Origin of the sequence: Bradyrhizobium sp. PMVTL-01 (assembly GCF_051861855.1) — a bacterium.
Taxonomy (GTDB): Bacteria; Pseudomonadota; Alphaproteobacteria; order Rhizobiales; family Xanthobacteraceae; genus Bradyrhizobium.
On sequence record NZ_CP193982.1, the window covers coordinates 7,681,227 to 7,738,717 of the forward strand.

The 57,491-nt window shown below is 65.4% G+C and carries 49 protein-coding genes and 1 pseudogene (2 of these 50 cut by a window edge); 26 read left to right on the forward strand and 24 right to left on the reverse strand.

Translation table 11 applies throughout. From position 1 onward, the window contains the following. The 8 genes from tkt to ACRQ5Q_RS37065 form a co-directional block, all read left to right on the forward strand. Positions 1–1,471, forward strand: partial view of a transketolase gene (gene tkt / locus ACRQ5Q_RS37030; RefSeq protein ID WP_439394784.1) — the 3' portion only. Its footprint begins 515 nt before the window's first position; the window shows 1,471 of its 1,986 coding nt (coding positions 516–1,986); the start codon falls outside the window, past its left edge; the stop codon is at positions 1,469–1,471. Positions 1,472–1,619: 148 nt separating this feature from the next. Continuing rightward, the gene (gene gap, locus ACRQ5Q_RS37035; protein WP_439370511.1) at positions 1,620–2,627 is read left to right on the forward strand and encodes a type I glyceraldehyde-3-phosphate dehydrogenase; all 1,008 of its coding nucleotides are present in this window, start codon (positions 1,620–1,622) and stop codon (positions 2,625–2,627) included. Positions 2,628–2,764: 137 nt separating this feature from the next. Beyond that, positions 2,765–3,961, forward strand: a complete 1,197-nt coding sequence (locus ACRQ5Q_RS37040; protein WP_439394786.1) for a phosphoglycerate kinase — start codon at positions 2,765–2,767, stop codon at positions 3,959–3,961. A 51-nt stretch (positions 3,962–4,012) separates the two neighbouring features. Then, positions 4,013–5,080: a class II fructose-bisphosphate aldolase gene (gene fba, locus ACRQ5Q_RS37045; protein WP_439394788.1), complete on the forward strand. Its 1,068-nt coding sequence runs from the start codon at positions 4,013–4,015 to the stop codon at positions 5,078–5,080. A 289-nt stretch (positions 5,081–5,369) separates the two neighbouring features. Then, complete coding sequence (locus ACRQ5Q_RS37050) at positions 5,370–6,395, forward strand: class I fructose-bisphosphate aldolase (protein WP_439394789.1); 1,026 nt, start codon at positions 5,370–5,372, stop codon at positions 6,393–6,395. A 3-nt stretch (positions 6,396–6,398) separates the two neighbouring features. Continuing rightward, complete coding sequence (locus tag ACRQ5Q_RS37055; RefSeq protein WP_439370515.1) at positions 6,399–7,088, forward strand: thiamine phosphate synthase; 690 nt, start codon at positions 6,399–6,401, stop codon at positions 7,086–7,088. Between the two features lie 8 nt (positions 7,089–7,096). After that, a complete protein-coding gene (locus ACRQ5Q_RS37060; protein ID WP_439394791.1) occupies positions 7,097–8,194 on the forward strand; it encodes an HcpA family protein in 1,098 nt (365 codons plus the stop codon). Between the two features lie 85 nt (positions 8,195–8,279). Beyond that, positions 8,280–9,074 (forward strand): inositol monophosphatase family protein, encoded by a 795-nt coding sequence (locus tag ACRQ5Q_RS37065; RefSeq protein WP_439370517.1) that lies wholly within the window; start codon positions 8,280–8,282, stop codon positions 9,072–9,074. 282 nt (positions 9,075–9,356) lie between these two features. Here ACRQ5Q_RS37065 and ACRQ5Q_RS37070 read toward each other — a convergent pair whose 3' ends face one another. From ACRQ5Q_RS37070 to ACRQ5Q_RS37085, 4 genes and pseudogenes are all read right to left on the reverse strand, one after another. After that, positions 9,357–10,484, reverse strand: coding sequence for an AAA family ATPase (locus ACRQ5Q_RS37070; protein ID WP_439394793.1), 1,128 nt, complete (start codon positions 10,482–10,484; stop codon positions 9,357–9,359). A gap of 229 nt (positions 10,485–10,713) precedes the next feature. After that, positions 10,714–13,875 (reverse strand): multidrug efflux RND transporter permease subunit, encoded by a 3,162-nt coding sequence (locus tag ACRQ5Q_RS37075; protein ID WP_439394795.1) that lies wholly within the window; start codon positions 13,873–13,875, stop codon positions 10,714–10,716. 107 nt (positions 13,876–13,982) lie between these two features. After that, entirely contained in the window at positions 13,983–15,176 is a 1,194-nt protein-coding gene (locus ACRQ5Q_RS37080; protein WP_439370520.1) for an efflux RND transporter periplasmic adaptor subunit, read from the reverse strand. A 177-nt stretch (positions 15,177–15,353) separates the two neighbouring features. After that, positions 15,354–16,425 (reverse strand): annotated as a pseudogene (locus tag ACRQ5Q_RS37085) (SAM-dependent methyltransferase). A 246-nt stretch (positions 16,426–16,671) separates the two neighbouring features. Here ACRQ5Q_RS37085 and ACRQ5Q_RS37090 point away from each other — a divergent pair. The 4 genes from ACRQ5Q_RS37090 (at position 16,672) to ACRQ5Q_RS37105 (ending at position 19,459) form a co-directional block, all read left to right on the forward strand. Beyond that, positions 16,672–17,691, forward strand: coding sequence for a flagellar motor protein MotA (locus ACRQ5Q_RS37090; RefSeq protein ID WP_439370522.1), 1,020 nt, complete (start codon positions 16,672–16,674; stop codon positions 17,689–17,691). Between the two features lie 4 nt (positions 17,692–17,695). Then, positions 17,696–18,724 carry a peptidoglycan -binding protein gene (locus ACRQ5Q_RS37095; protein ID WP_439394797.1) on the forward strand — a complete coding sequence of 343 codons (1,029 nt, stop codon included), beginning with the start codon at positions 17,696–17,698 and terminating at the stop codon, positions 18,722–18,724. Further along, positions 18,724–19,170 (forward strand): GNAT family N-acetyltransferase, encoded by a 447-nt coding sequence (locus tag ACRQ5Q_RS37100; protein WP_439394799.1) that lies wholly within the window; start codon positions 18,724–18,726, stop codon positions 19,168–19,170. The genes ACRQ5Q_RS37095 and ACRQ5Q_RS37100 overlap by 1 nt, the downstream gene beginning before the upstream one ends. A gap of 73 nt (positions 19,171–19,243) precedes the next feature. Continuing rightward, on the forward strand, positions 19,244–19,459 hold the full coding sequence (locus tag ACRQ5Q_RS37105; protein WP_439394801.1) for a hypothetical protein: 216 nt from the start codon (positions 19,244–19,246) through the stop codon (positions 19,457–19,459). A gap of 191 nt (positions 19,460–19,650) precedes the next feature. On the opposite strand, the gene ACRQ5Q_RS37110 is transcribed toward ACRQ5Q_RS37105, so the two are convergent. Continuing rightward, on the reverse strand, positions 19,651–21,501 hold the full coding sequence (locus tag ACRQ5Q_RS37110; RefSeq protein WP_439394803.1) for an ABC transporter ATP-binding protein/permease: 1,851 nt from the start codon (positions 21,499–21,501) through the stop codon (positions 19,651–19,653). A 200-nt stretch (positions 21,502–21,701) separates the two neighbouring features. Between ACRQ5Q_RS37110 and rpmE the strand changes: the two genes are divergently transcribed. After that, positions 21,702–21,929 (forward strand): 50S ribosomal protein L31, encoded by a 228-nt coding sequence (rpmE, locus tag ACRQ5Q_RS37115; protein ID WP_027553890.1) that lies wholly within the window; start codon positions 21,702–21,704, stop codon positions 21,927–21,929. Positions 21,930–22,096: 167 nt separating this feature from the next. Here rpmE and rcdA read toward each other — a convergent pair whose 3' ends face one another. Both rcdA and ACRQ5Q_RS37125 read right to left on the reverse strand, forming a co-directional pair. Further along, on the reverse strand, positions 22,097–22,606 hold the full coding sequence (gene rcdA, locus ACRQ5Q_RS37120; protein WP_439370527.1) for a protease adaptor protein RcdA: 510 nt from the start codon (positions 22,604–22,606) through the stop codon (positions 22,097–22,099). 482 nt (positions 22,607–23,088) lie between these two features. Beyond that, on the reverse strand, positions 23,089–23,280 hold the full coding sequence (locus ACRQ5Q_RS37125) for a DUF1192 domain-containing protein (RefSeq protein WP_018646675.1): 192 nt from the start codon (positions 23,278–23,280) through the stop codon (positions 23,089–23,091). Positions 23,281–23,390: 110 nt separating this feature from the next. Between ACRQ5Q_RS37125 and ACRQ5Q_RS37130 the strand changes: the two genes are divergently transcribed. After that, positions 23,391–24,389: an NAD(P)H-quinone oxidoreductase gene (locus ACRQ5Q_RS37130; protein WP_439394805.1), complete on the forward strand. Its 999-nt coding sequence runs from the start codon at positions 23,391–23,393 to the stop codon at positions 24,387–24,389. 139 nt (positions 24,390–24,528) lie between these two features. Next, positions 24,529–27,405, forward strand: a complete 2,877-nt coding sequence (locus tag ACRQ5Q_RS37135) for an EAL domain-containing protein (protein ID WP_439394807.1) — start codon at positions 24,529–24,531, stop codon at positions 27,403–27,405. Between the two features lie 693 nt (positions 27,406–28,098). Here ACRQ5Q_RS37135 and ACRQ5Q_RS37140 read toward each other — a convergent pair. Next, a complete protein-coding gene (locus ACRQ5Q_RS37140) occupies positions 28,099–28,362 on the reverse strand; it encodes a DUF7662 domain-containing protein (RefSeq protein ID WP_439370530.1) in 264 nt (87 codons plus the stop codon). A 155-nt stretch (positions 28,363–28,517) separates the two neighbouring features. Between ACRQ5Q_RS37140 and ACRQ5Q_RS37145 the strand changes: the two genes are divergently transcribed. After that, on the forward strand, positions 28,518–30,014 hold the full coding sequence (locus tag ACRQ5Q_RS37145) for a sensor domain-containing diguanylate cyclase (RefSeq protein WP_439394809.1): 1,497 nt from the start codon (positions 28,518–28,520) through the stop codon (positions 30,012–30,014). A gap of 103 nt (positions 30,015–30,117) precedes the next feature. On the opposite strand, the gene ACRQ5Q_RS37150 is transcribed toward ACRQ5Q_RS37145, so the two are convergent. Beyond that, the gene (locus ACRQ5Q_RS37150; protein ID WP_439370532.1) at positions 30,118–30,993 is read right to left on the reverse strand and encodes a UTP--glucose-1-phosphate uridylyltransferase; all 876 of its coding nucleotides are present in this window, start codon (positions 30,991–30,993) and stop codon (positions 30,118–30,120) included. Between the two features lie 200 nt (positions 30,994–31,193). On the opposite strand from ACRQ5Q_RS37150, the gene ACRQ5Q_RS37155 reads away from it, so the two are divergent. Together ACRQ5Q_RS37155 and ACRQ5Q_RS37160 are read left to right on the forward strand one after the other, a co-directional pair. Next, positions 31,194–32,579: a lytic murein transglycosylase gene (locus tag ACRQ5Q_RS37155; protein ID WP_439370533.1), complete on the forward strand. Its 1,386-nt coding sequence runs from the start codon at positions 31,194–31,196 to the stop codon at positions 32,577–32,579. A gap of 178 nt (positions 32,580–32,757) precedes the next feature. Next, a complete protein-coding gene (locus tag ACRQ5Q_RS37160; RefSeq protein WP_439394811.1) occupies positions 32,758–34,467 on the forward strand; it encodes an SGNH/GDSL hydrolase family protein in 1,710 nt (569 codons plus the stop codon). A gap of 72 nt (positions 34,468–34,539) precedes the next feature. Here the strand turns inward: ACRQ5Q_RS37160 and ACRQ5Q_RS37165 are convergent, their stop codons facing one another. Beyond that, positions 34,540–34,914 carry a CsbD family protein gene (locus ACRQ5Q_RS37165; protein WP_439370535.1) on the reverse strand — a complete coding sequence of 125 codons (375 nt, stop codon included), beginning with the start codon at positions 34,912–34,914 and terminating at the stop codon, positions 34,540–34,542. Between the two features lie 168 nt (positions 34,915–35,082). Further along, on the reverse strand, positions 35,083–35,820 hold the full coding sequence (locus ACRQ5Q_RS37170; RefSeq protein WP_439394812.1) for an SDR family NAD(P)-dependent oxidoreductase: 738 nt from the start codon (positions 35,818–35,820) through the stop codon (positions 35,083–35,085). A 97-nt stretch (positions 35,821–35,917) separates the two neighbouring features. Between ACRQ5Q_RS37170 and ACRQ5Q_RS37175 the strand changes: the two genes are divergently transcribed. Both ACRQ5Q_RS37175 and ACRQ5Q_RS37180 read left to right on the forward strand, forming a co-directional pair. After that, positions 35,918–36,697 (forward strand): SDR family NAD(P)-dependent oxidoreductase, encoded by a 780-nt coding sequence (locus ACRQ5Q_RS37175; protein ID WP_439370537.1) that lies wholly within the window; start codon positions 35,918–35,920, stop codon positions 36,695–36,697. Between the two features lie 98 nt (positions 36,698–36,795). Then, positions 36,796–37,683, forward strand: a complete 888-nt coding sequence (locus tag ACRQ5Q_RS37180; RefSeq protein WP_439370538.1) for a TauD/TfdA dioxygenase family protein — start codon at positions 36,796–36,798, stop codon at positions 37,681–37,683. Positions 37,684–37,785: 102 nt separating this feature from the next. On the opposite strand, the gene ACRQ5Q_RS37185 is transcribed toward ACRQ5Q_RS37180, so the two are convergent. Further along, on the reverse strand, positions 37,786–38,430 hold the full coding sequence (locus tag ACRQ5Q_RS37185; RefSeq protein WP_439370539.1) for a YqgE/AlgH family protein: 645 nt from the start codon (positions 38,428–38,430) through the stop codon (positions 37,786–37,788). A 141-nt stretch (positions 38,431–38,571) separates the two neighbouring features. Between ACRQ5Q_RS37185 and ACRQ5Q_RS37190 the strand changes: the two genes are divergently transcribed. From ACRQ5Q_RS37190 to ACRQ5Q_RS37200, 3 genes are all read left to right on the forward strand, one after another. Beyond that, positions 38,572–39,405 (forward strand): protein-disulfide reductase DsbD domain-containing protein, encoded by an 834-nt coding sequence (locus ACRQ5Q_RS37190; RefSeq protein WP_439394814.1) that lies wholly within the window; start codon positions 38,572–38,574, stop codon positions 39,403–39,405. Between the two features lie 449 nt (positions 39,406–39,854). After that, positions 39,855–40,049, forward strand: a complete 195-nt coding sequence (locus tag ACRQ5Q_RS37195; RefSeq protein WP_439370541.1) for a hypothetical protein — start codon at positions 39,855–39,857, stop codon at positions 40,047–40,049. 300 nt (positions 40,050–40,349) lie between these two features. Then, positions 40,350–41,717, forward strand: a complete 1,368-nt coding sequence (locus ACRQ5Q_RS37200) for a flippase (RefSeq protein ID WP_439399936.1) — start codon at positions 40,350–40,352, stop codon at positions 41,715–41,717. Positions 41,718–42,071: 354 nt separating this feature from the next. Here the strand turns inward: ACRQ5Q_RS37200 and ACRQ5Q_RS37205 are convergent, their stop codons facing one another. From ACRQ5Q_RS37205 to cysG, 12 genes are all read right to left on the reverse strand, one after another. Further along, positions 42,072–42,860 (reverse strand): 3-hydroxybutyrate dehydrogenase, encoded by a 789-nt coding sequence (locus ACRQ5Q_RS37205; RefSeq protein ID WP_439394816.1) that lies wholly within the window; start codon positions 42,858–42,860, stop codon positions 42,072–42,074. Position 42,861: 1 nt separating this feature from the next. Then, positions 42,862–44,037 carry a DUF3734 domain-containing protein gene (locus ACRQ5Q_RS37210; RefSeq protein ID WP_439370543.1) on the reverse strand — a complete coding sequence of 392 codons (1,176 nt, stop codon included), beginning with the start codon at positions 44,035–44,037 and terminating at the stop codon, positions 42,862–42,864. 94 nt (positions 44,038–44,131) lie between these two features. Further along, positions 44,132–44,635, reverse strand: a complete 504-nt coding sequence (locus tag ACRQ5Q_RS37215) for a CAP domain-containing protein (RefSeq protein WP_439370544.1) — start codon at positions 44,633–44,635, stop codon at positions 44,132–44,134. 100 nt (positions 44,636–44,735) lie between these two features. After that, the gene (locus ACRQ5Q_RS37220; protein WP_439370545.1) at positions 44,736–45,770 is read right to left on the reverse strand and encodes a sulfate/molybdate ABC transporter ATP-binding protein; all 1,035 of its coding nucleotides are present in this window, start codon (positions 45,768–45,770) and stop codon (positions 44,736–44,738) included. Continuing rightward, entirely contained in the window at positions 45,760–46,683 is a 924-nt protein-coding gene (gene cysW / locus ACRQ5Q_RS37225; protein ID WP_439370546.1) for a sulfate ABC transporter permease subunit CysW, read from the reverse strand. The genes ACRQ5Q_RS37220 and cysW overlap by 11 nt, the downstream gene beginning before the upstream one ends. A 10-nt stretch (positions 46,684–46,693) precedes the next feature. Next, the gene (gene cysT, locus ACRQ5Q_RS37230; protein WP_439375699.1) at positions 46,694–47,479 is read right to left on the reverse strand and encodes a sulfate ABC transporter permease subunit CysT; all 786 of its coding nucleotides are present in this window, start codon (positions 47,477–47,479) and stop codon (positions 46,694–46,696) included. An 88-nt stretch (positions 47,480–47,567) separates the two neighbouring features. Then, positions 47,568–48,557 carry a sulfate ABC transporter substrate-binding protein gene (locus tag ACRQ5Q_RS37235; RefSeq protein WP_439370547.1) on the reverse strand — a complete coding sequence of 330 codons (990 nt, stop codon included), beginning with the start codon at positions 48,555–48,557 and terminating at the stop codon, positions 47,568–47,570. Between the two features lie 120 nt (positions 48,558–48,677). Further along, the gene (locus ACRQ5Q_RS37240) at positions 48,678–49,403 is read right to left on the reverse strand and encodes a phosphoadenylyl-sulfate reductase (protein WP_439370548.1); all 726 of its coding nucleotides are present in this window, start codon (positions 49,401–49,403) and stop codon (positions 48,678–48,680) included. Then, positions 49,400–49,915 (reverse strand): DUF934 domain-containing protein, encoded by a 516-nt coding sequence (locus ACRQ5Q_RS37245; protein WP_439394818.1) that lies wholly within the window; start codon positions 49,913–49,915, stop codon positions 49,400–49,402. The genes ACRQ5Q_RS37240 and ACRQ5Q_RS37245 overlap by 4 nt, the downstream gene beginning before the upstream one ends. Continuing rightward, positions 49,902–51,557, reverse strand: coding sequence for a nitrite/sulfite reductase (locus ACRQ5Q_RS37250; protein ID WP_439370550.1), 1,656 nt, complete (start codon positions 51,555–51,557; stop codon positions 49,902–49,904). The genes ACRQ5Q_RS37245 and ACRQ5Q_RS37250 overlap by 14 nt, the downstream gene beginning before the upstream one ends. Positions 51,558–51,567: 10 nt before the next feature. Continuing rightward, positions 51,568–51,885, reverse strand: a complete 318-nt coding sequence (locus ACRQ5Q_RS37255) for a DUF2849 domain-containing protein (protein ID WP_439370551.1) — start codon at positions 51,883–51,885, stop codon at positions 51,568–51,570. Next, the gene (cysG, locus tag ACRQ5Q_RS37260) at positions 51,882–53,306 is read right to left on the reverse strand and encodes a siroheme synthase CysG (RefSeq protein ID WP_439394820.1); all 1,425 of its coding nucleotides are present in this window, start codon (positions 53,304–53,306) and stop codon (positions 51,882–51,884) included. The genes ACRQ5Q_RS37255 and cysG overlap by 4 nt, the downstream gene beginning before the upstream one ends. Positions 53,307–53,551: 245 nt before the next feature. Between cysG and cysD the strand changes: the two genes are divergently transcribed. From cysD to ACRQ5Q_RS37275, 3 genes are all read left to right on the forward strand, one after another. Next, positions 53,552–54,346 carry a sulfate adenylyltransferase subunit CysD gene (gene cysD, locus ACRQ5Q_RS37265; protein WP_439370553.1) on the forward strand — a complete coding sequence of 265 codons (795 nt, stop codon included), beginning with the start codon at positions 53,552–53,554 and terminating at the stop codon, positions 54,344–54,346. Between the two features lie 19 nt (positions 54,347–54,365). Beyond that, on the forward strand, positions 54,366–56,282 hold the full coding sequence (gene cysC / locus ACRQ5Q_RS37270) for an adenylyl-sulfate kinase (protein ID WP_439394822.1): 1,917 nt from the start codon (positions 54,366–54,368) through the stop codon (positions 56,280–56,282). 618 nt (positions 56,283–56,900) lie between these two features. Further along, positions 56,901–57,491: the start of a malate synthase G gene (locus ACRQ5Q_RS37275; RefSeq protein WP_439394824.1), read on the forward strand. The gene runs 1,575 nt beyond the window's last position; 591 of the gene's 2,166 nt are visible here — the first part of the coding sequence; the start codon lies at positions 56,901–56,903; the stop codon falls past the right edge of the window.

A 57,491-nucleotide genomic window follows, 5' to 3' on the forward strand; every position in this document is an offset into this window, starting at 1 on the left:
CTGGAAGCTCAACAAGCTGATCGTGCTCTACGACGACAACGGCATCTCGATCGACGGCCCGACCTCGCTCGCCGATTCCGTCGACCAGGTGAAGCGCTTCAAGTCCGCCGGCTGGGCGGCCGAGAAGATCGACGGCCAGGACCAGGCCGCGATCGCCGCTGCGATCACGCGCGCGAAAAAATCCAACAAACCGACGCTGATCGCGTGCCGCACCACCATCGGCTTCGGCGCGCCGAACAAGGCCGGCACCTCGAAGGTGCACGGCGAGGCGCTAGGGGCCGACGAGCTCAAGGCCACCAAGGAAAATCTCGGCATCTCGCTCGAGCCGTTCACGGTCGCCGACGACGTGCTGAAGGCCTGGCGTGCGGCCGGCAGCCGCGGCGCTGCGGCACGTCAGGAATGGGAAGCGCGGCTGGGCGAGCTCGGCAGCCGCAAGCGCGCCGAGTTCGAGCGCCGCCTGCGCCATGAGCGTCCGGCCTCGCTGGCGAAGGCGCTGCGCGCGCACAAGAAGGAGCTGCTGGAGAAGCCGCTCGTCGCCGCCACGCGCAAATCGTCGGAAGCGGCGATCGAGGCGATCGCAGCCGCAATGCCGATGGAATTCTTGGCGGGCTCGGCCGACCTCACCGGCTCCAACAACAACAAGGCGAAGTCGGCGACCGCCTTCTCGGCGAAGACGCCGAAGGGCCGCTTCATCCATTACGGCATCCGCGAGCACGGCATGGCCGCGGCGATGAACGGCATCTTCCTGCACGGCGGCTTTGCGCCGAACGGCGCGACCTTCCTCGTCTTCACCGATTATGCGCGGCCGGCGATGCGCCTCGCGGCGCTGATGGGCGCCGGCGTCGTCTACGTGATGACCCACGACTCCATCGGCCTCGGCGAGGACGGTCCGACCCATCAGCCGGTCGAGCATCTCGCCGCACTGCGCGCCATGCCCAACATGCGCGTGTTCCGCCCCTGCGATTCCATAGAGGTCGCCGAGTGCTGGGAACTGGCGCTGAACCGCGTCGACGGCCCGACCGTGCTGGCGCTGACGCGGCAGAACCTGCCGCAGCTCCGCACCACCGCGCCGAACGACAACCCTTGCGCCGCGGGTGCCTATGAACTGGTTCCGGCGCAGGGCGAAGCCAAGGTGTCGCTGTTCGCATCGGGTTCGGAGGTCGAGATCGCGGTTGCCGCGCAGAAGCAGCTCGCCGAGCGCGGCATCGCGTCACGGGTGGTGTCGGTACCCTCGCTCGAGCTTTTGTTAGCGCAACCAGAAGCCAAGCGGGCCGCCGTCATCGGCAATGCGCCGGTGAAGGTCGCGATCGAGGCTGCAGTACGCTGGGGCTGGGATGCCGTGATCGGCCAGGATGGCGAATTCATCGGCATGCATTCCTTCGGCGAAAGCGGCCCGGCGAAGGAGCTTTACAAGCATTTCGGCATTACCGCCGAGGCTGCGGTTAACGCCGTGCTGAAGCGCGTTTCCTGAGAGTTGAGCTTGTCAAAAAAAAGGACTACGTAACGTCGCATATGATCAAGCACCGTCCGGCCGAACCGGGCGTCCGCCCCTAAAAAACCCTCGCTGGCGCGCAAAGCGCGTTGTGCGGGACGACAACGGTCATTGAAGGAGACGAAACATGGCAGTCCGCGTCGGAATCAACGGTTTTGGCCGCATCGGCCGCAACGTGCTGCGGGCTATCGCCGAGTCGGGCCGCAAGGACATCGAGGTCGTCGGCATCAACGATCTCGGCCCGGTCGAGACCAACGCCCATCTGCTCCGTTTCGACAGCGTCCATGGCCGCTTTCCCGGCACCGTGACCGTCGATGGTGACTCGATCAACCTCGGCGGCGGCAAGATCAAGGTGACCGCCGAGCGCGATCCCTCGAAGCTGCCCTGGAAGGATCTCGGCGTCGACATCGCGCTCGAGTGCACCGGCATCTTCACCTCGAAGGACAAGGCCAGCGCGCATCTGACCGCCGGCGCCAAGCGCGTGCTGGTCTCCGCGCCCGCCGACGGCGCCGACGCCACCATCGTCTACGGTGTCAACCACGACACGCTGACCAAGGATCACCTCGTCGTCTCCAACGGAAGCTGCACCACCAACTGCCTCGCGCCGGTCGCCAAGGTGCTGAACGATCTCGTCGGCATCGAGACCGGCTTCATGACCACGATCCACGCCTATACCGGCGACCAGCCGACGCTGGACACGCTGCACAAGGATCTCTACCGCGGCCGCGCGGCTGCGATGTCGATGATCCCGACCTCGACCGGCGCCGCCAAGGCGATCGGCCTCGTGCTGCCCGAGCTGAAGGGCAAGCTCGACGGCGTCGCGATCCGCGTGCCGACCCCGAACGTCTCGGTCGTCGACCTCAAGATCGTCGCCAAGCGCGCCACCGATGCCAAGGAAATCAACGCGGCGATGAAGCGCGCCAGCGAGCAGCAGCTCAAGGGCATCCTCGGCTACACCAATGCGCCGAACGTCTCGATCGACTTCAACCACGACCCGCACTCCTCGACCTTCCACGAGGACCAGACCAAGGTGCAGAACGGCACGCTGGTGCGCGTGATGTCCTGGTACGACAACGAGTGGGGCTTCTCGAACCGCATGGCGGACACCGCCGTCGCGATGGCGAAGGTGATCTAACGCCGCTCTCGTGTCCCGGACGCGGAGCGGCGCGCTTGCGCTGCTCCGCAGAGCCGGACCCATCTCCCCGCGTAGGTCCCGGTTCTGCAGCGCACCGCTTTGCGGCTGGCGCAGCACCCGGGACAAGGAAGCGTCCGATGACCAACAAATTCCGCACCCTCGACGACGTCGACGTGAAGGGCAAGCGCGTGCTGCTGCGCGTCGATCTGAACGTGCCCATGGACAACGGGCGCGTCACCGATGCGACCCGGCTCGAGCGCGTCGCGCCGACCATCACCGAAATCTCGGACAAGGGCGGCAAGGTCATCCTGCTCGCGCATTTCGGCCGGCCCAAGGGCCGCGATGCCAAGGACTCGCTCAAGCCCGTCGCCGAAGCGCTGTCGAAGGTCGTGAAGAAGCCCGTGGCGTTTGCCGATGACTGCATCGGCGAGCCCGCGGCCACGGCCGTGGCGGCTCTGAAGGATGGCGACATTCTCTGCCTGGAAAACACCCGCTTCCACAAAGAGGAAGAGAAGAACGATCCCGCCTTCGTCGCGGAACTGGCAAAGCTCGGCGACATCTGGGTCAGCGACGCGTTCTCGGCCGCGCACCGCGCCCACGCCTCGACCGAAGGCCTCGGTCACAAGCTGCCGGCCTATGCCGGCCGCACCATGCAGGCCGAACTCGATGCGCTGGAGAAGGCGCTGGGCTCGCCGACAAAGCCGGTCATCGCCATCATCGGCGGCGCAAAGGTCTCGACCAAGATCGACCTGCTCGAAAATCTCGTCACCAAGGTCGACGCGCTCGTGATCGGCGGCGGCATGGCCAACACCTTCCTGCACGCCCAGGGCGTCGCCATCGGCAAGTCGCTGGCCGAGAAGGATCTCGCGCCGACCGCGGTGCGCATCATGGAGAAGGCCGAAGCCGCCAACTGCGCCATCATCCTGCCGGTGGACGCCACCGTCGCCTATCACTTCGCGGCGAATGCGCCCTCGCACGCCTATGGTCTCGATGCGATCCCGGCCGACGGCATGATCCTCGACGTCGGCCCGCAATCGGTCGTGCGCGTCCAGGCCGCGATCGACGATGCGGCGACGCTGGTCTGGAACGGACCGCTCGGTGCGTTCGAGATGCAGCCGTTCGACCGCGGCACCGTGGCGGCCGCCAAGCATGCGGCCGGACGCACCAAGGCGAAAAAGCTGATCTCGATCGCGGGCGGCGGCGACACGGTTGCAGCGCTCAACCAGGCCCATGTGGCCGGCGACTTCACCTATGTCTCGACCGCCGGTGGCGCATTTCTTGAATGGATGGAAGGCAAGCCCCTGCCCGGCGTCGAAGTCCTGCGCGTCAAGTAGTCAGTCGGCCTTTCAAGTCAGCTTGCAGGCCCAAACGGGAGAAAAACACACATGGCTCGGATCACGTTGCGTCAATTGCTCGACCATGCGGCGGAGAACGATTACGGCGTACCGGCCTTCAACATCAACAACATGGAGCAGGCGCTGGCGATCATGGACGCGGCCAACCAGGTCGACGCGCCCGTCATCATCCAGGCCTCGCGCGGCGCGCGCTCCTACGCCAACGACGTCATGCTCAAGCACATGATGGACGCCGTCACCGAGATCTATCCGCACATCCCCGTCTGCGTGCATCTCGACCACGGCAATGAGCCCGCGACCTGCATGACCGCGATCCAGGCCGGCTTCACCTCCGTCATGATGGACGGCTCGCTCAAGGCCGACGGCAAGACGCCGGGCGACTGGAGCTACAATGTCGGCGTCACCAAGACCGTGACCGACATGGCCCATCTCGGCGGCATCTCGGTGGAAGGCGAGTTAGGGGTGCTCGGCTCGCTCGAAACGGGCATGGGCGACAAGGAAGACGGCCACGGCGCCGAAGGCAAGCTCAGCCACGACCAGCTCCTGACCAATCCGGACGAGGCCGTGAAGTTCGTGCAGGAGACCAAGGTCGACGCGCTCGCGATCGCGATGGGTACCTCGCATGGCGCCTACAAGTTCACCCGCAAGCCCGACGGCGACATCCTCGCCATGAACGTGATCGAGGAGATCCACCGCAAGCTGCCGAACACGCACCTCGTCATGCACGGCTCCTCGTCGGTGCCGCAGGACCTGCAGGACATCATCAACGCCTATGGCGGCAAGATGAAGCCGACCTGGGGCGTGCCGGTGGCCGAGATCCAGCGCGGCATCAAGAACGGCGTGCGCAAGATCAACATCGATACCGACAACCGCATGGCCATGACCGGCCAGATCCGGAAAGTGCTCAAGGACAATCCGGAGGAGTTCGATCCGCGCAAGTACCTGAAGCCGGCGATGGAAGCGATGACGAAGCTGTGCAAGCAGCGCCTGCAGGAGTTCAACACCGCAGGGCAGGCCTCCAAGATCAAGAAGGTCCTGACCACCGCCGAGATGGCCAAGCGCTACGCCAAGGGCGAGCTGGATCCGAAGGTCGCGTGAGACCCGCCCCATCCCTCCCTCTCCCCGTTCTTACGGGGAGAGGGTCGGGGTGAGGGGCTCCCTCCGCGAGTTGTGCCCTATCGATAGACCTGTCCCCCTCACCCGGATCACATCTGCGATGTGATCCGACCTCTCCCCGCAGGCGGGGAGAGGTGAAGGGTCGCCCAGCCCGCCCAGGCATTTACCCAACTGACCTCCCCCTACCCTGCGACGAACGTTAACTCGGCAATTGCCCGAGAACGGTCTATTTTCACGGGCAAGGGCAGAATCGTTTTGGGAGGACCTCTCGATGAATCTGACTGAGCTCAACAGGATCGCGACCGCCATGGTCGCCCCAGGCAAGGGCATCCTTGCCGCCGACGAATCCTCCGGCACCATCAAGAAGCGCTTTGACGCGATCGGCGTGGAATCGACCGAAACCAACCGCCGCGACTATCGCGAGATGTTGTTCCGCTCGACCGAAGCCATGAGCCAGTATATTTCCGGCGTGATCCTCTATGACGAGACGATCTGGCAGGACGCCGCGGACGGTACGCCCCTCATCAAGCTGATCGAGCAGAGCGGGGCCATTCCCGGCATCAAGGTCGACGAAGGCACGCAGGCCCTGCCGATGTGCCCCGGCGAGCTCGTCACCGTCGGGCTCGACAAACTCGCCGAACGGCTGAAGAAGTATTACGAGCGCGGCGCGCGCTTTGCCAAATGGCGCGCGGTGATCGATATCGGCAGCGGCATCCCCTCCATGACAGCGATCAGCGTCAACGCCCATGCGCTGGCGCGCTATGCGGCGCTGTGCCAGGCCGCGCAGATCGTGCCGATCGTCGAGCCTGAGGTGCTGATGGACGGCGACCACGACATCGACCGCTGCTATGACGTGACCCAGCGCGTGCTCAACAAGACGTTCCAGGAATTGCGCGTGCAGCGCGTCGCGCTCGAAGGCATGGTGCTGAAACCGAACATGGCGATCTCAGGCAAGAAGTCACCGAAGCAGGCTTCCGTCGAGGAAGTCGCGGAGAAGACGATCCGGCTGCTCAAGGCCTGCGTGCCGGCGGCAGTCCCCGGCATCGCCTTCCTCTCCGGCGGCCAGTCGGACGAGGAGGCAACTGCGCATCTCAACGCCATGCACAAACTCGGCCCGCTGCCCTGGGGCCTGACCTTCTCCTACGGCCGCGCGCTGCAGGCCGCGCCGCAGAAGACCTGGTCAGGCAAGGCCGAGAATGTCGCGGCCGGCCAGCGCGCGTTCAGCCATCGCGCGCGCATGAACGGCCTCGCCTCCAAGGGCGAATGGCAAAGCAGCCTGGAAAAGAAGGCAGCCTAGACCTTGTCGAACAAACCGCCTCCGCCGCGCCCGGCGCCGCGCCTCTATCTCGCGACGCCCGTCGTCGATGATCCCGCTGCGCTGGTCGCCGAATTGCCGGGCCTGCTGGCCTCAGCCGATGTCGCGGCCGTGCTGCTGCGGCTGAAGGAGACCGACCAGCGCAGCATGATCTCGCGCATCAAGGCGCTGGCGCCGGCGGTGCAGAAGGCGGGCGCAGCACTGCTCGTCGACGGCCATCCCGAGCTCGTCGCACGTGGCGGCGCCGACGGCGCACACTTGCCCGGCATCGCCGCGCTGAAGGAGGCGCTGCCATCGCTCAAGCCCGATCGCATCGCCGGCGTGGGCGGGCTGACGACGCGGCACCATTCCATGGATGCGGGCGAATTGGGCGCCGACTATTTGCTGTTCGGCGAGCCCGATGCGAAAGGACAGCGGCCCTCGTCGCAGGCGATTGCCGAGCGGCTGGACTGGTGGGCCGAGCTGTTCGAGCCGCCCTGCGTCGGCTTTGCGACGTCGCTGGGAGAGGCCTACGACTTCGCCGCCAGCGGCGCCGATTTCGTGCTGGTCGGCGAGTTCATCTGGGCCGATCCGCGCGGGCCCAAGGCGGCGCTGGTCGAGGTCGATGCTGCGATCAAGAAGGCCCATGCGACGGCGCCTGGCCCTCGAGATACTGCCGGTCAGGAGCACGGCTAGCGTCCGACATGAAGCTCCAGCGCATCACCATTTTGGCCACGCTGCTGCTCGCGGCGCCCGCGGCCGCACAGCTCCAGATCACGCCGCCCGCCACGACACCGAGCCCTGCGGCCGAGAAGCAGAAGCCCAAGTCGCCTGCCAACAAGGCGCCTCCGCCCGCCAAGAAGAAGGAGGCTGCGCCGGCGCCGAAACCTTCGGCCTCGCCCAAGCCGACCGCTTCTCCAAAACCTCAACTGCCCGCGACCGTGATCCCGGCGCCGCCGGCCGACACCCCCGGTGTCGACCTGGTGTTCGGCGCCTATCAGCGCGGCCAGTACAAGACGGCGTTCGAGCTCGCCACCGCCCGCGCCGCTGCCGGCGATCCCAAGGCGATGACCATGCTGGGCGAGCTCTATTCCAATGCCATGGGCATCCGCCGCGACTACGCCAAGGCGCTGGAATGGTACAAGCGCGCCTCTGATGCCGGCGACCGCGAGGCGATGTTCGCGCTCGCCATGCTGCGCATCTCCGGCCGCGGCGGCCCGGTCGACAAGGGCGAGGCGGTCAAGCTGATGGCCTCCGCCGCCAAGCTCGGCGAGCCCAAGGCGGCCTATAACCTCGCGTTGCTCTATCTCGACGGTCAGAGCCTGCCGCAGGACGTCAAGCGTTCCGCCGAGCTGTTGCGCCAGGCCGCGGATGCCGGCCTGCCCGAGGCCCAATACGCGCTCGCGACCTTCTACAAGGAAGGCACCGGGGTGCCGAAGGACCCCGAACGGGCGGTGCGGCTGCTGCAGGCCGCATCGCTCGCGGACAATGTGGATGCCGAGGTCGAATACGCCATCGCCATGTTCAACGGCACCGGCACCCCGAAGAACCAGCCGGCGGCCGTCGCGTTGCTCCGCAAGGCGTCGCGCCAGGGCAGCGCGATCGCGCAGAACCGCCTCGCCTGGGTGCTGATCAACGGCATGGGCGCGCCCGCGGACAAGATCGAGGGCTTCAAATGGCACCTGGTGGCCAAAACCAGTGGCAAGGGCGATCCGGAGCTCGACAAGCAATTGTCCGATCTGCCGGCCGAGGACCGCTCCAAGGCTGAGGCCGCGGCAAGGAAATGGCTCGGGGCCAAATGACTTGACGCGGGGCCCCTCACGGGGCACCCAGTCCCTCAAACAGGCGTGTTTCTGCGCCAATTCCCCCGATCAAGACCTAGAGCTCATGCTGTATTCCGCCACTATCAACGTCATGGTCAAGGCCGCGCGCCGCGCCGGCCGCAGCCTCAAGCGCGATCTCGGCGAGATCGAGCATTTGCAGGTCTCGCTGAAGGGGCCGGCGAACTTCGTCACCCTCGCCGACAAGCGCGCGGAGGAGATCCTGTACCAGGACCTCGCCAAGGCCCGGCCCGGCTACGGCTTCGTCGGCGAGGAAGGCGGCTCCCGCGAGGGCACCGACAAGAGCCACACCTGGATCGTCGATCCCTTGGACGGCACCACCAACTTCCTGCACGGCATCCCGCAATTCGCGATCTCGATCGGCCTCGCCCGCGAAGGCACGGTGATCGCCGGCGTGATCTACAACCCCGCCAATGACGAGCTCTACATCGCCGAGCGCGGCAAGGGCGCCTTCCTCAACGACCAGCGCCTGCGCGTCGCCGGCCGGCGTCAGCTCAACGAATGCGTGGTGGCCTGCGGCCTGCCCCATATCGGCCGCGGCGACCACGAGGAGTTCCGCCGCGAGATGACCGCGATCCAGGACCGCGTCGCCGGCCTGCGCCGCTTCGGCGCCGCCTCGCTCGACCTCGCCTTCGTCGCCGCCGGCCGCCTCGACGGCTATTGGGAGCGCAATCTGCAATCCTGGGACATCGCCGCCGGCATGCTGATGGTGCGCGAAGCCGGTGGCACCGTGAGCGACATCGCGACACCGGGCGACCCGCTCCTCACCGGGCACGTCGTGTGCGGCAACGAGTACGTGCATGGGGAGCTGGTGAAGATTTTGCGGAAGTCGGCAACTTAACCTCTCCCCACTCTTCCGCGGGGAGAGGTCGGATTGGCATCTGGCGATGCGGACCATCGTCCAGTGCCATCCCGGTGAGGGGCAAGGCAGGACGTCAGCCAGAGCCGACAGTCGATCCGGCACACATGGCCGTGGCGCGGGTCGGACGCTCTGAGCGGAACGTGAAAAGAGCAGCCCCTCACCCCACCCTCCCCGTAAGAACGGGGCGAGGTAGTGAGACAGCGTGCGCGCCTTACGGCCCGTTGCCTTGCGTTTGACCGGCTAGGGCTTGACCCGTAGCGATCAAGCGTCGTCTTCGTCGGATTCCTCGCCCCGATATTCACCGCCGAGGGTCAGGCCCTCGATGGTCGTGGCGCCTTTCTGCTTGATCACCCTGCGAAGCGGGACCGAACTCTCGCTTCGCAATGCCTCCATCAGTTGTTCCGAATGGGTGACGATCCAGATGTCGGCACGGCGTGATGCCTTGGCGACCAGCCGCGCCAATGGCGCCAGCAGCGACGGATGCAGGCTGCTCTCCGGTTCGTTCAGCGCGATGAAGGGCGGCAGCCGATAGCCCATGAACACCGCGAGCAGGCAGATGTATTTCAGCGTCCCATCGGATAGTTCATGCGCCTTGAATGGCCTAGGCATATCCGCCAGTTGCAGATCAAATTCACATAAGCCATTTCCTCCCCATGCGCGAAGCTCGGCGCCTGGGAATGCATCCTCGATCGCGTCCTGCAGGTCGGTGGCATCTTCCCGAATGGAATAGAGTGTCGCCAGGGCGGCAGCCAAATCGCTTCCATCGGCGCTGAGCGAGGGCGTCGTGATCGCGAGGCACGGCTTTCGTATCGGCGAGGCCGGATCGGTGCGAAAGTCATGATAGAAGCGCCAACCGAGCATCGCGTTTCTGATCAGGCCGATCTCAGGGCATTCCTCGCCATCGGCAAAATCCGCAAGCGCCGTCTCTGACGGCAGCACCGCATCCTTGTGGCTGTTCCAGGCACCGCTCTCGCCGCGGACGCTGACGAGCGAATTTTTCCGCTTCATGAGTTGAACCGTTCGTTTGCCTTGCGTCGCCTCGATGCTTTCGGCCTTGATCATCGGCTCGCCGGAAAATGCCGCCTCTCCCGGGCCGGGAAATCCGAGTTCAATGGAATAGCTGAGACGATCGAATCTGGCGGACAAGCGCAGTCGCCCATCTTCGCCTTTCCTGCGAAGGCCGGACCAGCAGACGGAATTCAATCCTCCTTCCTCGGCGATCGTGCGCGTGATTCGACCCGCCGCTGCGTCGCGCAACAGCGACAAGGACTTGTAGAGATTGGATTTGCCGACACCATTCTCCCCCACGAACACGGACAGGGGGTGAATGGGGATCGAGAGCTGGCGAATGGAGCGATAGTTGGAAATCGCAACGTCGGTCGGACGCATCACATGCTCTCAATCGGCGGGTTGATAACGCATTCGCACTACGGTGCGAATGCATGCCCATTCAATCCAGAGCTGCAGTCTGGATTGGCGATCACGAGAAAGCAAGCTCCCATGGTCATTCCGGGGCGCGCCTCTTGGCGCGAGCCCTGAATCTATTCATCGACTGTGATAGCCGCTCGATGGATTCCGGGTTCGCGCTACGCGCGCGCCGGAATGACGGAAAAAAACGTTAGTGACCTTGTTGCGCCGGCGCGGGCGGCCCGTACGCCTCGCCGTCCCTCGCCGCCTTTGGCTCGCGATCCCCCGCCAGCACGCGTTGCACGGAGACGAAGAACACCGGCACCATCAGCAGCGCGAGGATCACCACCGCAATCATGCCGCCCATCACGACGCTGCCGAGCGCCTGCTGGCTGGCGCCGCCGGCGCCATGGGCGATGGCCATCGGCAGCACGCCGCAGATGAAGGCGAGGCCGGTCATCAGGATCGGTCGAAAGCGCAGGCGGCAGGCCTCGATGGTGGCTTCCACCAGCGGCTTGCCCTCTTTGCGCAGATCCTTGGCGAACTCGATGATGAGGATCGCATCCTTTGCGGCAAGGCCGATGATCGTGATCAGGCCGACGGTGAAATAGACGTCGTTGGGCAGGCCGCGCAGCAGCGCCGCGGTCACGGCACCGACGATGCCGAGCGGCACGGTGAGCAGCACCGCGAGCGGAATGGTCCAGCTCTCGTAGAGCGCGGCGAGACACAGGAACACCACGAACACCGAGAGCGCGAGCAGGAACGGCGCCTGCGAGCCCGACAGCTTTTCCTGCAGCGACTGGCCGGTCCATTCGTAGCCGAAGCCACGCGGCAGTTTTCCTGCGAGCCGCTCCATCTCGGCGATGGCGTCGCCCGAGGTGAAGTCGGGCCTCGCCTCGCCGGAGATACGCACCGCCGGATAATAGTTGAAGCCGGCGATCTGGGTCGGGCCGCGCGCCCATTCCACCGTGGCGAAGGACGAGAACGGCACGAGCTGGCCCCGGCTGTTCTTGACGTTGTAGTTGAGGATGTCCTCGGTGCGCATGCGGTCGCGGGCATCTGCCTGCACCACGACGCGCTGCATGCGGCCGCGGTTCGGGAAGTCGTTGATGTAGTTCGATCCGAGATTGGTCGAGATCGTGTTGTTGATGTCCTCGAAGGTGACGCCGAAGGCACCGGCCTTCTCGCGGTCTATCACGAGATTGACCACGCCGGCCTCGGGCAGGCCTTCGATATAGACCTTCTGCAGCACCGGGCTCGCATTGGCCTCGGCGATCAGCTGGTCGGCGGCGCGCATCAGGGCCGCATAGCCCTTCTGGCCGCGATCCTGCAGGCGGAACGAGAAGCCGGAGGAGTTGCCGAGATTGTCGATGGGCGGCGGCTGCAGCGCGGAGATTTTTGCGTCGCGGATCGACGACCCGAGATCGCGGTTGATGTCATTGACGATCGCAGCAGCCGACTCGTTCGGCCCGCGCTCCGACCAATCCTTCAAGGTAATGAACGCCTGTGCCGTGTTCATGCCCTGTCCGGAGAAGCTGAAGCCGGTGAGGAAGGTGACGTTGTCGACGCCGGGCCGCTGCGCGAGATATTTTTCGACCTTCTCGATCACCGCCTCGGTGCGGGCATAGGACGAATCCGACGGCGTCTGCACGTCGGTGGTGACGAAGCCCTGGTCGTCGATCGGCAGGAAGCCGCCGGGCAGGTTGATGAAGGCCCAGGACAGGCCGACCAGCAGCGCGGCATAGACCAGCATCAGGCGGCCGGTGCGCTTCAGCGAGAAGCCGACGGTGCGGGAATAGCGCTCCTTGCCGCCTTCAAGCATGCGGTTGAACCAGCCGAACACGCCCCGCTTCGCATGGCCGTGGCCCGCGGTAACAGGCTTGAGCAAGGTCGCGCACAGCGCCGGCGTCAGCGATAGCGCGAGGAAGGCGGAGAAGCCGATCGCGGCGACCATGGTCACCGAGAACTGGCGGTAGATGATGCCGACCGATCCCGGGAAGAACGCCATCGGCACGAACACCGCCATCAGCACCAGGGTGATGCCGATGATGGCGCCCGAAATCTGCGACATTGCCTTGCGCGTCGCCTCCTTCGGCGGCAGGCCTTCCTCGCTCATGATGCGCTCGACGTTCTCGACCACGACGATGGCGTCGTCGACGAGGATGCCGACCGCGAGCACCATGCCGAACATCGAGAGCATGTTGATGGAGTAACCGGCGAGCAGCAGCGTGCTGCAGGCCCCCAGCAACGCCACCGGCACCACGATGGTGGGAATGATGGTGTAGCGGATGTTCTGGAGAAACAAGAACATCACCACGAACACCAGCACCACGGCTTCCAGCAGCGTCGTCAGCACCTTCTTGATCGAGGCCTCGACCACGGGCGTGATGTTGTAGGGGATCTCGTAAGAGATGTTGGCCGGGAAGAAGCGCGACAGCTCCTTCATCTTGGCCTCGACCGCGCTCGCCGTCGCCAGCGCATTGCCGGTCGGCGACATCAGCACGGAAAGACCGGCGGTCGGCTTGCCGTCGAGGCGGGTGTTGAATTGGTAGCTGAGGCCGCCGACCTCGATGCGCGCGACGTCACGCAGCCGCACGGTCGACCCGTCGGCATTGGCGCGCAGGATGATGGCACCGAACTCATCGGGAGACGAGAGCTGGCCCTTGACCAGCACCAGCGCGGAGGTGCGCTGGCTCGAGGTCGACGGCTCGGCGCCGATGCTGCCGGAGGCGACTTGCGCGTTCTGCGCGGCAATGGCCTTGTTGACGTCGTCGGCGGTCAGCCCGTAACCGACCAGCTTTGCGGGATCGACCCACACACGAAGACTGCGCTCGGTCGAATACAGCGTGGCGCGGCCGACGCCGGGAATGCGGCGGATCTCGCCGAGCACGTTGCGGATCATGAAGTCGCCGAGGCCGACCTCGTCCAGGCTGCCGTCGGTCGAGTTCAGCGTGATGATCTGCAGCACTGCGCTCGAGGCTTCCTCGATCAGGATGCCCTGCTGGATCACCGCGCGCGGCAGGCGCGCCTCGACCCGCTTGATGCGGTTCTGCACCTCGACCGAGGCCGCGCTGGTGTCTGTGCCCGGCACGAAATTCGCGATGATCTCGACCTGGCCGAGCGAGTCGCTGGTCGATTCGAAATTGAGGATGCCGGAGGCGCCGTTGAGCTCCTCCTCGATCAGCCGCGTGACGCTGTTGTAGAGGTTTTCCGGCGAAGCTCCGGGATAGCTGGTCGAGATCGAGATCGAGGGCGGCGCGATGATCGGATATTGCGCGATCGGCAGCAGCGGCACGGAGATCGCGCCGATCAGACAGATGAACAGCGCGACCACCCAGGCGAAGATCGGCCTGTCGATGAAGAAACTCGCCATTTTGCCGTATCGCCCTCGTTGTTTCGTTCAGGCTCGACGAAGTCAGGTTCGGCCGGTCGTCTAAGGTCCACCTCTCCCTTCGGGAGGTGTTCTCGGCCGCGCGAGCGTTACCGCGTCAGCTTCTGGGCGTGGCGGTCGTCTGCGGTCGCGTCCGCTTCCGACCAGGATTGCGGCTTGACCCTGTCGCCGGCCGCGAACTTCTGGAATCCCTCGACCACGACCTTGTCGCCGGCCTTCAGGCCTTCGGTGACGAACCAGAGTCCGTCCTGCACCGAGCCGGTGCGCACCGGCTGCACCGCGATGTGGTTGTCATCCTTGACGACGAAGACCTCGCTGCCGCCGCCGCCATTGCGCTGGATCGCCTGTTGCGGCACCGCGATAGCGTCGCTGTCGAGACCCTGGTCGATGCGGACGCGGACATACATGCCCGGCAGCAGCTCGCGCTTGGGATTGCGGAACTCGCCGCGCAGCGTCACCTGCCCGGTATGGGCGTCGACCTTGGCGTCGGAGAACAGCAGCTTGCCGTCGAGCGAATAGAGCGTGTTGTCGTCGAGCACGAGCCGCACCTTGGCGGCATCGGCCGCGATGCGCTCGAGATCGCCGCTCTCGAAGGCGCGGCGAAGCTGGTTGAGCTCGGTCACCGACTGGGTGAAGTCGGCATAGATCGGATCGAGCTGCTGGATGGTGGCAAGATTGGTCTCGTTCTGCACGGCGAGCGCGCCTTCGCTGACGAGGGCCGCACCGACGACGCCGTCGATCGGCGCGCGCACGGTGGCGTAGTCGAGGTTGAGCTTGGCGCGGGCGAGCTCGGCCTTGCGTCCCTCGACCTCGGCATGGGCCTGGCGTTCGGCGGCGATCGCCTTCTCGTTCTCGGCTTCCGGCGCCGCGCGATCCCTGGTGAGGGTGGCAATGCGGTGCGCCTGCTGCCTGGCCTGCATCAAGGCAGCCTCGGACTTGGCGACCGCCGCCTCGTTCGCCATCACCTCGACCTCGAACGGACGCGGATCGATGCGATAGAGCGGATCGCCGGCCTTGACCTCGCTGCCCTGGCGGAACAGACGTTCGACCACGATGCCGGAGACGCGCGGCCGCACGTCGGAGACGCGTGTCGGCGCGATCCGGCCCGGCAGCTCGCGCACCACGGCGCGCGGTTGCGGCTTGACGACGACGATGCTGACGTCAGGATCGGCGGGCGGAGCGGCAGAGACGGCCGAGCTCGTTTCCTCGCAAGCGGCGAGCAGCGGCGCAAGGGCCGCGAGCATCATTGCAACGCATGCCGATCGCGCGCGAAGTCCTGACATGAAGTGAAATGCCCCGATGTTGTTGACACTGGTCACGCGCGAGCCTGCCCATTCCGGGCGATTTGCGCGCGGCTGATGCCGTCAAAAATAGAATGGACCTGCTGCGACGCAACGCATGCTGCGGGCGGCTCAATGTCACACGACCTATCGTGCTGACTTTTTGAGGCTTTTCGGGACTCACCGGATTGTGAGTCGGGTTCCACCAGCGGCTGCTGCGACAGAAGATCGCAATCGATCGGCGGCCTTCATCCGGTACTGGCTGACGCCCCATTCGGTTCCATCGGCACAGCCGAACAGGCCCGATGTCACCAGGAACAGCCAGCGCCAGCGCCGCATCCAAAGACCGGTGTCATCGCCGTAGACCTTGCGCAAGGCCGCCTCGATCGGCTCGCGACGCGCGTCGAAATTGACGAGCCAGTCATTGGCGGTGCGCTGATAGTGCGTTCCGCTCCAGCACCATTCCTTCTCGACCGTGAAGATGTCGTCGAACCGCCTGACGAGGTGATGGCTCGGCATCAGCCCGCCGGTGAAGACGTGCCGGACGATCCAGCCCTCGCGATCGCTCGGGCCGAACAGATGGGAGCCGGTGCGATGCGTGGCGATTTGCATGAAGCAGCGCCCCTCGGGCGCGAGCCACGAGCGCAGGCGCGTCATCAGCTTGCGCCAGTTCATCATGTGCTCGAACGTGGACGGAGACGATGCGATCGAACTGCCCATCGGGTGCGAACACGTTCATGTCCGCCGTGACCGCGCGCAGGTTCGACAACCCGCGCAGCCGCGCCTGCTCCTCGATCAGGGCGCGCTGCGCCCGCGAATTCGAGACCGCGGTGACCGCCGCGTTCGGAAACTGCCGCGCGATCCACAGCGACAGCGAGCCCCAGCCGCAGCCGAGCTCGAGGATGGCCTGGCCGTCGGCGAGACCGGCATGCTCGACGGTCTGGCGCAGCGCCTCCTCCTCCGCCTCCTGCAGGGTGGTCGCCTCGGTCCTGTAGAAGCAGCACGAGTATTTGCGGTTGGGGCCGAGCACCTCCGCGAAGAACGAAGCAGGCACCTCGTCAGCCCCGGCAGCCGCGCCCCCGGTGATCGGCCGCAGCAGCATCCGCCGGGCGATGCCAGCATCGTCGGCCGCATCAGGCGCGGCGAGACAGGTTGCGGTGCGGGAGCAGAGACGCTGGATCGCGGTCCGGATCACGACGTCAGGCAGCGGCACGCGTTCGGCAGTCCCGATGATCGCGGAAACGACGCTCATGCGACCACTCCCTTGGTCAGGTCTCGTGGGGCGGCAGAGGGAAGAACGGGCGGGTGCCGGCAACAGCCGGAGCAGCTACAGGGCAGCGGCGGCCTGCGGAAGTCGTGCAAATGTCACGTTATCAAAGCGCGTTTTCCGCTTCGGGTTCCGGCCTCTCCACGAAATCGGCTCATCCGGCGCTTTTTTTGGGCCGGGCCTGTGCCATAGTGCATCCCGCAATCACGTTCGTAACGGATGATACCGGCCATGCCGCCTGGCGCCTCGCCCCGCTCCCCCATGGACATCGAATACACGAAACTGTCCTCCCCCAGCGTGTTCCTGGTGCGGATGCTGGTCTTCCTGGTGCTCTGCACCCTGGTCGGCGTGGTGCTATATAAGCAGATCATCCAGGCCTTCTTCGCCAATCCCGGGCTCAACGCCCTGATCGGCGGCGTCCTGTTCATCGGCATCATCCTGGCCTTCCGTCAGGTGATCCGGCTCTACCCTGAAGTGTCCTGGGTCAACAATTTCCGCATCGCCGACCCTGGCCTTGCGCCTGCCCGCCACCCGAAACTGCTGGCGCCGATGGCGATGATCCTGGGCGGCGAGCGCACCGGGCGGATGACCATCACCCAGACCACCATGCGGCACCTGCTCGATTCCATCGCGACTCGCCTCGACGAGGCCCGCGACATCTCCCGCTACATGACCGGCCTCCTGGTCTTCCTCGGCCTGCTCGGCACCTTCTGGGGCCTGATCGAGACGGTCGGCTCGGTCGGCAAGGTGATCGACGGCCTCAAGGTCGGCAGCGATTCCGGCGCCCTGTTCGACACGCTGAAGGAAGGGCTTGCCGCCCCGCTCGGCGGCATGGGCATCTCGTTCTCGAGCTCGCTGTTCGGCCTCGCCGGCTCGCTGATCCTCGGCTTCCTCGATCTGCAATCGAGCCAGGCGCAGAACCGCTTCTACACCGACCTGGAGGACTGGCTCGCCACCACCGTGCGCGAATATGGCCGCGGCGAGGTGCCTGTCGCCGCCGCCGGCGGCGCGGTTGCCAGCGGCGAGCTTCAGGCCGCGGTCGAGCGACTGCGCTCCGTGCTCGAGGAAGGCAGCGCCAGCCGCGGCACCACGGCGGCGATGGCGAGCCTTGCCGAGGCGATCCAGGCGCTGGTCTCGCACATGCGCACCGAGCAGCAGATGATCCGCGAATGGGCCGACGGCCAGGGCGAGCAGAACCGCGAGATCCGGCGCCTCCTGGAACGGATCGCGCGCCAGCCGGAGAAGGGCTAGCGACATGGCACTAGCCCGCGGCCGCCGCAGCGAAAGCGGCTTCAACTACTGGCCCGGCTTCGTCGACGCGCTGTCGACGCTGGTGCTGTCGATCGTGTTCCTGCTCTCGGTGTTCCTGGTGGTGCAGTTCTTCCTGTCGCAGGAGGTGACCGGCAAGGACAAGGCGCTGGAGCAGCTCAACGCCAAGATCGCCCAGCTCAACGAGCTGCTGTCGCTGGAGAAGCTCGGCAAGCTCACCCTCGACGACCAGGTCTCGCAGCTGAGGGCCGGGCTTGCCTCGGCCGAGTCCGAGCGCGACCGCATCAAGGGCCTCTATGAGGGCTTAGCTGCCGCTGGCAACGACGCGCAAGGAAAGACCGCCGAGCTCGGCAAGGCGCTCGACTCCGAGAAAGCGGTTTCGGCGCGGGCACTGGCGCAGATCGAGGTGCTGAACCAGCAGATCAGTGCGCTGCGGCGGCAATTGGCGGCGCTGGAAGAGGCGCTCGATGCCTCCGAGAAGCGCGACAAGGAATCGCAGAATCGAATTGCCGATCTGGGCTCTCGCCTGAATGTCGCGCTGGCGCAGCGCGTGCAGGAATTGTCGCGCTACCGCTCCGAGTTCTTCGGCCGCCTGCGCGCCATCCTCGGCAACCGCCCCGACATCCGCGTCGTCGGCGACCGCTTCGTATTCCAGTCCGAAGTGTTCTTCGACACCGGACAGGCGACGCTGCTGCCGGAAGGCCGCGCCGAGCTCGACACCGTGGCGAACGCGTTGATCGAGCTCGACAAGAAGATTCCGAACGAGATCGCCTGGGTGCTGCGCGTCGACGGTCACACCGACGTGCGGCCGGTGAGCGGCGCGAACTTCAAGTCGAACTGGGACCTCTCCGCCGCCCGCGCCATCTCGGTGGTGCAATATCTGATCTCGCTCGGCGTGCCCGCCCAGCGCCTCGTCGCCGCCGGCTTCGGCGAATTCCAGCCGCTCGACGCCGGCAACACGGAAGAGGCCTTCAAGCGCAACCGCCGCATCGAGCTGAAGCTGACGGAGCGGTAGTGAGCGCGCTCCACATCCGCCCCTACCGCCCCGAGGACGAAGCCGCCTCGATCGACCTGTGGCATCGCACCTGGCAGCAGGCCTATCCGCAGATCGACTTTGCCGCGCGGCTGGAATGGTGGCGCGAGCGTTGGCGCAAGGATCTGGTGCCGAAGGCCCAGGTCGTGGTCGCCGAACTGGGCGGCGTGCTGACCGGCTTCGTCACCATCGACCACGAGGGTTATCTCGACCAGCTCGTGGTCGATCCCGCGCATTGGGGCTCGGATGCGGCGCGGCTGCTGGTGGACGAGGCCAAGCGGCTGTCGCCGTCGGGCGTCACGCTGCTCGTCAACAAGGACAATGCCCGTGCCATCCGCTTCTACGAGCGCAACGGCTTTGCCCATGCCGGCGACGACGTGAACCCGACCTCGGGCCGGCCGGTGCTGAAGATGATGTGGCGGGCGTGAGGCCTGTCACTTAGGGATCCCGCGGCGCCGGTTATTCGTTGTCTCAGGCACGACAAGCCGATGGAGACGATCGATGAAGCTGAACGAGCTGGCCAAGGGCTCCTCGGTGATGCTGGGCGTCATCGTCGCCGGATTTTTATCGACGACCTATGTCGACCAGCACTTTGCAACATCGAGCGCCCCTGCGCAGACGAACGGCGCGGGGACATCAGCCTGCGTGGGCGCGGACGGAAGCTGGAAGAACTGGCCGTGGCCGAACGTGCCGGCGCTGTCGCCGAAGTGCCGGTAGGCCCGCTGTGATGCTCTCCCCGCTGTGGCGCGAAGCTCTCTCCACACGTCATTGCGAGCCCTTGCGACGAAGCAATCAGAATCCCTCCGCAGAGGCATTCTGGATTGCTTCGCTTCGCTCGCAATGACGAGATTGTGGGACGCGCTCGGAACACTCTTACTGTCGCGAGTGCGGTTCCGTTTTGAAGCGCCTCACGCCCCCTCGAACTGCAGCCTCGCCAGCCTCGCATAGAGCCCGTTCGCAGCCACGAGCTCGGCATGCGTGCCCTGCTCGACGATCTTGCCGTGGTCCATCACCAGGATGCGGTCGCAGGACAGGACGGTGGCGAGGCGATGGGCGATCACCAGCGTGGTACGGTGGCGCATCAACTCTTCCAGCGCGGTCTGCACCAGCGTCTCGCTTTCGGCATCGAGCGCGGAGGTGGCTTCATCGAGCAGCAGGAGCGGCGCGTCGCGCAGGATGGCGCGGGCGATCGCGATGCGCTGACGCTGGCCGCCTGACAGCGTCACGCCGCGCTCGCCGAGCGGGGTGTCGAAGCCTTCGGGCAGGCGGCGGATGAATTCGGCGGCGTGCGCGAGTTCGGCGGCGCGCTCGACCTCGGCGTCGGTCGCATCGGGCCGGCCGAAGCGGATGTTCTCGCGGGCGCTTGCGGCGAACACGTTGGATTCCTGCGGCACCAGCGCGATGCGCGAGCGGAAATCGCGGGGATCGGCGGACTTCACCGGCACGCCGTCGAGCGAGATCGCGCCATTGCGCGGATCGTAGAAGCGCAGCAGCAGATGGAAGATCGTGCTCTTGCCGGCGCCGGAGGGACCGACGATCGCGACCTTCTCGCCCGGCCGCACGGTGAACGACACCGCGTCGAGCACGTTGACGTCGGGCCGCGCGGGGTAAGCAAAGCTGACGCGGTCGAAGCCGACCTCGCCGCGCGGCGGCACCGGCAAAGCGCGCGGTGCAGCGGGCGCTGCGATCTCGGGCTGCACGTGCAAGATCTCGAACAGGCGCTCGGCCGCGCCCGAGGCGGCCGACACCTCGCCCCAGACCTCGCTGAGCTGGCCGAGGCCCGCGGCGGCAAAGGCCGCATAGAGCACGAACTGGCCGAGCCGACCGGGCGTGATGGTCCCGGTGAGCACATCATGCGAGCCGATCCAGAGGATCGCGACCACGCTCGCGAACACGATGAAGATGATGATCGCGGTGAGCACGGCGCGGGCCTGGGTCGAGGTGCGGGCGGCCTCATAGGCCTGCTCGACCTCGCCGCCGAAACGCTTCTCGGCAAAATTCTCGCTGGTATAGGCCTGCACGGTGCGGATCGCGCCGACCAGCTCGCCCGCATAGGCGGAGGCATCAGCGAGCGTGTCCTGCGCATTGCGCGAGAGCCGGCGCACCCAGCGGCCGAAGGCGACCAGCGGCAGCACGATCAGCGGAATGGCGAGCAGCACGAAGCCAGACAGCTTGGGACTGGTGATCACCATCATCGCGGCGGCGCCGAAGAACATCATCAGGTTGCGCAGCGCGATCGACACGGAGGCGCCGACGGCGGACTTGATCTGGGTGGTGTCGGCGGTGAGGCGCGAGATCAATTCGCCGCTGCGCGCGGAATCGAAAAAGGAGGGCGACAGCGACAACAGATGCGCGAACACGTCACGCCTGAGATCGGCGACGATGCGCTCGCCGATCGTCATCACGAGGTAGTAGCGCGCCGCGCTCGCCAGCGCGAGCACGGCGACGACGGCGATCATCACCGAGAAGTAGCTGTTGATCAGCTCGATGCCCTCGGGCGTCAGGCCGAAATCGATCATCCGGCGCACCGCCACCGGCACCAGCAGCGTCGTCAGCGCCGCGATCGTGAGCGCGACAAAGGCGAGCGCGGCCCGGCCGCGATAGCGGCTCACATAGGGCGCGAGCGCCAGCAGCGGCCGCAGCTTCGCGCGCCCCTTGGCGGGCTGCTCTATCAGCTCGACCTCGATCGACGTGGTATCTGCCGGCGCGGCGTCGCGCCCGTCGCGGTACTGGTCGTCAAGCCGTTCCACTGCGCTCATGCGATCGGACCCAAGGAGACAATTCTCCCCACATAGGCCGGAGCAGGAGGAGTGGCAAATCCGGGATGTCCCTTAGGGACCGGCCCGGTTCTCCAGTCTCCACAATGGCTTGTTTTAGAGGGACCTGTGGGGTATAGAGCCGCCCAAATCCGTCATCGATCATCACTCTAGCGATAGGCGCAGGGCGCCGAGGAATTGCCATGAAAGCCGAAATTCACCCGAATTATCATACGATTACGGTCGTGATGACCGACGGAACCGAGTACCAGACCCGCTCGACCTGGGGCAAGGAAGGCGACAAGCTGCACCTCGACATCGACCCGAAGTCGCACCCGGCCTGGACCGGCGGCTCCGCCCAGATCATGGACCGCGGCGGCCGCGTCTCGCGCTTCCAGAAGAAGTTTTCGGGCTTTCTCAAAAAGGATTGATCCGGCCCACAAGGCCGGAGACGAAAAACGCCCCCGGAAAGCCGGGGGCGTTTTTGTTTCGGGGTTGCCGTCATTGCGAGGAGCGTTTGCGAGGAAGCAAATTCAGACTGCCTCTGCGGAGAGATTCTGGATCGCTTCGCTTCGCTCGCAATGACGGCAGGTAGACCTTACCGCTCGAACGCGGCCTTGAGCGCGTTGAGGTGCGGGACCAGCGGGTTGCCGATGGCGACGTGTTCGGCCGGCGGGGTGTGGATCGAGGTATCGAGGCGGCGCACGCGGGTCTGCAGGCTCATCGAGCGATGAATCAACTCCTGGAGCTGCGAGGGCAGCTTCTCGATGGTGTCGGCCGGGCCCGGATCGGCGGCAGTGAGCTTGACCTTGGTTTTCTCGCGATTGGCCTGCACCAGCGTCATCTCGCCTTCCTTCACCGCGCGGTGCAGCAGCAGCCAGGAGGCGAGCTGCATCAGGCGAGTGGTCAGGCGCATGCTCTCGGTTGCGTAGGTGAGGCTGACGGCACGATCGAGCGCCTTGGCCTCGACGCGGCCGGCGCCGTCGAGATAGGCCGCGGTCTCCTCGACGAGATCCATACCCTCGCGGAACAGGGCGCCGAACGCCGCAGAATTGGTGAACCGCTCACTGAGTTGAACGAGAGCACCTTCGGCTTGCAAACGTTCCATGGTTAACGCCCCTTACGCAACTGTTTACCCGTCCGGTTTTGGCGCCGGATCATGATGAACAAATCATTGCGCGGGCGAGACGCGGAGTCCAGCGACAAGCGCGGATATGGTTTCCGCGGGTCATTCCTCGGAATTCAGCCGAAGGGAGGCGCAAAAAAAGAGCCGCCGGAGACCGGCGGCTTTGAAAGTTGATAACAGGGAGGCGTCAAACAGAGTGGACAGGAGCCACTCGGTGTCCAAACAAGGACAGTTGCAGTCATAAACCCGAAAGCTTAATCGACGGTAAACGAGCTAATTTTTTCGGATTTCGTTAGCCATGTCAGCCAGTGGCCGAGTGCGGTGCGGAACAAAACTCGCCGCGTCGCACCGAGCCCGCGACACGTTCCGCTCTCGTCCAGACCCTCATGGTGAGGAACGCGCTCTTCGCGCGCGTCTCGAACCATGCAGGGCCTCAGGATTAGGACTGCACGTCTGGTGGCGACTTACGACTTGAAGAAACTGTTCGCCGCATCGCGCGAGGCGCGCTTCTTGGTGGCGGCTTCTTCCAGTCTGGCGATCTCGGTCTTCAGGAGAGCGACGCGCTCGGTCAGTTCCTCCACGGACAAGAGTGAGAGATCCTGTCCGATTTCGTGCGTGACCTTCTTGCGCGGGCGGTCGTCGTCTTCGATCGGCATCGTCGTTCCTCCTGCGTTCGCGTCGCACAGCGCTGAGGCGGTTGCCAGCTTGGGCCGCGCTGGCTAAGCAAGGGCCTCGTTCCTCCCGCACTTTTGCCCAAGGACACATCATGGACAAGCTGCCCGCGCAAATGACCGTGGTCGCCATCTCCACACCGGGCGGACCGGAGGTGCTGGTGCCGGAACAACGCAGCATTCCGCAGCCTGGTCCGGACGAGATCCTGGTCAAGGTGATGGCTGCCGGGGTCAACCGGCCCGACGTGGCGCAGCGCTCCGGCGCCTATCCGCCACCGCCCGGCGCCAGCGACCTGCCCGGCCTGGAAATCGCAGGCGAAGTGGTCGCGGTCGGCAGCAACGCCAAGCGGCACAAGATCGGCGACAAGGTGATGTCCCTCGTCGCCGGTGGCGGCTATGCGCAGTACTGCATCGCCCAGGACGCCCAGGCAATGAGCGTGCCGCCTTCCCTGTCGATCAAGGAAGCTGGCGCGCTGCCGGAAACCCTGATGACGGTCTGGCACAACGTGTTCGAGCGCGGCGGGCTCAAAGCGGGCGAGACGCTGCTGATTCACGGCGGCTCCTCCGGCATCGGCACCATGGCGATCCAACTCGCGAAGGCGTTCGGCGCGAAGGTGTTCGTCACCGTGGGATCGCAAGACAAGATCGAGGCCTGCCTCAAGCTCGGCGCCGACCGTGCCATCAACTACAAGACCGAAGACTTCGTCACCGTCGTGAAGGAAGAGACCAACAAGCTCGGCGTCAACCTGATCCTCGACATGGTCGCCGGCGACTACGTCGACCGCAACTATGATGCCGCCGCGATTGACGGCCGCATCGTGCAGATCGCGACCCTCAACGGCCCCAAGATCACAGCCAACATCGCCAAGGTGATGGTCAAGCGCCTGACCCATACCGGCTCGACGCTGCGCCCCCGTAGTAATGCGGACAAGGCGGCGATGGTGGCCGCAATCGAACAGAAAGTGATGCCGCTTCTGCGCGAAGGCCGCGTCAAACCGCTGATGGACAGCACTTTCCCGCTGGAAAAGGCAGCCGACGCGCACCGGCGCATGGAGACGAGCGCACATATTGGCAAAATTGTGTTGGAGGTCTAGGCCAGCGGCCCACAGGACACGCCGGAAACCCTTTGATTTTCCTCGCTTTCGTGGCATCTATCGCGACGCACCGAACCAATTCCGTCCGGTGTGAAATCGTCTTCCACCGAAGAGTTGCGTCGAACGCGGAGAACTGACCTTGCGTCTGATCAGGTGCCTCGCGCCCATCGCGCTGGGCCTCATGATTCTTGTCGCCGCGTACCCTGCGCGCGCGCTCGACGCCGTCAGCGTCCGCGGTGACGCGCCCGCGATCGACCTCACCGGCGTGCTCGAGCATCAGCGCAGCGATGCCGACCGCATCCAGGTGTCGACCGCGCCCGGCACCGACGGCATCGTCCGCCGCATCGAGGTACGCGCCCGCGAGGGCGGCCAGAACTGGGTGGTGTTCGCGCTCGCCAACAACACCGACGACCAGCTCGACCGCCTGATCGTCGCGCCTCATTACCGCATCGTCTCCTCGGGATTGCTCTGGCCCGACCTCGGCCTGTCGCGCATCGCGACCATCACGCCTTCGATCGGCGACCGGCCCGAACGTCAGGAAAGCGCAACCGCGGACGTCTTCCGCATCACCCTCGATCCCGGCGCCGTCGTCACCTTCGTCGCGGAGTTGCGCACCGACAAGCTGCCGCAGCTCTATCTGTGGGAGCCCGAGTCCTACAAGGACAAGGTCAACTCGTTCACGCTGTACCAAGGCATTGTGATCGGCATCTCCGGCCTGCTGGCGCTGGTGCTGACCATCCTGTTCGTTGTGAAGGGCAGCATCATGTTCCCGGCCGCCGCGGCGCTGGCCTGGGCGGTGCTGGTCTATATCGGCGTCGATTTCGGCTTCTGGGGCAAGGTGCTCGACATGTCGAACAACGCCGAGCGCATCTGGCGCGCGGCGGGCGAAGCGATCCTCGCGGCAACGCTGCTGGTGTTCCTGTTCGCTTATCTGAACCTCAGCCGCTGGCATGTGCGCTATTCGCACATCACGGTGGGCTGGCTCGCGTTCCTCGGATCTCTCGTCGCGCTCGCCTTGTTCGATCCCGCGGTCGCCTCCGGCATCGCCCGCATATCGCTGGTGCTGATCGCCTTCGCCGGCTTCGCGCTGATCGTCTATCTCTCGACCCACGGTTTCGACCGCGCCGTGCTGCTGATCCCGACCTGGTTCCTCCTCGTGGTCTGGGTGGTCGCGGCCGGCATGACGGTCGCGGGCTCCGTCACCAACGACATCGTCGGCCCGGCCCTGCTCGGGGGCCTCGTGCTGATCGTGATGCTGATCGGCTTCACCGTGATGCAGCACGCCTTTGCCGGCGGCGGCGCCACCACCGGCGTCGTCTCCGACATCGAGCGGCGCGCCCTGGCGCTGGCCGGCTCCGGCGATCTGATCTGGGACTGGGACGTCTCCGCCGACAAGGTCTTCACCAGCCCGGAGACCGAAGCCCTGCTCGGCCTCAAGCGCGGCACGCTGGAAGGCCCGGCCGCCTCTTGGCTGGAGGTGCTGCATCCGCTCGACCAGGACCGCTTCCGCGCCGCGCTCGACAGCGTGCTCGACCAGCGCCGCGGCCGCCTGGTGCAGGATTTCCGCCTGCGCACCCCCGACGGCCATTTCATGTGGTTCGCGCTGAAGGCGCGCCCGGTGGTCGGCTCCGACGGCGAGGTCTCGCGCGTGGTCGGCACCCTCACCGACGTCACCGAGCTGCGCAACGCCGAGGAGCGCCTGCTGCACGATTCCGTGCATGACAATCTCACCGGCCTGCCCAACCGCAAGCTTTTCCTGGACCGGCTCGGGGCGGTCGCAAACTTCGCAAAGACCATGCCGACGCTACGGCCGACGCTGATGGTGATCGACCTCGACCGCTTCAAGCAGGTCAACGATTCCGTCGGCATCGCCGTCGGCGATTCCATCCTGCTGACGCTCGCCCGCCGCCTCACCCGCATCCTGAAGCCGCAGGACACGCTGGCGCGGCTTGCCGGCGACCAGTTCGGCCTGATCCTGCTGTCGGAGCAGGATCCGGCGCGGATCACCAATTTCGCCGAGACCATCCGCAAGACCATCCGCGCGCCGATCGCCTTCAACGACCGCGAGATCTTCCTGACCGCCTCGATCGGCCTTGCGCTGTCCGATCCGCAAACGCAGCTGACCGACGAGATCATCAAGGACGCCGAGCTTGCGATGTATCATTCCAAGCGCATCGGCGGCGACCGCATCGACGTCTACAAGCCGGCGATGCGCGCGCGAAAGACCGACCGTCTGACGCTGGAAAGCGAACTGCGCCGCGCCATCGAGCGGCAGGAGATCACGATCCTGTACCAGCCGATCGTGCAGCTGGAGGACCGCTCCGTCGCCGGCTTCGAGGCGCTGGCGCGCTGGGATCATCCCAAGCTCGGACGCATGGCGCCGTCGGAGTTCATCTCGATCGCGGAAGAGACCGGGCTGATCGTCGACCTCGGCATGTTCGTGCTCGACCAGACCGCGAAGCAGCTTTCGGTGTGGCAGCGCGCGATGCGCTCGCGCGAGCCGATCTTCGCCTCCGTCAACGTCTCCTCACGGCAGCTGCTGCGCCACGACCTGATCCACGACATCCGCACCGTGCTGTCGCGCTCCTCGGTGGCGCGCGGCACGCTCAAGCTCGAACTGACGGAATCGCTGGTGATGGAGAACCCGGAGCACGCCGCGCAGATGCTGACGCGCATCCGCGAGCTCGGCACCGGCCTGTCGCTGGACGATTTCGGCACCGGCCATTCCTCGCTGGCCTATCTGCAGCGCTTCCCGTTCGACACCATCAAGATCGACCAGTCCTTCGTGCGCACCACCAACCGCGGCACCCGGCCGGTGATCCTGAAGTCGATCATCGCGCTCGCGCACGATCTCGGCATGGACGTCGTCGCCGAAGGCGCCGAGACCGATTCCGATGCGGTCGAGCTCTACCAGATGGGCTGCGAATACGCGCAAGGCTTTGCCTTCGGCGAGCCGATGGACGCTGATGCGGCGATGCGCCTGCTGACCGAGGTCCGGCTGGAAGCGGCGAGCTAAGCAGCCTCCCTCTCCCCTGGGGGGCTGCCCGCGAAGCCACGGGGTGAGGCGCCGATGAGGCCGGGCTTGATCCAGATCAATGGACCGCTGCCCAACCGCCGCGAAAAATGGCGCGCAGCATTCGATCCAGAACGGCTTTCGTCATCGAGGTCGTTGGGCTCGCCACCGTCGTTCTCGGCGTTCCTACACCCTCAAGCGCAACGGCTGGCATGAGCAGACCAAGCGCGTCCTTCTCAGGAGTTACGGATGACCCGGCACCTTCTCCACGCGATCACCCTCATAGGCACCGCTATGTTCCTCGTCCCCTCGGCCGAAGCAGTGACGGCTGCACGATGCGAGGATCGAGGCGCAAACTGCATCGGCACGTGTGCCGACTACACCGGCGGGGCCGGTGACGTTCGGGGCCGCCAGAACGTGTGCATGCGCGCCTGCGACCGCCGGACAACCAGCTGTCTGATACGAGCACACGCCACCGACGAACGCTGGCTCCGTGAGCGCCAATGAAGGCCTCAATGAAGGCCTCGGCACGACACCTCGGCTAGTCTAGTCTAGCGGCAACCGTTCTCGCGTTCGCGGTGGACCGCACGACTTGATCTCGTGCCGCAGGGTGGGCAAAGGCGCATTTGCGCCGTGCCCGCCCAGGATACTTGTCCTACCCTCCCCTGGAGGAGGGTGGACAGCGGGCCGCTCACACTATCGCCGCCGCTCGCTCTTCTGCTTCCTGAACCGCACGCTCTGGCCGTCCGGCATCCGTGTCGCCACGAATCCGGCGGCGAGGCAGGCCTCGCGTTGCGGCATCTGGATGTCGGGGCTGCGCAGGCTGTCCCACCATGAGGCACGATTGGCCGCGCGCGGCAGCGCCGCACCGATGATCTCCTCGATCTGCTCGAAGGTCAGCACGAATTCCGCCTGCTTCTGCCGGAGCAGATAATCGCGCAACGCGTCGTAGTCGTTCACACTCGTCCTCTCGTCCGAAGTCCGGATCTCTTCACATGAGGCCCGCCGAAAATCGTTAGCCGCATCAACCGATTCTTAACTCATTGAGGCGGCGCCATACCAGATTAAACACTGCTCAAGGTTTGGGGCGCATCCATCAGGGTCGGGAGCAAACGATGCCGTCTGGATGGCGCGAAGTCATGGCCCGCCGGCCGTGGCGGATTTCGGCGAAGCTGCTGATCATCTCGTCCGTGGTGACGGTGATCGGCTTTTCCGCGATTTGCGTCAACGTCATGCTCGACATGCGCCGCGGCGAGGAGGCGCTGGCCCGCCAGACGCTGGAAAACCTCGCCACGAGCATCGAGTCCGACATCGGCCGCAACATCGAGATCTACGATTTGTCGCTGAGGGCCGTCGCCAGCAACATGCTGCTGCCGGAGCTCGCCACGGCCTCGAAGCCGGTCCGGCACCTGATCCTGTTCGATCACGCGACGACGGCCAGGCATTTCGGCGCCATCCAGGTCTATGACGCCGAGGGCCGGCTGACCATCGACGCCTCCACGCTCGATCCCTTGCCGGAAAACCGCGGCGAGGAGGATTATTTCAGGGTTCACCGCGACGATCCCGGCGCCGGCCTCTTCATCAGCCGCCCGATGCTGTTTCGCGGCGCCTATTCGATCGTGCTGAGCCGGCGCATCAGCGACACCGACGGCGGCTTCCTCGGGGTCGTCGCCGGCTCGATCCGCTTCAGCTATTTCCACGAATTGTTCGAGCGCCTGAGCCTCGATCCCGAAGACACCATCACGGTGCTCAACCACGACCGCACCATCATGATGCGGCGGCCGTTCGACCTCGACGTGATTGGCAGGAACCTGAACGACCGTCAGAGCTGGAAGGCCGACAATCTCCGCGCCGGAGCTTCCTATGCGGGGCAAGGCCCCGTCGACACCACGCCGCGGCTCTATGTTCGCAGCAACGGCGAGGGCCCGCTATTCGTCGTGGCAGGCAAGCCCCTGAGCGCGGTGTTCAAGCTGTGGCGGAAGGAGGCCTATCGAATCGGCGCCGTCGTGCTGGCGCTGATCGTGTTCATGCTGGCATCGAGCCTCGTGCTCGCGCGCGAGATCGGCCGACGCGCCGAGGCCGAGCGCAAGCTCGAGGAGCTGGCGACGACGGACGCGCTCACCGGCCTGAAGAACCGCCGCAAGTTCGACACCGTCATCGACGTCGAATGGCGGCGCGCCATGCGCCAGAAGACGCCGGTCGCGCTGCTGATGATCGATGCCGATCACTTCAAGGCCTACAACGACACGTGCGGCCACCAGGCCGGCGACCAGGTGCTGGTCGGCATCGCCATCTGCATTTCCGACTCGGTGCGGCGCGCCGGCGATTGCGCCGCGCGCTATGGCGGGGAGGAATTCGCGGTGCTGCTGCCGGACACCCCGGCCACCGAGGCGTTCAAGATCGCCGAGACGATCCGCCTCAAGGTGCAGGGCTGGTCCGACGACCAGGCCACGTCGACGGTGTCCTGCGGCATCGCCAGCCTCGTCCCCACCGCCGGCATGGACTGGGCGGTCCTGGTCGCCGCCGCCGACAAGGCGCTCTACGCCGCCAAAGCCGGCGGCCGCAACCAGTCCGTGGTCGCGAGCCTGCCGAAGCTTTCGCTGGTGGCGTGAGGGGTTCTCTCCCCGTCGTTGCGAGGAGCTCCTGCGACGAAGTCCAGACTTTCTGACGGAAAGATTCTGGTTTGCTTCGCTTCGCTCGCAATGATGACGGGAGCTACTGCCCCAGATATTTTTTCATCTCCGCGATCAGCCCGTCGCGCAGCTCGGGGCGCTTCAGGCCGTAGGCGATGTTGGCGCGGAGGAAGCCGGGCTTGGAGCCGCAATCATGGCGCTCGCCCTCGAACTCGACGCCGTAGAATTTCTGCGATTTGGCGAGGCCGATCATGGCGTCGGTGAGCTGGATCTCCCCGCCGGCGCCGCGCTCCTGCGTTTCCAGGATCTTGAAGATCTCGGGCTGCAGGATGTAGCGGCCGGTGATCGAGAGATTGGAGGGCGCGGTGCCCTTGGCCGGCTTCTCGACCATGCCGTCGACCTCGAACATCTTGCCGGTGCGTTTTCCGACACCGCAGATGCCGTATTGATGGGTGAGATGGTCGGGCACCGCCTCGACCGCGATCAGATTGGATTTCTCGCCGAGCGTTGCCGCGGTCTCGATCATCTGCTTCAGGCAGCCGGGCGTGTTGAGCACGAGCTCGTCCGGCAGCAGGACCGCGAACGGCTCGTTGCCGACGATGTCGCGTGCACACCAGACCGCGTGGCCGAGGCCGAGCGGCGCCTGCTGGCGGGTGAAGCTGACGGCGCCGGCATCCGGCTGGTTCTGTGCCAGGATCTCCTGCTCGGCCTTCTTGCCGCGCGCCGCCAGCGTGGCGTCGAGCTCGAACATCCTGTCGAAATGATCTTCGATGACGTTTTTGTTGCGGCCGGTGACGAAGATGAAATGCTCGATGCCGGCCTCCCTCGCCTCGTCATACACGTACTGGATCAGCGGCTTGTCGACGATGGTCAGCATCTCCTTCGGCATCGCCTTGGTGGCGGGCAGGACGCGGGTGCCGAGGCCGGCGACGGGGAATACAGCTTTTCGAATTTTCATGGGGCTGATCGAGTACCTGACGGCGTGAAGGGAGCAATGGTGACTTGCTAGACTGTTTGCAGCCGCTAACAAAGGCGGATGTGGGGCCTCGCGATCACAGAGTTACGAAAAAAGCAGCCACTAAAATTTCACCTTTGTTAAGCTATTGGCAACCGGTGCCGGGCCTGCTGATGGCGGATTTTTGGCCGGACAGGTGGGACATGATGCAATCGATGGCAGGGCTGGCAAAACGTGCTAGATCCGTGACCGGTGGAGCTATGATTGCCGCCGCGTTGTTACTGCCGGCTTGCGCACAGGCGCAGGCGCAGAACGGGCTGTCGAACCTGTTCGGCGGCATTTTCTCCGGCGGCAATCCCGCGCCCTCGCAAGGCGCACCAAGCCCCGGAGGCGCGCAGCCCTGGAGCGGCGAGGACGGCGCCTCCGGCCATCCGCTGATGACGGCCGCCGCGATCCGCGAAGCCGCCGGCAATTTCGACAATTGCGTTGCCGGGATGTGGCCCGATGCCGCACGGCGCGGCATCAGCCAGGACAACTTCCATCGCTTCACCGCTGGGCTCAGCCCCGATCTGCGCATCATGGACCTGATGGACTCGCAGCCGGAGTTCACCAAGTCGATCTGGGATTATCTCGACATCCTCGTGAATGACAACCGCCTCGCCAAGGGCCGCGAGGTGCTCGCCAAATACAAGGCGCAGTTCGACGCCACCGAAAAGGCCACCGGCGTCGATCGCTACATCATCGCCGCGATCTGGGGTATCGAGTCCAATTACTCGACGCAGATGGGCGACCGCAGCGTGCTGCAATCGACCGCGACGCTCGCCTGCATCGGCCGCCGCCAGGCCTATTTCAAGGACGAGTTCCTATCCGCATTGGAGATCCTCAACCGCGGCGATCTGCGCCCGGAGCAGATGCGCGGCTCCTGGGCCGGCGCCTTCGGCCCGACCCAGTTCATGCCAACCGCGTTCAAGCGCTTTGCCGTCGATGGCGACGGCGACGGACGGCGCGACGTCGTCGACAATCCCACCGACTTGATTGCCTCGACCGCCAACAACCTGAAGAAGGACGGCTGGCAGCCCGGCCAGACCTGGGGCTTCGAGGTCGTGGTGCCGCAGGGGTTCAACTACATGCTGGCCGACCGGGCCAAGGCGATGACGATTGCGCAGTGGGAGAAGCTCGGGCTGAAGCGGGCGACCAATCAGCCCTTCCCGCACCCGGCGGAGAAAGCCTATCTGCTGGCCCCGGCGGGCGCGCAGGGCCCCGGCTTCCTGATGCTGCAGAACTACCGGGTCATCATGAAGTACAACCCGGCCGAGGCTTATGCGCTGGCGATCGGCCATTTCGCCGACCGCTTGCGTGGGGGGCAGCCCTTCGTGCAGCCCTGGCCGCGCCAGGAGCGTGAGCTGTCCCGCACCGAGCGACTGGAACTGCAGCAGCTTCTGGCCCAGCGCGGCTTCTACAAGGGCACTCCGGACGGCCAGTTCGGCGGCCAGACGAGGGAAGCGCTGCGCAATTTCCAGGCCTCGATTGGGATCCCCGCCGACGGATTTGCCTCCTCCGACGTGCTGGACCGGCTGCGCGGGCGGTAAAATCGCGCCAAAAGTAACCCTGAACAGGGATTTTGCCCCCCGGCCTTGACGGGAGCGGCCGTTCCCCGGTGTATGGCGCGAAAATCTGCAGAAAATCTGCAATGGAATCTGCCCGTTTGGCGCCCGATTCCGTTATTATATCGAGCTTCCAAACCCCCTTGCGCGCGGCCGAGATCGCATGTCTAAGAAGTCCCTGTTCAAGGCGCTGACCGAGACCGGCCTGCTGATCGCGCTGGGAACGGCGCTTGCGATGTTGGTCTCGATCGCGGGACCCGCCTCCGCACAGTTCTTCAACTTCCCCGGCTTCGGCGGCCCGCCGCAGCGCTCGGCCCCGCCGCCGCGCCAGGGTGGCGGCGGCTGGTTCGGCGGCGACTTCTTCCAGCCGTTCCAGCAGCAGCAGCAGCAGCAGCAGCAGCCACAGGCGCCGCGCCAGGATTTTTCGCGCGCACCGGCGCCAGCCAAGCGCGAGACCACGCCCGACAAGAACGTGCTGGTGATCGGCGACGGCATGGCCGACTGGCTCGCCTACGGCCTCGAGGACGCCTACACCGAGCAGCCCGACTTGGGCGTCATCCGCAAGCACAAGACCTCGTCCGGCCTGATCAAGTACCAGCCGAAGGGCGACCCGTCGGACTGGACCGCGGCGGCGAAGGGAATCCTGGAGACCGAGAAGCCCGACGTGATCGTCGTCATGCTCGGCCTCAACGACCGCATCGCGATCCGCGAGCCCACGGCCGACAAGTCGGACAAAGACAAGGACAAGAAGAACGACAAGGGCGCGCGCGCCAAGCAGCCGGCGAAGCCCGGCGACGCCAAGCCCGGCGACACCGCCGCCAAGCCGGACGACAAGCCTGCCGATGCCGACCTGCCGCAGGATGACGCCGACAATGCCGACGCGCCCGCGGCCGCGCCGGAAAAGACGGCACGCAATCCGAACGGCCTCTATGAATTCCGCGACGAGCGCTGGGTCGAGCTCTACACCAAGAAGGTCGAGGAACTGGCCAATTTGCTCAAGGCCAAGGGTGTGCCGGTACTCTGGGTCGGCCTGCCCGCGATCCGGGGACAGAAGGGAACGGCTGACATGCTGTTCCTGGATTCGCTCTACCGCGAGGGCGCGGCCAAGGCCGGCATCACCTATGTCGACGTCTGGGACGGTTTTGTCGACGAAGCCGGCCGCTTCCTGCAGAAGGGCCCCGACTTCGAAGGCCAGATCCGCCAGCTCCGCAGCTCCGACGGCGTCTACTTCACCAAGCCGGGCGCACGAAAACTCGCTCACTATGTCGAGCGAGAGATCACGCGCCTGCTGGCCGGGCGCTCCGGCCCGATCGCGCTGCCGAGCGAGCCTGCGACCCCCGACACCAGCGCCGAGCCCGGCAAGCCGGCGCCGCGGCCGCTGGCCGGCCCCATCGTGCCGCTGGTCGCGGCCTCGATCTCGACCGAGCAATTGCTGGGTGGCCCTGGCTCGCGTCCCGCCGCCGTCGATGCGCTCGCCGCGAAGACGATGGTGAAGGGCGAGCCCCTGACGGCCCCCGCCGGACGCGCCGACGATTATGCCTGGCCGCGCCGCGAGGTCGGCCGCGAGCAGGCCAAGGGCGATACGCCGATGGCCGCGACGACGCCCGACGGCGCCACCGCCTCTCCCAGTGCATCATCGGGAGCGGCCGCGGCGATCGCCCCGCCCAAGCTCGCGCCGAAGAAGCCGTCCGTCGCGCCACAGCGGCAGCCGGCGCAGGCCACGCCGTCGTTCGGGGATTTCTTCGGCTTCGGCTTTGGCTCGCCACCGGCCCCTCGGCAAATGACGCCGGCACCCGGGCCGCGCAATCCGGCGCAGAACCCTGCGTTCCCGCGCCCGCCCGGCAATGTCGGGCGCGCGGCGGAAGTCCGATAATCGAGCTCTGTTGATTTGAGATGTCATTCCGGGGCGCGCGAAGCGCGAACCCGGAATGACGTGGCAGGTCGCTCAGCCGTAATAACGCCAGCGCGGCGGCTGACGCCGGGCGGGGCGCGACATCAGAAGCGCGAGCGCAAAGCCGATGCCGCCGGCAACGAGCAGTGCGCCGAGCGGATTGTCCTGCACTTTCTTCGACAGCGCCTGCGTGCCATCGCGGAAACTGTCGCCGCTGTTCTCATAGGCGTCCTTGGCGTAGCTCGTCGCGGTATCCGCGGCATCACGCACTGCATCCTTGGCCTGGCCGTAGAGGTTCTGCACCGTGCCTGCGGCTTCCCGCGCCTTGCCCGACGCCTGCGTCTTGGCGTCGCCCGCCAGGTCTCCGACCGCGCCTTCGGCGCGTCCGGCGTATTCCTTGGTTGATCCGACAATACGATCCGTGTCCATGATGCTCCTCCTCGGGGGTCAGCCCAAGTAACCGATCAGGAGCAGCGCAGTTCCAAGCCGTGACGAAAGTGTAGTGTGTAGTCCATGGAGCGAGCGCAATCCGGGACAGCGTCAGCCGTATTGAAGGACCCCGGATTACGCTGCGCTCCATCCGGGCTACGGGATCCGCTACAAGATCAGCCCGCCATCGACGACCAGCGTCTGGCCGATGATGTAGGACGACAGCGGCGAGGCCAGAAACAAGGCTGCGCCTGCCATGTCGGCCGGCGTGCCCAATCGACGCAGCGGAATCCGCGACAACGCCGCTTCGAGCCGCTTGGGATTGTCGGTCGTCACCTTCGTCATCTTGGTATCGACGAGCCCGGGCGCGATGCCGTTGACGCGGATGCCGTCCTCGGCCCAAGCCTCGCCCAGCGTGCGCGTCAATCCGACTGCGCCGGTCTTCGAGGCGTTGTAGGCGGGATTGCCCATGGTGGAGTGATAGGCCGCGGTCGAGGACACCATGATCAGCGCGCCCTTCGCATCCCGCAACATGGAATGAAACCGCGTCGCGCACGCCATCAGGCTCATCAGATTGACCTCGACGACCTTGCGGAAGCCCGCCATCTCGAATTCGCCGCGGCGATAGATCACCGCGCCCTGCGCGAGCACGAGAATGTCGAGGCGATCGAACGACGGCTTGAACGCGTCGATCGCCGCAGCGTTGCTGGCGTCGAGCTGCGCATAGGAAAGACCGGTGAGATCGGACCCCTCCTCGGCAGAATATTCCGTTGCATGAGCACGCGTGCCGCAGACCGAAACAGCTGCGCCCTTGCTGCGAAAGGCCTGTGCGATGCCGTTGCCGATGCCGCTGGAACCGCCGACGACCAGCACCTGCTTGCCCGAAAAATCCAGCTCGTTCGCCATCGCGGCCTCCCCTTTTGTTTTGCTTGTTTGACCTGTCTGCGGATCGATGCCAGCCTTGTCAATCATAACAACGAGCCACAGGCCGCAAGGAAACAGCATGTCCGAGTTCAAGGAACTGAGCCGGTCCGTGAAGGGCCTGATCGTTCTCGTCACGGGCGCAGGGAGCGGCATGGGCCGTGCGACTGCGCACGTGTTCGCGCGCGAGGGCGCGAAAGTCGCCGTCACTGATTACGACGAGCAAGGCGCCCATTTGGTCGCGAAAGAGATCGCGGCGAGCGGCGGCGCGGCGAAGGCGTGGAAGCTCGACGTCGCCGACGGCGGCGAGATCAAGCGCGTGGTCGGCGATGTCGCGGCGCATTTCGGCGGACTCGATATCGTCGTCAACAATGCCGGCATCTCCGTGCGTGTCGCGATCGACGAGGAAGCTTACGAAGACGCCTGGGCCAAAGGCATCGCCGTGATGCTGACGGCGCATCCGCGCATCGTCCGCGCGGCGCTGCCGCATTTGCGCCGGTCGAAGAGCCCGCGCATCGTCAACATCGCCTCCACCGAGGCGCTCGGCGCCACCGCCTTGCACAGCCCCTATTCGGCGGCGAAGGGCGGCGTCGCGAGCCTCACACGTTCGCTGGCGGTCGAGCTCGGCCGTGAAGGCATCACCGTCAACTGCATCTGCCCGGGCCCGATCCGCACCGCCATCACCGACCGCATCCCGGAAGAGCACAAGACCATCTACGCCAGGCGCCGCACCGCACTCGGCCGCTACGGCGACCCTGAAGAGGTCGCGCATATGACCTTGAGCCTGTGCCTGCCGGCGGCGTCGTTCCTCACTGGCGCGGTCATCCCGGTCGATGGCGGGCTGATGGCACGGAACGCGTGAGAGCCATGCGCGCCGCGCGTTGACAACTGCGGGTGCGGGAGTAGCTTTTTCACCGACAGAACGGGAGCAACCGTTCGCGGCACGCGGGAGAGAACGTCATGACGATCGCCATCCGGCAGCTTCAGAAACATTTTGTCGGCGAGGTGTCCGGCCTCGATCTGCGCAAGCCTCTCACAGCTGACGAGGCGCGCGAGGTCGAGGCTGCCATGGACAGGTATGCCGTGCTCGTCTTCCACGACCAGGACATCACCGACGAGCAGCAGATGGCCTTTGCTCTGAATTTCGGCCAGCGCGAGGATGCACGCGGCGGCACCGTGACCAAGGAGAAGGATTACCGGCTGCAGTCGGGGCTCAACGACGTCTCCAATCTCGGCAAGGACGGCAAGCCGCTGGCGAAGGACAGCCGCGCGCACCTGTTCAACCTCGGCAATTGCCTGTGGCATTCCGACAGCTCGTTCCGCCCGATTCCGGCGAAGTTCTCGCTGCTATCGGCCCGGGTGGTGAACCCGAAGGGCGGCAACACCGAGTTCGCCGACATGCGCGCGGCCTATGACGCGCTGGACGAGGAGACCAAGGCGGAGATCGAGGACCTCGTCTGCGAGCACTCGCTGATGTATTCGCGGGGATCGCTCGGCTTCACCGAGTATACCGATGACGAGAAGGAGATGTTCAAGCCGGTGCTGCAGCGACTGGTGCGGACGCATCCCGTGCATCGCCGCAAATCGCTGTATCTCTCATCGCATGCCGGCAAGATCGTCGGCATGAGCGTGCCGGAGGGACGCCTCTTGCTGCGCGATTTGAATGAACACGCGACGCAAGCAGAGTTCGTCTACGTCCACAAATGGAAGCTGCATGATCTCGTCATGTGGGACAACCGCCAGACCATGCACCGAGTCCGCCGCTACGACCAGTCCCAGCCCCGCGACATGCGCAGGGCGACGGTCGCAGGGACCGCGCCGACGGTGCAGCAGCAGGCGGCGGAGTAGGCGTGGGCGTCGTGTGAAGGCCGCAACGGCAAAGATGCCGACGACAGGGCGCCGGCGCGTCAACACACTCTGTCGTTACGAGCGAAGCGAAGCAGACGCCCGCTATGCGTGCCCGGCCTCGTTCGAGAGCATGCCGGGGTCGATGCCGATCTTGCGCAGGGCGCGGCCGTATTTCTCGTCGACGTCGTCGCCGAAGATCAGGTCCGCATCGGCATCGCAATGCAGCCAGCCATTGCTCTGGATCTCGGTCTCGAGCTGGCCCGGCGCCCAGCCGGCATAGCCGAGCGCGAGGATGGCGTGCTTGGGGCCGGAGCCATTGGCGATCGCGCGCAGGATGTCGACGGTCGCGGTGAGGCAGACGCCGTCGTCGATCCGCAGCGTCGCCTTCTCGATGTAGAAGTCGCTGGAATGCAGCACGAAGCCGCGGCCGGTGTCGACGGGACCGCCCTGCAGCACCTTCATGCTCTCGGCGTTCCCGGGCAGCTTGATGTGCTCGCCTTTCCTGATGATGCCGAGCTGCTGCAACAGCTCGGGGAAGTCGATGCTGCCGGCCGGGTGGTTAACGATGATGCCCATGGCGCCTTCGGCCGAGTGGGCGCAGAGATAGATCACCGAGCGCTCGAAACGGGGATCGCCCATCACGGGCATCGCGATCAGGAGCCGGCCGTCGAGATAACCGGCCGAATTGGGAAGCCCGGCGCCCGCGCCGCGGGTGCTTTCGCCCGTCCTCTTGCCAGTGGGAGCCATCGAGAAGCACTCCGGGTTCAATTCCTATCCTGATGTCGGACCTAGCCGCTGTCAAATCAAGGCTTGCAGAGACTCAATTCGAGTGCATCCATCACAAGCAATTCAATGGTTTGCCTGGGTGTCACCCTTTAAAGACGTGCCATGCTGACAAGAGTTCCCCTGCGTGCGGCGATTGGCGTCGCGACAACCCTGCTTGCCTCGGCGCTTGCCGCGCGCGCCGACGACGCCTCGCCCTGGCAGCGCGACGGGCATTCCGCAGTGCGGCTGGTGGCGGGATCACGCAGCGGCGCCGTGCTGCTCGGCGGTATCGCCTTCCAGCTCCAGCACGGCTGGAAGACCTACTGGCGCATGCCCGGCGATTCCGGCGTTCCGCCGCGGTTCGACTTCTCAAAATCAGAAAATGTCGAAGCGGTGACGGTGATGTGGCCGGCGCCGCTGAAGTTCGACGACGGCGCGGGCGGCCATTCGATCGGCTATCACGACCAGATCGTGCTGCCGCTGCGCATCGTCGCCAAGTCCGCCGACAAGCCCGTGACGCTGCGTGCCGAGATCAACTACGCGGTGTGCGAGAAACTCTGCATTCCCGTCGAGGCCCATGCCGAGCTCGGCTTCAACAGCGTGGCCTCGACCGAAGATGCGAACCTGCGTGCCGCGCTCGACACCGTGCCGAAGCCCGCCAATATCGGCGATCCCAATCCGCTGACCATTCGCGACGTCAAACGTGACGGGGCCAAGAATGTGGTGGTCGACGTGATCGTGCCTGATGGCCGCAACGTCAATTTGTTCGTCGAAGGGCCGACGCCCGATTGGTCGTTGCCGATCCCCGCGCCGGTCGAGCCCAGCCCGCCCGGCGTGAAGCGCTTCTTATTTGAACTCGACGGGCTGCCGCCAGGCGCCAAGGCTGAGGGCGCAGCGCTGAAGTTCACGCTGGTTGGTCCGGAGAAGTCGTACGAGTTCAACACGAACCTGGAATGATGTTTCCCGATCATCCCTGCTCCGTGCATAGTTGCACACGAGAACGTGTACTCGAGAAGGCGCAGACGTCAGGCTCTGACGCTCAAGCGGAAATCTTACGATCAGTCAGAGCATTACTGTTCCCGGACCCAGAGCAGTCCCGAGTTTGGCGAAGCCGACGCAGCATGGTCAGTCTCGCAAGCGTCGTATAGTTTCCGTCAAGCGTGGCATTCAGCGCCACGTCAAACCACAAGGAGCAAGCCATGATGAATCTAAGGATTCTTGGGGCGGCCGTGGTTGCGGCATCCGCCTTGTACAGCTCTGCGGCACCAGCGCAGTGGGCCCAATCCAATCCGGACCTCTGCCAAGCTGAATTCGCCAACTGCACGGGTCTTGGAACCGGCACTACCCCAACCGGCCCTCGGTATCGGCAAGCATCTCGTCGAACGGCGTATCGACAGCCGGCGCCAGTGGCCGCTCCCGCCGCCGGCAGCTGGGGCAATCCCGGCGGCTGGGGCAATTCCTACGCCATGTATGGCGGCGGCGTCGGCGGCGGTTACGGCTGGAACGGCAACTGGTCTGCATATGCCGCTCGCAACGGCATCGTCTGCAGGCCTGGCACCTCGTACAAGGGTGCTGACGGTCTCCAGCATCTCTGCCAATAACCCGTCCGCACTTAGGCCAAGTCGGGCGGCCCCAAGGGGCCGCCTGTTTCATACCGGACCGGGGTTGTCGTCCTGAGTGGACCAACGGGGAGCCAGGACGCCTGTCTTCCAGCTGATGGTCGCTGGCCCTCTCGGCACAGCACTCACCTCATACACGGCCTGACCACCGCGCCAGTTCATGCGTACGCGCCTAGGCCGGGACAACATCATTGACCCAACCGTATCTTAACGAATGGTTGCTAGGTCAAAGGCTGCCGCAGCATGCGGAACGCTTGGTACGGGACGCTTGGGGACCTCGACGTGGCCGTCATGGATGCACAACCCGCAACAACCGGACCGGCCGGGCTGATGGCGCGGCTGCGGGAAAGGCTCACGGGCGGATCGAGCGAGGCGTCGCTGACGCGGCGACTGGCGGGCACAATCTTCATCATCCGCGTGATCAGCGCGGGCCTTGCCTATGTCTCGCAGGTGCTGCTTGCGCGCTGGATGGGCACGTCCGACTACGGCATCTACGTCTACGTCTGGACCTGGGTGCTGCTGCTCGGCAGCATGATGGATCTCGGCATCTCGGCCTCCGCGCAGAAAATCATTCCGGAGTACCGCACGAGCGGCGAGCATGCGCTGCTGCGCGGCTTCCTCTCCGGCAGCCGCTGGCTGACCTTTGCCGCCTCCACGCTGATGTCGCTCGGCCTTGCCGGCATCGTCAAACTGCTTTCGCCCTGGGTCGATGCCGGCCAGATGCTGCCGCTCTATATCGGCTGCATGACGCTGCCCGCCTTCGTCGTCGCCAACACCCAGGACGGCATCGCGCGCTCGCATGACTGGATGCAGCTCGGCCTGATGCCGCAATTCATCATCCGCCAGGCGCTGATCATCGGCATCACGGGCGCTGCGTTCCTGCTCGGCTATCATCTCGGCGCGGTCGCCGCGATGATCGCAAGCCTCGGTGCGGTGTGGATCGCGATGACCGGGCAGATGGTGGTGCTGAACCGCAAGCTCGCCGATCACATCACACCCGGGCCGAAGGCCTATGACGTGCGCGGCTGGCTCGCCGTGTCGCTGCCGATCCTGCTGGTGGAGAGCTTCTACCTGCTCCTCTCCTACACCGATGTGCTGGTGCTGCAGCAGTTCCGCCCGTCCGACGAGGTCGGCGTCTATTTCGCCGTGGTGAAGACGCTGGCGCTGGTCTCGTTCATCCACTACGCGATGTCGGCGACGACGGCGCATCGCTTCGCGGAATACAACGCCAGCGGCGACAAGGGGCGTCTGTCGGCTTACGTCGCGCACGCCATCAACTGGACGTTCTGGCCGTCGCTGGCGGCGACCGTCGTGCTGCTCGCGCTCGGCAGGCCGCTGCTCCGGCTGTTCGGGCCGCAATTCGTGGTCGGCTACGACATCATGTTCGTCGCCGCGATCGGCCTCGTGGTGCGCGCCGCGATCGGCCCGGTCGAGCGCCTGCTCAACATGCTCGGCGAGCAGAAGATCTGCGCGCTCGCCTATGCGCTCGCCTTCGCGATGAACCTCGTGCTCTGCCTCATCCTGGTGCCGCGCTACGGCGGCCATGGCGCGGCGGCCGCGACCTCGATCTCGCTCACCTTCGAGACGGTGCTGCTGTTCTGGATCGTCCGGCAGCGCCTGGGACTGCACGTGCTGGCGTTTGGCAAATAGGCGCTGCGCGCCTGCCGGTGCCGGGGAACGGCCCTTTCGCCGCATGCCGCCGAATGAGGCGAAAACAGCGCGGCGCGCGTCCCCGAGACGGTGCTGCGCCTGCCCCTTGCCAGCGTGCTGTTCGTGGTCGCCGGCAAGATCATGTTCGCGGAGCTGAACTTGTCGTCCGCGATCGTGACGGCGCTGACCTGGACGCATTAGGCCAGAGACCGGGCTTCACTCTCGCTGTCATCGCCCGGCTTGACCGGGCGATCCAGTAGTCCGAGAAAGCTGTGATTGAATCGATGAGCCGGGGCCTACTGGATGCCCCGGTCAAGGCGGGGCATGACAGCGAGCTGGCTGAACCGGGGCGACCTACTCCGCCGTCCAGCCGCCGTCGATCGACAGGTTGGTGCCGGTGATCTGCGCGGCCTCGTCGCTGCACAGGAACAGCGCCAGCGCGGCGACCTGCTCGGAGGTGACGAACTCCTTGGTCGGCTGCGCGTCGAGCAGCACGTCGTTGATGACCTGCTCGCGCGTCAGGCCGCGCGCCTTCATGGTGTCGGGGATCTGCTTCTCCACCAGCGGCGTCCAGACATAGCCGGGGCTGATGCAGTTGCAGGTGATCTTGTGGGTTGCCACTTCCAGCGCCACGGTCTTGGTGAGGCCGGCGATGCCGTGCTTGGCCGACACATAGGCCGACTTGAAGGGCGAGGCGACCAGCGAGTGCGCCGACGCCGTGTTGATGATGCGGCCCCAGCCCTTCTTCTTCATGCCGGGCACCGCGGCGCGAATGGCATGAAAAGCCGAGGACAGGTTGATTGCGATGATCTGGTCCCATTTCTCCGGCGGGAACTCCTCGATCGGCGAGACGAACTGGATGCCGGCATTGTTGACGAGGATGTCGACCGAGCCGAACGACTTCTCGCCGAGTGCGATCATGCCGGCGATCTCGGCGGGCTTGCTCATGTCGGCGGGTGAGTAGACGGCCTTCACGCCGAAGTCGGACTCGATCTTGGTGCGCTCCTTCTCGATGTCTTCCGGCGAGCCAAAGCCGTTGATGACGACGTTGGCGCCGGCGCCAGCGAAGGCGCGCGCGTAGGCGAGCCCGATGCCGCTGGTCGAACCGGTCACGACGGCGTTCTTGCCTGACAGAGTACCCATGTTATTCGCTCCTTTTTGGCGGGGGCGCGGTGACGTCCCCCGTGAGATCGTAGGCCACCATGGTCTCGCCGGACTGCGGCTTCTCGAGCCAGTCCTTGTGCCGCATCGACAGGTGAACGTCGCGCACGCCGGCCTCCCAATGCTCGACCATGGCGACATGCGAGAAGTCGTAGTCCTTGGACGAGGATTCGTAGTTCTTGCTGCGATAGATCAAATGAACCACCGTGACAGTGCTCTCACGTGCTGCCTTGGCAAGGAATTCGACGGAAGGGTCGTTCTTGAGATAATCGGGCAATTTGGAAATCAAGTCCCGCACGGCCCGGCGGGCATTGTGGATCTGCTTGTTCTTGTCCGTATTCATGCGCGTGCGGCTGGAATAGCGGATGTCCTTCTCCCGCTCGGCGGCCTCCAGCAGCGAATTCGGCAGGTCGCCGCGCGCGGAAAACAGATCGACCTGGAAGATCAGCATGTCGCGCGCGACCTCGGCGTCGAGCACGTAATCGAGCGGGGTGTTGGAGGCGATGCCGCCGTCCCAGTAATGCTCACCGTCGATGATCACGGACGGAAAGCCCGGCGGCAGCGCGCCGGAGGCCATGATGTGCTCGGGACCGATCTTCTTGCCGAGCTTCTTGAACTCGTAATTGTCGAAATACCTGAAGTTGCCCGAGGTGACGCCGACCGCGCCGACGGAGAAGCGCGTCTTGAGGTCGTTGATGCGGTCGAAATCGACCAGCCGCTCCAGCGTCTTCTTCAGCGGCGCGGTATCGTAATAGCTCTCGGCCTCGGGATGGCCAGGCGGCCACATCGGCGCGGGCGGGACGCGCGGCACGAAGAAGCCGGGCACGCCGAAGGTGGCGATCAGCGCCGCGCTCGTCGAGTTGAACAGCTCGCGGCTGTGATCGCTCTTGCCGACCGGTTTCCACGGCACCGGCGCCGAGACCATTTCCCAGAATTCCTTCAGCCGCGCGACGCGGGAGTGGCCCTCATTGCCGGCGATGATGGCGGCGTTGATCGCGCCGATGGAGATGCCGGCGACCCACTCCGGCTCGAAGCCATAGCCGCAGAGCGCCTGATAGGCGCCGGCCTGATAGGAGCCGAGCGCGCCGCCGCCCTGCAGGACCAGGACGCGTTGCGCATTGGCGGGGACGCTGGCGGATTCCGGTCTATGATCGGTCATAAGAGAACAATAGCATAAGGGAGCAACAGCAAATGGCGCGCCACCGTGACGACAGTCCGCCGCGGCGTCAATGCATCCCGGGATCAAGTCTGGCTTATCGGGGCTCTGTCGAGGCCAGGATCATGGTCCAGAACACCTTGTATTTGGTGCCAGGAGCATAGCTCGCGGCAATGCCCAATTTTGTGACACCACTCTTGAGCATGTTGGCGCGGTGCGGAGGCGAGTCGCGCCAGCCGGAAAACGCTTCCGCCAGCGTATGATAGCCGGCCGAGACGTTCTCGACGGCAACCGTGGCCGGATAGCCGCCGGTAGCAAGGCGCTTGGCCAGCGGCGCGCGGACATCGTGGTCCATCTTGTTGGCGGCCGCCATGGCCTGCGACTGGGATTCGGCGAGCCGCATCAGATCAGGGTCGATCACGACCGTGCCGAGCATGTTGTTCTGGCGGTATTGCGAGATCATCACAGCCGCGGCCTGCGGGTCGAGCTGGGCTCCGGGGACCGCCATGTCGGTATACATCGACGGCTGCTGGACCGGTGCTTCGTTGCCGGCACAGCCGGCGAGCAGCAAAAGGATGAGAATTGCGGCCGCAGCGCGCATGAATCGAGGCCCCCAAATGAGGGGCCGTTGTTGCATACCAACCGTGGCTGAAAGGTGAATTTTGAGGAAAATCGTAGCTGTCGTTCCGGGGGCGGCGGCCTCAGCCCGCAAAGATCCGGTAGCGGCGGGGATTGAGGCCTATGGTGTCGCCGGCGCGGAGTTCCTTGTCGCGGGGGGCATCGATCTCGATGGTTTCACCGCCTGACAGCGCGATCTCGGCCCGCTGCACGGGACCAAAATTGCGGACATGCTGAATCGCGCCCTCGAAAGCGCCGGTGCCCGGCGGCCCGACCAGCATGTCATGTCGCCGTACGAACAGCTTTGACGCGCCAGGCGCAAGCCCGTCCGCGGCGAGCTGAAGCGGCCGCTCGCCGAGCCTGATCACGCCGCCATCGACCTGGACCGGCAGCTCGATGGACTCGCCGATGAAGCCGTGGACGAACGCCGTCGCCGGGCTCTCATAGACATCGTCGGGCGAGCCGATCTGCTCGATCCGACCCTTGTCCATCACCACGACGCGGTTGGCGACTTCGAGCGCCTCCTCCTGGTCGTGAGTCACGAAGATCGAGGTGACGTTGATCTCGTGATGCAGCGAGCGCAGCCATTTGCGCAGCTCTTTCCGCACCTTCGCATCGAGCGCACCAAAGGGCTCGTCGAGCAGGAGGATGCGCGGCTCGATCGCGAGCGCCCGGGCAAGCGCGATGCGCTGGCGCTGACCGCCGGAGAGCTGGCTCGGATAGCGGTCGGCAAGCCAATCGAGCTGCACGAGGTCGAGCAGTTCCTTGACCCGCGCTCGGATGGTGGCTTCGTCCTTGCGGACCGCGCGCGGCTGCACCCGCAGGCCGAAGGCGACGTTCTCGAACACCGTCATATGCCGGAACAGGGCGTAGTGCTGGAACACGAAGCCGACATGGCGCTCGCGCGCACCCTGCGCCAGCGCGTCCTCGCCGTTGAAGGAGACCTCACCGGAGTCAGGCCAGTCGAGACCAGCGATGATCCGCAGCAAGGTGGTCTTGCCGGAGCCGGAAGGCCCGAGCAGCGCCAGCAATTCGCCGTTGTCGACCTTGAGGTCGACGCCGTCGAGGGCGGCAAAGCTGCCGAACTTCTTGACGAGATTCCTGACTTCAATAGTCACTTGCGTCTTCTCCTTCGTCGAGATGACGTTCGAGAACGGATTTTGCGATCAGCGTGATCAGCGCCAGCATCGCCAGCAACGAGGCGATGGCGAAGGCGGCGACGAACTGGTACTCGTTGTAGAGGATCTCGACCAGGAGCGGCATGGTGTTGGTCTCGCCGCGAATGTGGCCGGAGACGACCGAGACCGCGCCGAACTCGCCCATCGCGCGGGCATTGCAGAGCAGGACGCCATAGAGCACTCCCCATTTGATGTTGGGCAGCGTGACGCGGAAGAAGGTCTGCAGGCCGGAGGCGCCGAGCGAGATCGCGGCCTCCTCCTCCTGCGTGCCCTGTTCCTGCATCAAGGGGATCAACGCGCGCGCCACGAAGGGAAACGTCACGAAAGTGGTTGCGAGCGCGATGCCGGGCACCGCGAACAGGATCTGGACGTCGTGGTCGCGCAGCCAGCCGCCGAAATAGCCCTGCGCGCCGAACAGCAGCACGAAGACGAGGCCCGAGATCACCGGGCTGACGGAGAACGGCAGGTCGATCAGCGTGATCAGGAACGTCTTGCCCTTGAACTCGAACTTGGCGATCGCCCAGGCGGCGACGAGACCGAACACCAGATTGAGGCCGACCGAGATCGCCGCGACGATCAACGTCAGCCTGATCGCCGCCATCGCCTCCGGCTCGGCGAGCGCAGCGAGATAGGCAAGGATGCCGCGTGAAAACGCCTGCGCGAACACGACCACCAGCGGCAGCACGACGAAGACGGTGAGGAACAGCACCGCGAGCGTGATGATGGCGATGCGCACCGCACGCGGCTCGGTACGAAGGTTGTCGCGCGCGGCTGCCGCATGCGCGCGCGCCTTTTCACGTGCATTGGCATCGGAGGCCGAGAGCGACACGGTATCTGCGATCTGCATCGTCATGGCATCCCCCTCAGCGCGCCGGAATCCGGCTCTGCGCCCAGCGCTGGAGCCGGTTGACCGCGAAGATGATGACGAAGGACACGACGAGCATGACCACCGCAATGGCGGTCGCGTCCGCATAGCGGAATTCGGAGAGCCGGATCACGATCAGGAGCGGCGCGATCTCGGAGACGTTCGGCAGATTGCCGGCGATGAAGATCACCGAGCCGTATTCGCCGACCGCGCGGGCGAAGGCCAGCGCGAGGCCCGTGAGCAACGCCGGCGCGAGCGAGGGCAGGATCACGCGGATGATGGTCTGCCAGCGGCTGGCCCCCAGGCTGCCCGCGGCCTCCTCGATCTCGGGGTCGAGATCCTGCAGCACCGGCTGCACCGTGCGCACCACGAAGGGGATACCGATGAAGATCATGGCGACGAAGATGCCGACCGGCGTGAACGCCACCTTGATGCCGAGCGCGGCGAGCGGCGCGCCCAGCCAGCCCTTCTCGGCGAACAGCGCGGTCAGCGCGACGCCGGCCACCGCTGTCGGCAACGCGAACGGCACGTCGACGATGGCGTCGAAGATGCGTCGGCCGGGAAAGCGGTAGCGCACCAGCGCCCAGACGATGATGCTGCCCATCACGAGATTGACGCAGGCCGCCGCGAAGGCGAGGCCGAAGGAGACCCGAAGCGCGTTCAGGGTGCGGCGGCTGGAGAGGATGGCCCAGAACTGCTCGGGGCTCAGTTCGAGCGTGCGCAGGAACAGGCCGGCGAGCGGAATCAGGATGATGATTGACAGCCAGGAAAGCGTCAGTCCCATCGTGAGACCGAAGCCCGGCAATGTCCGGCGTCGTGCTGCGAGTGCGCTCACCAGGCCCCCTGCTAAAGCCCTTTATGACGGCGCCCGATCAGTTCTTGTAGATCTGATCAAAGACGCCGCCATCGGCAAAATGTTCCTTCTGCGCCTTGGTCCAGCCGCCAAAAACATCGTCGATCGTGAACAGCTCGACCTTGGCAAAGGAGTTTTCATACTTTTTGGCGATCTCGGCGTCGCGTGGACGATAGAAGTTGCGCGCAGCGATCTCCTGCCCTTCCTTGGTATACCAGAACTGGAGATAGGCTTCAGCCACGCCGCGGGTGCCCTTCTTCTCGACGACCTTGTCGACCACCGCGACCGGCGGCTCCGCCAGGATGGATTGGCGCGGCGCGACGATCTCGAACTTCTGCGGGCCAAATTCCTTCAAGGCGAGGTAAGCCTCGTTCTCCCAGGCGAGCAGCACGTCGCCGACGCCGCGCTCGACGAAAGTCACGGTCGAACCGCGTGCGCCGGTATCGAGTACCGGTACCTGCTGGTAGAGTTTGGCGATGAAGTCCTTGGCCTTGTCGGCCGAGCCGAACTTCTTCTCGGCGTAGCCCCAGGCCGCCAGATAATTCCAACGCGCGCCACCGGACGTCTTCGGGTTCGGCGTGATTACGGCGACGCCCGGCTTGATCAGGTCATCCCAGTCCTTGATGCCTTTCGGATTACCCTTGCGTACCAGGAACACGATGGTCGACGTATAGGGCGACGAATTCTGCGGGAGCCGCTTCTGCCAGTCGGCCGCGGTCAATCCCTTGGCCGCAATCGCGTCGATGTCGTAAGCGAGCGCGAGCGTCACCACGTCCGCAGGCAGGCCGTCGATGACGCTGCGCGAGGACGCGCCCGAACCGTTATGCGACTGCTTGATCTCGACGCTCTTGCCGGTTTCCTTCTGATAGGCGGTCGCGAACGCCTTGTTGAAGTCGACATAGAGCTCGCGCGTCGGATCGTACGACACGTTCAGAAGATTGATGTCGGCGGCGAGAGCCGAGCTTGCCCAAAGCAGTCCTGCCGCGAGCGGGACGATACGGCGCATCATGTCCATCTCCATTCACCTCGACTACATCGGCGTCATCGATGGCAGGCATAACTCAGGGTGAAACGCTCTTAAGTCAACGGAACCGGATTTTCTTGTTCGCAGCGTGACAGCCTGACTGTGCTACGAAGTCTTCATCGTGTGGATGCCGCATTCTGTCTTGGCCCGGCCGCGCCAGCGACCGGCGCGCGCATCCTCGCCCTCGGCCGTTCTGCTGGTGCAAGGCATACACCCAACCGACAGGAAACCGGAGACAGCCAGAGGATGACGCGGCAATTTGGCGCGGACGAAGATCGCCTCGAGTTCCTCGCGCGACACGTTGGCGAAGGGATTGAACTTCAACCGCGCGCCGTCTTCCTCGACGACGGGAATATCGGCGCGTGCATTGCCCTGGAAGCGCTTGCGGCCGTTGAGCCAGGCGTCGAACGGCTTCAACGCGCGCGCCAGCGGCTCGACCTTGCGGATGCGGCAGCAGGCATCGGGATCGGAGAACCAGAGGTCGCGGTCGGGATCCTCGCGCGACAGCGTCTCCTCGGCCGGCTTGATCGAGCGCACGTCCTTCAGACCCAGCGCCGCGATCAGCGTGTCGCGATAGGCCAGCGTCTCCTCGAACAGCCATCCGGTATCGAGGAAGATCACGGGGATCGCGGGATCGACATCCGCCATCACCTTCAACAGCGTCGCCGATTCCGTGCCGAAGGACGACACCAGCGCAAGCTTCTCGCGCCCGACGGTCTCCAGCGCCGCGGCAATGATCTGCGCGGGCGCCGCATCGCGCAGGGCGCGATCGAGCTCTTCCGCCGAAGGCAGCGCAGCGACGGACGAAACCTGGGGCGCGATCGCGTTCACGTGCCGACACCTTCGGAATGACGCAGCTGCATGCGCCGGTGCAGCGCCGTGATCCGGCCGTCGCCGGTCGGCTGGTAGAACACCGAATAGCGCTTGGCGGTCTGCATGAAGGCTTCCGCGTCGGCCTGCTTCTTGACGTCGAAGGAGTCGAAGCCGGCCCGCAGCATGAAGACGAACTGGTCGCGCAGCACCTGTCCCGTCGCGCGCAGTTCGCCGCGATAGTTGTATCGCTCGCGCAGCAGCCGCGCCTGGCTGTAGGCGCGCCCGTCGCGGAAGGTCGGGAACACCAGTGCGACCGCGGCGATCCTGCCGAGATAGGGCACGAGCTCGGCAATGTCGCGATTGTTCGGCCAGATCACGCCGACCTTGCCCGAACGCCTGAGCAACGCGTCGGCCTCGCCGAGGAAGCGCTCGGCCGGCACCAGGATGTCGCCGCCCTCGGGCAGCGGGGTGTCGACGGCGAGCTTGACGAAGCTGTCGTCGGCGATCTTTCCGCCGTTAACGAGTGGCATAGACGCGCTCCTTGAAGGGCTCGACGCCGAGGCGCTTCACCGTATCCATGAACAACTCTTCCGGGCGCTCGCGCAGCGCCAGATAAGCTTCCACGATGTCCTCGACGACATCAGCGACCTCGTCGAACTTCACGCCAGGACCGATCAGGGTGCCGAGCGCGGCGTTCTCGTCGGCGCGGCCGCCGATGGTGATCTGGTAGACCTCCTCGCCGTTCTTCTCGACGCCGAGAATGCCGATATGGCCGACATGGTGATGGCCGCACGCATTGATGCAGCCGGAGATGTTGATGTGGAGACGGCCGATCAGATTGGCGAGCTCGTGATTGGCGAAGCGCCGCGTCAGTTCCTGCGCGATCGGGATCGAGCGCGCATTCGCCAGCGAGCAATAGTCCAGACCCGGGCAGGCGATGATGTCGGTGATCAGGTTGACGTTGGGCGTTGCGAGGCCGAGCTTGTCGAGCGCCTTCCACAGCGCCGGCAGGTCGCGCTTGGCGACGTGCGGCAGCGCCAGGTTCTGCTCGTGGCCGACCCGGATCTCGCCGAAGGAATATTTGTCGGCGAGATCGGCCAGCGCATCCATCTGCTCGGCCGTGGCGTCGCCCGGAGGCCCGCCGGTCGGCTTCAGCGAGATGGTGACGATCGAATAGCCCTGCACCTTGTGCGGAGCCACCGAGTTCTTGCGCCAGGCCTCGAACTCGGGATCGGCCGCGGCCTGGCGCAGCTCGTCCGGCATGTGCGGCAGCTTCTCGTACGCCGGATAGGTGAAGCGCGAACGGATGTCCTCGATCACCTCGTCGTCGATCTGGAGCGAGGAGTTGCGGATCTGCTGCCACTCCTCCTCGACCTCGCGCGAGAACTTCTCGATACCGAGCTCGTGCACCAGGATCTTGATGCGCGCCTTGTAGATGTTGTCGCGGCGACCGTACTGGTTGTAGACGCGCAGGATCGCCTCGATGTAGCTGAGGATATCGCGGCCGTGCACGAAGTGCTTGATGGTCTTGGCGATGAACGGGGTGCGGCCGAGGCCGCCGCCGACCAGCACCTCGAAGCCGGTCTCGCCCTTCTCGTTCTTGATCAGCCGCAGGCCGATATCGTGGATCTTGATCGCGGCTCGGTCATGGTCCGACGCGGTGATCGCGATCTTGAACTTGCGCGGCAGGAACGAGAATTCCGGATGCAGCGTGGTGTGCTGGCGGATCAGCTCCGACCAGATGCGCGGGTCCTCGATCTCGCCCGGGGCGACACCGGCCCACTGGTCCGAGGTGACGTTGCGCATGTTGTTGCCGGAGGTCTGCATCGCATGGATGCCGACCTCGGCGAGATCAGCCAGCGCGTCCGGCAGCTCTGCGAGCTTGATCCAGTTGAACTGGATGTTCTGTCGCGTGGTGAAATGGCCATAGCCGCGATCGTATTTGCGCGCAACATGCGCCAGCGCCCGCAACTGGTTCGTTGCCAGCGTTCCGTAGGGGATCGCGACGCGGAACATATAGGCGTGCAGCTGCAGATAGACGCCGTTCTGCAAGCGCAGGATCTTGAACTCGTCCTCGGTGAGCTCGCCGGAGAGGCGCCGCTTCACCTGGTCGCGGAACTCCGAGACGCGCTCGTTGACGAGCGTGCGGTCGATTTCGTCGTAAGCGTACATAAGCGATGCCTTAAGCCTGGACCGGCTGTCCGATTGTCACACCGGTGCGGCGGATCTGTTCGCGCAGATTACCGGGCAGGATCTTGCCGTCGTCGCCGACCTGCACCGGGGCGATATAGGGGCCGATGGCACCGACGTCATCGGCCACGGCTTCCGCAAGCAACGCTTTCGCCTCGTCGGAGTTGCGCACGATCGCGGCTTCCGAGAGGTCCGCGGACCAGCTCTTGGCAGCGGTGCGGTAGACCACGATGCCGTCCCAGGTGCGGTTGGCCGTCACCACCGAGGGGCCGGAGATCCTGATCTTCTTCTGTTCGAGCGGGGAGGTCATTCGGCTGCATCCAATAGGTCAGAGATGATTTGCTTGGGGGTTTGACGACGAAGCGAGCCGGCATGCCGGACCACGTCGCCGATGATGAGGATGGCGGGACCGCCATGGATCCGCCGCACGAGTTCGGGGAGGTCGCGCAACGTACCAATCGCGCCCTGCGCATCGGGCCGCGTGACGCGGGCGAACACGCCGACCGGCGTCTCCGGCGAACGCCCGGCCGCGAACAGGCCGGCGCGCACGGCGGGTGCCGCAGTCATGCCCATGTAGACCACGACCGTCATTCTGGTGTCGGTCAGCGTCGACCAGTCCACGGCTTCGGCATCGCGCGCCTTGTGCGCCGTGAGGAAGGTGATGCGGGTCGCCTCGCGGCGGTAGGTGAGCGGCACCTCGAAATCGGCGGCCCCGCCGAGGCCTGCGGTGATGCCGGGGATGATCGAATAGGCAACGCCCGCGGCACGCAGCGCCTCGATCTCTTCGCCGCCGCGGCCGAACACGAAGGGATCGCCGCCCTTGAGCCGGACCACGCGCTGGCCTGATTGCGCGGCCTCGATCATGCGCTTGTTGATGGCGTCCTGACCGATGCCGGGTTTGCCGACGCGGCGGCCGACCGGCACGCGCGAGGTGTCGCGGCGGATGCGGTCGAGAATCTCGGGTGAAACCAGCTCGTCGTGGAAGACGATGTCGGCGTCCTGAAGTGCGCGCAGCGCCTTGATGGTGAGCAGATCGGGATCGCCGGGGCCGGCGCCGACCAGCGTGACCGAGCCTTCCGGCTTGTCGGCTCGCGCGAAATCCGAGGGATCGGCAATGGCCTTGAGCGATGCGTCGGCTTCGTCCTTGCGGCCGGCGAGCACGGCGGCGCCGATCGGGCCGTCGATGACGCGTTCCCAGAAGCGCCGGCGCAACGGAAACTCGGCGATGCGCTCGTTGATGGACTTGCGGAAGGTGCCGATGAACTCGGCGAGCTCGCCGACGCGCGCCGGCAGCAGCGCCTCGATCTTCTCGCGCACACGCCGCGCCACCACCGGTGAAGTGCCGCCGGTGCCGACCGCGACCACGACATCGCCGCGATCGACGATGGCCGGGAAGATGAAGCTGGAATTCTCGAGATCGTCCATGACGTTGACGGGCAGGCCGAGCGCCTTCGCCCGGGCCGACATCGCCACACCGACATGGCCTGCGCCCGCGCAAACGACGGCGATAACGCCGGCGAGATCGGCGGTCAGCGGATCGCCGGTGGCGATTTCGACGCGCGAAGCGTCCTCGGAATTGACACTGAGGTCTTGATTGCCGTCGATCGCATGCACGCGGAGGCGCGCGCCGGCAGCGGCGAGCACGCGCAGCTTGGCGCGCAAAAGCTCACCCGCGCCGATGAGGATCACCGGACCGGCCTTCAGATCGAGGAACACCGGCAAGAACCGCATGCGATACTCGCTTCCCCTACATCCGGGGTTGACTGGAATTATTTTCTATATATGTGTCGTTTCGAGCGCGCAAAGAGAAAATTTTTTCTTCTCTTCTGCAGCGCAACTATAGAATTTTCGCCTCCAAACGCAAAGTGGCAGAGATGCATCTTCTCAAGGACGATTCCGGTGTTGTCGGAGTCAGCAGCCCGGCCCCCGTCGGACGCTCGGGCTCGCAAGAATTTTCTGCTGATGTTGCCCCCCGCATGGACCATCTCGACCAGCTCGAGGCGCAGAGCATCTACATCTTCCGCGAGGCCTTTGCCCGGCTGAAGAAGATTGCCCTGCTGTGGTCGCTCGGCAAGGACTCCAACGTCATGATCTGGCTGGCGCGCAAGGCGTTCTTCGGCCGCATGCCGTTCCCGGCGCTCCATGTCGACACCGGCAAGAAGTTTCCGGAGATGTATCGCTTCCGCGACCATTACGGGAAGGAGTGGGGTCTCGATCTGCGTGTCGAGCCCTGCCCGCCGATCGATGCCGTCGACCCAACGCTGCCGCCGGCCGCCCGATCGGCCGCGCGCAAGACCGAGGGCCTCAAGATGGCGCTCGCAAAGTACGGCTTCGACGGCCTGATCGCCGGCATCCGCCGCGACGAGGAAGCGACCCGCGCCAAGGAGCGCGTGTTCTCGCCGCGCGGGCTCGAAGGCAATTGGGACGTCCGCGACCAGCCGCCGGAGTTCTGGGACCATTTCAACGCATCGCCGCCGCAGGGCGCGCATTTGCGCATCCATCCGATCCTGCATTGGACCGAGGCGGACATCTGGGCCTACACCAAGCGCGAGAACATCCCGATCATCCCGCTGTATCTCGCCAAGGACGGCAAGCGCTATCGCTCGCTGGGCGATCAAGACATCACCAACCCCGTGAATTCGACAGCGTCCAGCATCGACGAGATCCTGATCGAGCTCGAGCAGACCAAGGTGCCGGAGCGCGCCGGACGCGCGCTCGACCACGAGACCGAGGACGCCTTCGAGCGCCTTCGTGTCGCCGGCTATCTCTGATCAAGGACGCTCTGCGGCTATGAACATGATCGTCACCCCCGCTTCGCCTGCGACCCCGAACGGCACCACGCGTCCGCAAGTGCGCATCGTCATTGTCGGCCATGTCGACCACGGCAAGTCGACGCTGGTCGGGCGCCTGTTGCACGAGACCGGCAGCCTGCCCGACGGCAAGCTCGAAATGCTCAAGGCCGTCAGCGCGCGGCGCGGCATGCCGTTCGAATGGTCGTTCCTGCTCGATGCGCTGCAGACCGAGCGGGACCAGGGCATCACCATCGATACCACGCAGATCCGCTTCCGCACCAATTCGCGCGACATCGTCCTGATCGACGCGCCCGGCCACGCCGAATTCCTGCGCAACATGATCACCGGCGCTTCGCAGGCCGACGGTGCGGTGCTGATCATCGACGCGCTCGAAGGCGTACGCGACCAGACACGGCGGCACGGGTATCTGCTGCATCTGCTCGGCGTGAAGCAGGTCGCTGTCGTCGTCAACAAGATGGACCGTGTCGACTTCTCCGCTGACCGCTTCAAGGAGATCAGCGACGAGATCTCCGCGCATCTCAATGGCCTCGGCGTGACCCCGACCGCGGTGATCCCGATCTCGGCGCGAGATGGCGACGGCGTTGCGATGCGCACCGAACGCATCGGCTGGTACAAGGGACCGACCGTGGTCGAGGCGCTCGACCGACTCGAGCCGGCACGGCCGCTGGAAGCGCTGGCGCTGCGCCTGCCGGTGCAGGCGATCTACAAGTTCGACGACCGCCGCATCGTGGCGGGCCGCATCGAATCCGGCAGCCTCAAAGCCGGCGACGAGATCGTGATCATGCCGGCCGGCAAGATCGCCAAGATCAAGACGGTCGAGAGCTGGCCGGTGACGCCGGTCGCGGGACGGCAAGGCGCCGGCCGCTCGGTCGGCATCACGCTCGACCGCGAGCTGTTCATCGAGCGCGGCGACATCGTCGCGCATGCGGGCATTCCGCCGCGCGAGACACGCCGCCTGCGCGCGCGCATCTTCTGGCTGCACGACAAGCCGCTCGCCAAGGGCGACCAGCTGCTGGTGCGCTGCGGACCGAAGGAAAGCCGCGCCACCGTGGTGGCGATCGAGAAGGCGGTCGATCCCGGCGAGCTCTCCAGCAGCGAGAACAAGGCGATCGGCCGTAACCATGTCGGCGAGATCGACATTTCTCTTTCGAATCCGATTGCCACCGATCCCTACACCGAGAACCCGCGCACCGGCCGGCTCGTGATCGAGGTCTCCGGGCGCATCGCCGGCGGCGGCCTCGTGCTGTCGGTCGATGCCGGCCAGCGTGCCGTGCCGGTCGACATCGTGCCGGTGGAATCGGCGCTGCGGCCGGACGAGCGTTCGGCGCGCTATCGCCACAACGGCGCCGTGGTCTGGCTCACCGGCCTGCCGGCCTCCGGCAAGTCGACGCTGGCGCGGGCGCTGGAGCGGCGTCTCTTCACCAATGGCGGCTCGCCGATCCTGCTCGACGGCGACACGCTGCGCGCCGGCCTCAACAGCGATCTCGGCTTCTCCATTGCTGATCGCAGCGAGAACATCCGCCGCCTCGCCGAAGTGGCGACGCATCTGGCCCGCAACGGCCACATCGCGATCGTCGCGGCCGTCTCGCCGGCCCGCGAGGACCGCGCCGCCGCGCGCCGCATCGCCGACACCGCGTTCCGCGAAATCCATGTCGCGACGCCGGCCGGCATCTGCGAGGAGCGCGACCCCAAGGGCCACTACAAGAAAGCCCGCGCTGGCGCGCTGGCCTCGTTCACCGGCATCGGCAACGACTACGAGGCGCCGCAGGCCGCCGAGCTCGTGATCGACACGTCGAAGCGGACGGTTGCGGAGGCGGCGGACGAGATCGAGCAAATGCTGAAGACATCCGGCGTGCTGTTCGACGAAATCGTGGACCTCGCCGCGAATATTTGAAGCGCACTCTCGTTGGTGCACGCGCAACCACCACACAGTTAGTGCGTTCCCGTCCCCTTGTGGGGCAGGGCTATCGCATTTGAAAACTTTTCCGGCCATCCTTCGAGACGCCTGCTTCAGGCGGGCTGCTCAGGATGAGGACGGAGTGCGCGGCAGCAGTTTCAACGGGCACTGACGCTGATCAGCCTCATCCTGAGGAGGCGCATAAGCGCCGTCTCGAAGGACGAGGCGTGCGCCCAGGCCGCCGCAACGAGTCATATGCGATAGCCCTGCCCTTGTGGGGGAGGGTTCGGGAGAGGGGTCCACACGGGACTCTCTCCATCAGCAAGAGCATTCCGCTCCGTCGATCTCCGACACGCCTTTTGCCGGGCCACCCCTCTCCCCCGCCCTCCCCCACAAGGGGGTAGGGAGCGTAGTTGTGCGCGTGGCAGGGAGCCGGGCTCAAGCCTCTGCTGCCTTCCCCACCTCTTCTTGACATTTTGACAGACCCTTCGGGGGTCTTCTCACCGCCCCGATTTTGGGGCTAATAGGTCCCGAAAGCTGCTCCTCGTGGGCGCATTTTGCTGCAGTCGGGTCAAAAGCAGCCAAAAACAGCCATTTCCAACAAGAAAGCCCATCATGAAACGCGTCGACGCCCACGGATTGAAGATCGCTCCCGTCCTGTTTGACTTCATCGCCAAGGAAGCGGCCCCGAAAACGGGGATCGCGCCGGATGCGTTCTGGGCCGGGGTTGCCGCCATCATCAAGGAGCTGGGACCGAAGAACCGCGCGTTGCTGGCGGTGCGTGACACGCTGCAGGCCAAGATCGACGACTGGCATCGCGCCAACAAAGGCAAGGCGTTCGACCTCGACGCCTATACCGCCTTCCTGAAGGAGATCGGCTATCTCGTCCCCGAGCCCGCGACGCAGAAGGTCGAGACCGCCAATGTCGACGAGGAGATCGGCAAGATCTGCGGCCCGCAGCTCGTCGTGCCCCTCACCAACGCGCGCTACGCGCTGAACGCGGCGAATGCGCGCTGGGGCTCGCTCTACGATGCCTTCTACGGCACCGACGCGATCCCGCACGATCCCTCAGAGAGCGGGAAGGGCTACAACAAGGCACGCGGCGACAAGGTGATCGCGAAAGCCAAGGCGTTCCTCGATAGCGCGGTGCCGCTTGCGACCGGCAGCCACACCGACGTCACCGCCTACAGCGTCGTCGCGGGCCAG

Coding starts and splice junctions, on each gene's coding strand:
- ACRQ5Q_RS37165 (WP_439370535.1), bottom strand. CDS start 34,914: ATGGACACGGATCGTATTGTCGGATCAACCAAGGAATACGCCGGACGC.
- ACRQ5Q_RS37175 (WP_439370537.1), top strand. CDS start 35,918: ATGTCCGAGTTCAAGGAACTGAGCCGGTCCGTGAAGGGCCTGATCGTT.
- ACRQ5Q_RS37170 (WP_439394812.1), bottom strand. CDS start 35,820: ATGGCGAACGAGCTGGATTTTTCGGGCAAGCAGGTGCTGGTCGTCGGC.
- fba (WP_439394788.1), top strand. CDS start 4,013: ATGGCTCGGATCACGTTGCGTCAATTGCTCGACCATGCGGCGGAGAAC.
- ACRQ5Q_RS37255 (WP_439370551.1), bottom strand. CDS start 51,885: ATGACCTCCCCGCTCGAACAGAAGAAGATCAGGATCTCCGGCCCCTCG.
- ACRQ5Q_RS37250 (WP_439370550.1), bottom strand. CDS start 51,557: ATGTACGCTTACGACGAAATCGACCGCACGCTCGTCAACGAGCGCGTC.
- ACRQ5Q_RS37130 (WP_439394805.1), top strand. CDS start 23,391: ATGGACAAGCTGCCCGCGCAAATGACCGTGGTCGCCATCTCCACACCG.
- ACRQ5Q_RS37215 (WP_439370544.1), bottom strand. CDS start 44,635: ATGCGCGCTGCGGCCGCAATTCTCATCCTTTTGCTGCTCGCCGGCTGT.
- ACRQ5Q_RS37180 (WP_439370538.1), top strand. CDS start 36,796: ATGACGATCGCCATCCGGCAGCTTCAGAAACATTTTGTCGGCGAGGTG.
- cysW (WP_439370546.1), bottom strand. CDS start 46,683: ATGACGATGCAGATCGCAGATACCGTGTCGCTCTCGGCCTCCGATGCC.
- ACRQ5Q_RS37190 (WP_439394814.1), top strand. CDS start 38,572: ATGCTGACAAGAGTTCCCCTGCGTGCGGCGATTGGCGTCGCGACAACC.
- ACRQ5Q_RS37040 (WP_439394786.1), top strand. CDS start 2,765: ATGACCAACAAATTCCGCACCCTCGACGACGTCGACGTGAAGGGCAAG.
- ACRQ5Q_RS37070 (WP_439394793.1), bottom strand. CDS start 10,484: ATGCGTCCGACCGACGTTGCGATTTCCAACTATCGCTCCATTCGCCAG.
- gap (WP_439370511.1), top strand. CDS start 1,620: ATGGCAGTCCGCGTCGGAATCAACGGTTTTGGCCGCATCGGCCGCAAC.
- ACRQ5Q_RS37090 (WP_439370522.1), top strand. CDS start 16,672: ATGCCGCCTGGCGCCTCGCCCCGCTCCCCCATGGACATCGAATACACG.
- ACRQ5Q_RS37210 (WP_439370543.1), bottom strand. CDS start 44,037: ATGACCGATCATAGACCGGAATCCGCCAGCGTCCCCGCCAATGCGCAA.
- ACRQ5Q_RS37075 (WP_439394795.1), bottom strand. CDS start 13,875: ATGGCGAGTTTCTTCATCGACAGGCCGATCTTCGCCTGGGTGGTCGCG.
- cysD (WP_439370553.1), top strand. CDS start 53,552: ATGGACCATCTCGACCAGCTCGAGGCGCAGAGCATCTACATCTTCCGC.
- ACRQ5Q_RS37145 (WP_439394809.1), top strand. CDS start 28,518: ATGCCGTCTGGATGGCGCGAAGTCATGGCCCGCCGGCCGTGGCGGATT.
- ACRQ5Q_RS37205 (WP_439394816.1), bottom strand. CDS start 42,860: ATGGGTACTCTGTCAGGCAAGAACGCCGTCGTGACCGGTTCGACCAGC.
- ACRQ5Q_RS37060 (WP_439394791.1), top strand. CDS start 7,097: ATGAAGCTCCAGCGCATCACCATTTTGGCCACGCTGCTGCTCGCGGCG.
- ACRQ5Q_RS37065 (WP_439370517.1), top strand. CDS start 8,280: ATGCTGTATTCCGCCACTATCAACGTCATGGTCAAGGCCGCGCGCCGC.
- cysC (WP_439394822.1), top strand. CDS start 54,366: ATGAACATGATCGTCACCCCCGCTTCGCCTGCGACCCCGAACGGCACC.
- ACRQ5Q_RS37105 (WP_439394801.1), top strand. CDS start 19,244: ATGAAGCTGAACGAGCTGGCCAAGGGCTCCTCGGTGATGCTGGGCGTC.
- ACRQ5Q_RS37125 (WP_018646675.1), bottom strand. CDS start 23,280: ATGCCGATCGAAGACGACGACCGCCCGCGCAAGAAGGTCACGCACGAA.
- ACRQ5Q_RS37110 (WP_439394803.1), bottom strand. CDS start 21,501: ATGAGCGCAGTGGAACGGCTTGACGACCAGTACCGCGACGGGCGCGAC.
- rcdA (WP_439370527.1), bottom strand. CDS start 22,606: ATGGAACGTTTGCAAGCCGAAGGTGCTCTCGTTCAACTCAGTGAGCGG.
- ACRQ5Q_RS37160 (WP_439394811.1), top strand. CDS start 32,758: ATGTCTAAGAAGTCCCTGTTCAAGGCGCTGACCGAGACCGGCCTGCTG.
- ACRQ5Q_RS37080 (WP_439370520.1), bottom strand. CDS start 15,176: ATGTCAGGACTTCGCGCGCGATCGGCATGCGTTGCAATGATGCTCGCG.
- ACRQ5Q_RS37185 (WP_439370539.1), bottom strand. CDS start 38,430: ATGGCTCCCACTGGCAAGAGGACGGGCGAAAGCACCCGCGGCGCGGGC.
- ACRQ5Q_RS37235 (WP_439370547.1), bottom strand. CDS start 48,557: ATGATGCGCCGTATCGTCCCGCTCGCGGCAGGACTGCTTTGGGCAAGC.
- cysG (WP_439394820.1), bottom strand. CDS start 53,306: ATGCGGTTCTTGCCGGTGTTCCTCGATCTGAAGGCCGGTCCGGTGATC.
- ACRQ5Q_RS37095 (WP_439394797.1), top strand. CDS start 17,696: ATGGCACTAGCCCGCGGCCGCCGCAGCGAAAGCGGCTTCAACTACTGG.
- rpmE (WP_027553890.1), top strand. CDS start 21,702: ATGAAAGCCGAAATTCACCCGAATTATCATACGATTACGGTCGTGATG.
- ACRQ5Q_RS37155 (WP_439370533.1), top strand. CDS start 31,194: ATGATGCAATCGATGGCAGGGCTGGCAAAACGTGCTAGATCCGTGACC.
- ACRQ5Q_RS37150 (WP_439370532.1), bottom strand. CDS start 30,993: ATGAAAATTCGAAAAGCTGTATTCCCCGTCGCCGGCCTCGGCACCCGC.
- ACRQ5Q_RS37245 (WP_439394818.1), bottom strand. CDS start 49,915: ATGCCACTCGTTAACGGCGGAAAGATCGCCGACGACAGCTTCGTCAAG.
- cysT (WP_439375699.1), bottom strand. CDS start 47,479: ATGGGACTGACGCTTTCCTGGCTGTCAATCATCATCCTGATTCCGCTC.
- ACRQ5Q_RS37050 (WP_439394789.1), top strand. CDS start 5,370: ATGAATCTGACTGAGCTCAACAGGATCGCGACCGCCATGGTCGCCCCA.